The 57671-nt window shown below is 45.9% G+C and carries 40 protein-coding genes and 2 tRNA genes (1 of these 42 running past the window's edge); 12 read left to right on the forward strand and 30 right to left on the reverse strand.

Annotated features, from left to right (window positions below; genetic code table 11):
- Positions 1-144: 144 nt before the first annotated feature.
- Positions 145-708, reverse strand: coding sequence for a Crp/Fnr family transcriptional regulator (locus tag DWU89_RS07935; protein ID WP_115499114.1), 564 nt, complete (start codon positions 706-708; stop codon positions 145-147).
- Between the two features lie 30 nt (positions 709-738).
- Complete coding sequence (locus DWU89_RS07940) at positions 739-1302, reverse strand: RNA polymerase sigma-70 factor (protein WP_115499181.1); 564 nt, start codon at positions 1300-1302, stop codon at positions 739-741.
- Between the two features lie 153 nt (positions 1303-1455).
- On the opposite strand from DWU89_RS07940, the gene DWU89_RS07945 reads away from it, so the two are divergent.
- The 6 genes from DWU89_RS07945 to DWU89_RS07970 all read left to right on the forward strand — a co-directional run bounded on the left by DWU89_RS07945 (position 1456) and on the right by DWU89_RS07970 (position 7186).
- Positions 1456-2724: a carboxypeptidase-like regulatory domain-containing protein gene (locus DWU89_RS07945; protein ID WP_115499115.1), complete on the forward strand. Its 1269-nt coding sequence runs from the start codon at positions 1456-1458 to the stop codon at positions 2722-2724.
- 124 nt (positions 2725-2848) lie between these two features.
- Complete coding sequence (locus tag DWU89_RS07950) at positions 2849-3403, forward strand: RNA polymerase sigma-70 factor (protein ID WP_167451650.1); 555 nt, start codon at positions 2849-2851, stop codon at positions 3401-3403.
- Positions 3396-4241 (forward strand): FecR family protein, encoded by an 846-nt coding sequence (locus DWU89_RS07955; protein WP_115499116.1) that lies wholly within the window; start codon positions 3396-3398, stop codon positions 4239-4241. Before DWU89_RS07950 ends, DWU89_RS07955 begins: the two co-directional genes overlap by 8 nt.
- Positions 4242-4269: 28 nt before the next feature.
- Complete coding sequence (locus tag DWU89_RS07960) at positions 4270-5835, forward strand: STN and carboxypeptidase regulatory-like domain-containing protein (RefSeq protein ID WP_115499117.1); 1566 nt, start codon at positions 4270-4272, stop codon at positions 5833-5835.
- 489 nt (positions 5836-6324) lie between these two features.
- Positions 6325-6657, forward strand: a complete 333-nt coding sequence (gene queD / locus DWU89_RS07965; protein WP_115499118.1) for a 6-carboxytetrahydropterin synthase QueD — start codon at positions 6325-6327, stop codon at positions 6655-6657.
- Positions 6644-7186: a 7-carboxy-7-deazaguanine synthase QueE gene (locus tag DWU89_RS07970; RefSeq protein WP_115499119.1), complete on the forward strand. Its 543-nt coding sequence runs from the start codon at positions 6644-6646 to the stop codon at positions 7184-7186. Before queD ends, DWU89_RS07970 begins: the two co-directional genes overlap by 14 nt.
- Here DWU89_RS07970 and DWU89_RS07975 read toward each other — a convergent pair.
- From DWU89_RS07975 to DWU89_RS08040, 14 genes are all read right to left on the reverse strand, one after another.
- Positions 7179-8522, reverse strand: coding sequence for a dihydroorotase (locus DWU89_RS07975; RefSeq protein ID WP_115499120.1), 1344 nt, complete (start codon positions 8520-8522; stop codon positions 7179-7181). The genes DWU89_RS07970 and DWU89_RS07975 overlap by 8 nt on opposite strands.
- A gap of 41 nt (positions 8523-8563) precedes the next feature.
- A complete protein-coding gene (locus DWU89_RS07980; protein WP_115499121.1) occupies positions 8564-11335 on the reverse strand; it encodes a polysaccharide lyase family 8 super-sandwich domain-containing protein in 2772 nt (923 codons plus the stop codon).
- Positions 11336-11344: 9 nt separating this feature from the next.
- Positions 11345-12082 (reverse strand): MIP/aquaporin family protein, encoded by a 738-nt coding sequence (locus tag DWU89_RS07985; RefSeq protein WP_115499122.1) that lies wholly within the window; start codon positions 12080-12082, stop codon positions 11345-11347.
- 53 nt (positions 12083-12135) lie between these two features.
- A complete protein-coding gene (gene glpK, locus DWU89_RS07990; RefSeq protein ID WP_115499123.1) occupies positions 12136-13635 on the reverse strand; it encodes a glycerol kinase GlpK in 1500 nt (499 codons plus the stop codon).
- Between the two features lie 21 nt (positions 13636-13656).
- Positions 13657-15219 carry a glycerol-3-phosphate dehydrogenase/oxidase gene (locus DWU89_RS07995; RefSeq protein WP_115499183.1) on the reverse strand — a complete coding sequence of 521 codons (1563 nt, stop codon included), beginning with the start codon at positions 15217-15219 and terminating at the stop codon, positions 13657-13659.
- Positions 15220-15401: 182 nt separating this feature from the next.
- A complete protein-coding gene (locus tag DWU89_RS08000; RefSeq protein ID WP_115499124.1) occupies positions 15402-17747 on the reverse strand; it encodes a transglycosylase domain-containing protein in 2346 nt (781 codons plus the stop codon).
- A 152-nt stretch (positions 17748-17899) separates the two neighbouring features.
- Entirely contained in the window at positions 17900-18940 is a 1041-nt protein-coding gene (locus tag DWU89_RS08005; RefSeq protein ID WP_115499125.1) for a YeiH family protein, read from the reverse strand.
- 106 nt (positions 18941-19046) lie between these two features.
- Positions 19047-19931 carry a LysR family transcriptional regulator gene (locus DWU89_RS08010; RefSeq protein WP_115499126.1) on the reverse strand — a complete coding sequence of 295 codons (885 nt, stop codon included), beginning with the start codon at positions 19929-19931 and terminating at the stop codon, positions 19047-19049.
- A 93-nt stretch (positions 19932-20024) separates the two neighbouring features.
- Positions 20025-21512 carry a hypothetical protein gene (locus DWU89_RS08015; protein ID WP_147292100.1) on the reverse strand — a complete coding sequence of 496 codons (1488 nt, stop codon included), beginning with the start codon at positions 21510-21512 and terminating at the stop codon, positions 20025-20027.
- Between the two features lie 6 nt (positions 21513-21518).
- On the reverse strand, positions 21519-23270 hold the full coding sequence (locus DWU89_RS08020; RefSeq protein WP_115499128.1) for a PEGA domain-containing protein: 1752 nt from the start codon (positions 23268-23270) through the stop codon (positions 21519-21521).
- 10 nt (positions 23271-23280) lie between these two features.
- On the reverse strand, positions 23281-25185 hold the full coding sequence (locus tag DWU89_RS08025) for an LPP20 family lipoprotein (RefSeq protein ID WP_115499129.1): 1905 nt from the start codon (positions 25183-25185) through the stop codon (positions 23281-23283).
- Positions 25172-25798, reverse strand: coding sequence for a hypothetical protein (locus tag DWU89_RS08030; RefSeq protein WP_147292101.1), 627 nt, complete (start codon positions 25796-25798; stop codon positions 25172-25174). Before DWU89_RS08030 ends, DWU89_RS08025 begins: the two co-directional genes overlap by 14 nt.
- Positions 25799-26093: 295 nt before the next feature.
- Positions 26094-27641 carry an ATP-binding protein gene (locus DWU89_RS08035; RefSeq protein ID WP_115499131.1) on the reverse strand — a complete coding sequence of 516 codons (1548 nt, stop codon included), beginning with the start codon at positions 27639-27641 and terminating at the stop codon, positions 26094-26096.
- Positions 27642-27692: 51 nt separating this feature from the next.
- Positions 27693-29240: an ATP-binding protein gene (locus DWU89_RS08040; protein ID WP_115499132.1), complete on the reverse strand. Its 1548-nt coding sequence runs from the start codon at positions 29238-29240 to the stop codon at positions 27693-27695.
- A gap of 793 nt (positions 29241-30033) precedes the next feature.
- Between DWU89_RS08040 and DWU89_RS08045 the strand changes: the two genes are divergently transcribed.
- A complete protein-coding gene (locus tag DWU89_RS08045) occupies positions 30034-33360 on the forward strand; it encodes an AsmA family protein (protein WP_115499133.1) in 3327 nt (1108 codons plus the stop codon).
- A gap of 4 nt (positions 33361-33364) precedes the next feature.
- On the opposite strand, the gene rfbB is transcribed toward DWU89_RS08045, so the two are convergent.
- Entirely contained in the window at positions 33365-34504 is a 1140-nt protein-coding gene (gene rfbB / locus DWU89_RS08050; RefSeq protein WP_115499184.1) for a dTDP-glucose 4,6-dehydratase, read from the reverse strand.
- Between the two features lie 22 nt (positions 34505-34526).
- Positions 34527-35084: a dTDP-4-dehydrorhamnose 3,5-epimerase gene (gene rfbC, locus DWU89_RS08055; RefSeq protein WP_115499185.1), complete on the reverse strand. Its 558-nt coding sequence runs from the start codon at positions 35082-35084 to the stop codon at positions 34527-34529.
- 159 nt (positions 35085-35243) lie between these two features.
- Between rfbC and DWU89_RS08060 the strand changes: the two genes are divergently transcribed.
- Positions 35244-35315 (forward strand) — tRNA-Cys (locus DWU89_RS08060).
- Between the two features lie 55 nt (positions 35316-35370).
- Positions 35371-35442: transfer RNA gene (locus tag DWU89_RS08065), tRNA-Cys, on the forward strand.
- Positions 35443-35489: 47 nt separating this feature from the next.
- On the opposite strand, the gene DWU89_RS08070 is transcribed toward DWU89_RS08065, so the two are convergent.
- Entirely contained in the window at positions 35490-37478 is a 1989-nt protein-coding gene (locus DWU89_RS08070) for a glycoside hydrolase family 97 protein (RefSeq protein WP_115499134.1), read from the reverse strand.
- A gap of 120 nt (positions 37479-37598) precedes the next feature.
- On the opposite strand from DWU89_RS08070, the gene DWU89_RS08075 reads away from it, so the two are divergent.
- On the forward strand, positions 37599-39332 hold the full coding sequence (locus tag DWU89_RS08075; RefSeq protein WP_115499135.1) for an SGNH/GDSL hydrolase family protein: 1734 nt from the start codon (positions 37599-37601) through the stop codon (positions 39330-39332).
- A gap of 142 nt (positions 39333-39474) precedes the next feature.
- Here DWU89_RS08075 and DWU89_RS08080 read toward each other — a convergent pair whose 3' ends face one another.
- The 7 genes from DWU89_RS08080 to murB form a co-directional block, all read right to left on the reverse strand.
- Complete coding sequence (locus DWU89_RS08080) at positions 39475-40521, reverse strand: DUF1848 domain-containing protein (RefSeq protein ID WP_187574925.1); 1047 nt, start codon at positions 40519-40521, stop codon at positions 39475-39477.
- A 23-nt stretch (positions 40522-40544) separates the two neighbouring features.
- Positions 40545-41360, reverse strand: a complete 816-nt coding sequence (locus DWU89_RS08085; RefSeq protein WP_147292102.1) for a hypothetical protein — start codon at positions 41358-41360, stop codon at positions 40545-40547.
- Positions 41361-41500: 140 nt separating this feature from the next.
- A complete protein-coding gene (locus DWU89_RS08090) occupies positions 41501-43579 on the reverse strand; it encodes a hypothetical protein (protein ID WP_147292103.1) in 2079 nt (692 codons plus the stop codon).
- 5 nt (positions 43580-43584) lie between these two features.
- Positions 43585-44643, reverse strand: a complete 1059-nt coding sequence (locus DWU89_RS08095; RefSeq protein ID WP_158543353.1) for an AAA family ATPase — start codon at positions 44641-44643, stop codon at positions 43585-43587.
- Positions 44644-44645: 2 nt separating this feature from the next.
- Positions 44646-45365, reverse strand: coding sequence for a class I SAM-dependent methyltransferase (locus tag DWU89_RS08100; protein ID WP_147292104.1), 720 nt, complete (start codon positions 45363-45365; stop codon positions 44646-44648).
- A gap of 1786 nt (positions 45366-47151) precedes the next feature.
- The gene (locus DWU89_RS08110; RefSeq protein ID WP_115499142.1) at positions 47152-47907 is read right to left on the reverse strand and encodes an MBL fold metallo-hydrolase; all 756 of its coding nucleotides are present in this window, start codon (positions 47905-47907) and stop codon (positions 47152-47154) included.
- Complete coding sequence (gene murB / locus DWU89_RS08115; RefSeq protein ID WP_262405914.1) at positions 47908-48945, reverse strand: UDP-N-acetylmuramate dehydrogenase; 1038 nt, start codon at positions 48943-48945, stop codon at positions 47908-47910.
- Positions 48946-49174: 229 nt separating this feature from the next.
- Here murB and DWU89_RS08120 point away from each other — a divergent pair, with 229 nt between their 5' ends.
- Together DWU89_RS08120 and upp are read left to right on the forward strand one after the other, a co-directional pair.
- Positions 49175-49465, forward strand: coding sequence for an HU family DNA-binding protein (locus DWU89_RS08120; RefSeq protein ID WP_115499143.1), 291 nt, complete (start codon positions 49175-49177; stop codon positions 49463-49465).
- Positions 49466-49574: 109 nt separating this feature from the next.
- A complete protein-coding gene (gene upp, locus DWU89_RS08125; RefSeq protein WP_115499144.1) occupies positions 49575-50228 on the forward strand; it encodes a uracil phosphoribosyltransferase in 654 nt (217 codons plus the stop codon).
- A gap of 9 nt (positions 50229-50237) precedes the next feature.
- Here upp and DWU89_RS08130 read toward each other — a convergent pair whose 3' ends face one another.
- The 4 genes from DWU89_RS08130 to DWU89_RS08145 form a co-directional block, all read right to left on the reverse strand.
- Entirely contained in the window at positions 50238-52634 is a 2397-nt protein-coding gene (locus DWU89_RS08130) for a sensor histidine kinase (RefSeq protein ID WP_244205877.1), read from the reverse strand.
- A gap of 141 nt (positions 52635-52775) precedes the next feature.
- Positions 52776-56276 (reverse strand): DUF1080 domain-containing protein, encoded by a 3501-nt coding sequence (locus DWU89_RS08135; RefSeq protein WP_115499145.1) that lies wholly within the window; start codon positions 56274-56276, stop codon positions 52776-52778.
- 22 nt (positions 56277-56298) lie between these two features.
- Positions 56299-57555 carry a Gfo/Idh/MocA family oxidoreductase gene (locus DWU89_RS08140; RefSeq protein ID WP_115499146.1) on the reverse strand — a complete coding sequence of 419 codons (1257 nt, stop codon included), beginning with the start codon at positions 57553-57555 and terminating at the stop codon, positions 56299-56301.
- 68 nt (positions 57556-57623) lie between these two features.
- Positions 57624-57671 carry the 3' end of a sugar phosphate isomerase/epimerase family protein gene (locus tag DWU89_RS08145; protein ID WP_115499147.1) on the reverse strand. It continues 843 nt past the right edge of the window, so only the last 48 of its 891 coding nucleotides appear in the window; its start codon lies beyond the right edge, outside the window — the gene reads right to left on this strand; it ends in the stop codon at positions 57624-57626.

Below are 57671 nucleotides of genomic sequence, written 5' to 3' on the forward strand. Positions count from 1 at the left end.
ATCGTGAAAAGAGTCAATCCAAAACCGATCAAGATTTCGGACGAAATAGAAAAATAGCCGAAACAGGGGGTTATTGTCTATTTTGTTATTTTCAAGAGGCTTAAAACTAAGAAATAGTGAACCTGTAAATGATGATTTATAAGTTCATTTTACCGATGACCGTATCCGGCTAAGCGATTGGGGAGTGATCTGCAGAAAAGAGGCGATATGTTTGAGGGGCACCCGCTGAAAAAGGTCCGGACGTGTCCGGAGGAGGTTTTCGTATTGCTCACGGGCATCGCTCCAACTGTCGTTTATAAAATAGTTTTCATATTCCCGAAGATAATAATCGAGCAATTTACGCATCCAGTTGGCCAGTTCGAGCGTCTGCTCGCAAAGCTCCTCCAGCCGCCGCGCCGGAATACGCAACAGGACGGTGTCCTCCACCATCTCCAGATTGTAGGCGGCAATTTCACGGTAAGACATATTCACGATTTCACCGGACGAAGCAAACCACAAAGTTACGTCGCGCATATCCCGTTCCACGAACGAGCGCGTCAGCCCGTCCTTCACAAACCAGACATACGGGTCGCGGTCTCCTTCGTAAACCGAAAAACCGCCTTTCGGGACAAAGACTTCCTCCATCTCGTCCGTCAGTTTCCGTATCGCCTCATCCGACAGCGGATAGATCAAACGTTGTTGCGCAATAAAATGATCCAGATCTTTCATACCATACTATTATATCCGGTACAAAGATATTCAATTTTCGGTCCCGTCGATATAACGGCCCAACATCTCCCGCAGGCGGCCGACGGCTTTTTGAAGTTGCACATCGACGGTATTGACGCTTATACCCAAATCTGCCGCCACCTGTGCATACGGTTGCTTTTCTTCACGCACGCGGATAAATATCTCCCGGCAACGCTCCGGCAGGCGGTCGAGCGCCCTGACATAATGGGCGAAAAGTTCCTCGCTGACTAATATATCTTCCGGCGATTCACCCGTATCGGCAGTACCGGCACAAGCTTCCGCCGCCTGGTCTTTCCGGCGCTGTTCTTTTTCGAGATAATTCAAAGAGGCATTTTTTACGGTGACAAAGAAATAATCTTCCAGGTCGGCGATCCGGTGCAAAGAATCCCGGCGTTCCCATATCTTCAGAAAGACATCCAGGACGACTTCCTGCGCCCACTCTTCCGTATGCAGATAGTAGTAGGCAATACGGAAGAAACGGTCGAAACACAGGTTGTAGAAATCGCGCAGAGCCGCTTGGGAACTCTCTTCTTCGATCTGTCTCAAATATCTTCTTACCGCCTGCTCCGTCATCTTCTTATCTTCTATAACCGGGGCAAAAATAGTCAAATTTTCATATTATGTCCACCATCCGAAAAAAATACAGCGTAAAAGTGTAGGGTATTTTCCGGCTGAACCATCTTAGTTATACAAACAAGAGTATTAACTTATTAAACAATATGGAGTATGAAAGCGATGCATAAACAATTATGGGGATATTTGCTTATTACACTGTTGCTGGCGGGATTCACACCTTTACAGGCACAGACCGATTCGGCAGACGAAAGTGATTACATCACGGTCAGCGGCGTAGTGAAAGACAAGAAAAGCAAAAAGAGCCTGGAATATGTGAACATCTCGATTCCGGGTACGACAACCGGTACCGTTACGAATGCCGACGGTGAATTTTCCTTCAAGGTCAAGGACTCGATACAGGCCAAGGAAGTGGAGATATCTTACCTCGGATACTACAATGCGAAAATTCCTCTGAACGGAGAAAATATAGAAAAAGAGACCGTATGGCTGACACCTTACACGAATATGCTCGAAGAGGTAATCATCCATGCCCGCGACCCGCGCTACCTGGTGGAAGAGGCCATCAAAAAGATTCCGGCCAACTATAATCCCAAGCACAGCCTCCTGACCGGATTCTACAGGGAAACGGCCCAGAAGGGACGCCGGTATATCAATATCTCGGAAGCGGTGATCGACATATATAAGACACCCTACAACGAGACGGCAGACCGCGACCGCGTACAGATTTTCAAAGGCCGCAAGCTGCTCAGCCAGAAGGCGAGCGACACGTTGGCAGTCAAGCTGCTGGGCGGACCGAATATGTCTATCTATGTGGATGTGGTGAAAAACCCGGATGTCATACTCGAGCTGGAAAGCCTGCCTTACTACAAGTTCCGTATGGAAGAATCGACGACGATCAACGACCGTCCGCAGTATGTAATCAATTTCGAACCGCAGGCCATCCTGCCGTATGCGCTCTATTACGGTAAATTATATATCGATAAGGAACGGTTATCCTTTACCCGCGCCGAGTTCTTCCTCGACATGAACGACCGCAACAAGGCGACACAGGCAATCCTCCGGAAAAAACCGTTCGGACTGCGTTTCAAGCCGGTCGAAGTGTCGTTCCTCGTCAACTATCAGGATCGCGACGGTGTGACCTATCTGAGCTACATCCGCAACGGCGTCCGCTTCAAATGTGACTGGAAACGCAAATTGTTCTCCACCAACTACACCATTCTTTCGGAAATGGTCGTGACAGACGGGAAAGAAAGTACGACGAACGCGATCCCGTACAAAATGGCATTCAAGCAGAACCAGTCCTTATCGGACAAGGTCGCCGACTTTGCCGACGCGAATTTCTGGGGTTCCTATAACATCATCGAACCGACAGAATCGTTGGAACATGCAGTCGACAGACTGAAGAAACAACATAAATAATATGCCGATTAATCAATGTGCCGATTTGCCAATGAATAGATTAATGTATAAATTAGCATTCTCTTAAATTGGCACATTGGCAAATTATCACATTGGCACATTATTATATTGAAACATTATTCCTATGCTGAACGACCTGCTTATACTGACAAAGATCAAAGATGGAGACGTCAAGGCTTTTGAACAAGTTTTCCGTCAATACTATATGCCTCTTTGTCTGTATGCTGCGAGCATCACAGGAAGAATGGATATAGCAGAAGAGATTGTACAGGAATTATTTTTAGTGTTCTGGAGAGAAAGAGAGAGGTTGCAACTGTTCCATACGATTAAAAGTTATCTGTATGGAGCCGTTCGCAACCAATCCCTTCAGTATTGGGAACATCAAGACGTACGCAACCGCTACCGGGATGCCGTCCTCTCCCGCCCGGAAAAAGACGATATGCCGGACGACCCGCAGGAACAGATAGAATACAAGGAACTGGAAGCCCTGATAGAGCGTACGCTCCGGAAGCTGCCCGAACGCCGTCTCCGCATATTCCGGATGCATCGCTTCGAAGGAAAGAAATATGCAGAGATCGCTTCCACTCTCTCCCTATCGGTTAAAACAGTGGAGGCCGAAATGACAAAAGCACTTCGCACATTACGCAATGAATTAGAGATTTATTTGAAATATGATTGAAACAGAAAGAAATAAGAAAAAAACAGACCAGGCATGGAATGCACTCTATCAACGCCTGGAGGAAGAGGGCTTGCTTTCGGGCCGGCCGGCTTCGCCATACAGAAGCATTCTATGGAAAGGGGGCATGGCTGCCGCCGTCGCCCTGCTTTGCCTGCTCGTATCCGTCGTTTATCTGAACAGGACGGAACGGGAGGCCGACCGGAATCTGCTCACCCGCCAGAACAGCGAGACAACGACTACGTTGGTGACGACACTCGAAGACGGCTCCGTCGTTTATCTGGCGGGAAACACCTCGTTGCAATATCCCCAACATTTCTCTTCCGACCGGCGGGAAGTGAGCTTACAAGGAAATGCCTTGTTCGACGTGGCGGGCAACCGCGCACGCCCCTTCGTGATCGAAACGGAAGATACCCGCATCGAGGTCTTAGGCACGGCTTTTAATGTGAAAAGCAACGGCAGTTCTCCTTTCGAACTGTCCGTACAGCGGGGAGAAGTGAAAGTGACACTGAAGAAAAGCGGCCAGGATATACACGTGAAAGCAGGAGAAACCGTAACCCTTCTTTCCCGGAAACTGCAACTGAGCGCGACACCCGACCCCGGACAGTTTGCCCGCTACACCGAACGGATCCGGTTCAAAGACGAGATGCTCGGTAATATCCTCCGGGTTATCAATTCACAAAATCCGGGTATCCGGTTGGAGACAACGCCTGAGTTGCAAAACCGGACACTTACCGTTACGTTCTCCAACGACACGCCCGAAGATATGGCTGAACTGATCTGCTTGGCGCTCAATCTGAAAAAGACGGAAAAGAATAATACGATAACACTGTCCGAATAAAACCGGATAATTGTTATACCTTTATATCATGACACATACGACCACTACATACCGCCTGCTCCTGCTGTTCTGGATGCTGTTGCTTCCGGCAGGTTTCCTACGAAGCCAGGATGGCGATGATGTGCTGGGCCGTATGATCCATTTATCCAAAGAAAAAAACACGGTTTACCGGCTGCTCGACAAAGTATCCGATCAAACCGGCCTGCTCTTTATCTACGACAGTAAACTGATCGATAACGAGAAAACGGTACGCATTCCGGACGGCGACTATACCATACGGCAAGCTATCTACCGGATCACGGGGGACGAGCAATTGAACCTGCGTGTCATCGGCAACCATATCCTGATTTCACCACCGCAGAACAAAATACCGGTAGCCATACCGGACACTATTCCCGGGGAAGAAACAAACGTTCATTTTGTCGTGAAAGGCATCCTGCTCGACAGGCAGACGAACGATCCGATCGAGGCCGGTACAGTCGGTGTACTGAATACTTCCATCGGCAGCATCACCAACGCCAACGGAGAGTTCCGGCTCACACTCCCCGACTCGCTCCGGACATCCACGCTCTATTTCTCCCACCTGGGCTACGAACCGCGTGAGGTAGCGGCATCCCTGCTTACGGAACAAAACAGCACGATTGTCCTCGAAGCCAAAGTGATTCCAATACAGGAAGTCGTCGTACGCATTGTCAACCCGCTCCGCCTACTCCGGGATATGCAGGAAAACATCCGGAAGAACTACCCGCAGTCGCCGGCCTACCTGACCACGTTCTACCGGGAAGGAATCGAGCGTAAAAGTCAATTCGTAGGTCTTACGGAAGCAGTCTTCAAAGTGTATAAGTCCGGATACAAGCAAAACCCGTCACCGGACCAGGTCAAGCTTCTCAAGATGCGCCGCATCATCAGCCAACGGGAAAAAGATACGCTCATCGCCCGGATGAAATCGGGCATCGGGGCCAGCCTGCATCTTGACTTGATAAAAGAGATGCCTGACTTCCTGTTGGCGAATGAAAACATAGAAGAATATACGTATGCCTCGACCGACATCACGGTGATTGACAACCGGCTGGCCAACGTAGTCTATTTCGAGCAGAAAGAAAACGTCCGTTCGCCCTTGTACCGGGGAGAGCTGTATATTGATTCCGAAAACAACGCCTTGCTCCGCGCCCGTTTCGAGATCAATCCGAAATATATCAAACAAACAGTCGGGATGCTGGTGGAGAAGAAAAGCCGCAACTTGAAAATCACTCCGCAAAGGGTGACCTACACCGTTACCTATAAGCCGTATAACGGCCAGTACTATATCAACCATGTCCGGGGCGACCTGTATTTTAAGATAAAGAGAAGAAAGCAATTGTTCGGGACATTCCCGCTCCACACCTGGTTCGAGATGGTAACCTGCAAGGTTGATACCGACCAGGTAAGCCGCTTCACCCGCAACGAAGCGCTGCCGACACGAACGGTGTTTGCCGAAACCGAATTTACATACGATGAAAAATTCTGGGGGAACTTCAATGTCATCCCGCCGGAAGAACGGCTGAACGATGCGATCGGAAAAATATCGTCAAAGATAGAAGAGACGGAAGAGTAACCCTCTAAAAACATAAAGAGGACCTTTTCTCAAAGGTCCTCTTTAAGGTTTTAATAGGTATTAGTCTTTAAGGCAAAAAGATTGTTTAGGTTATCTGCATGCAAAGATGAGGCATTTTAAATTACTGAACAAATAAAAAAAGATATTATAAAACACATTTTTAAGATTATCGAAACTTATTTGCAGCTTCTTCTATTTTTTAACAATATGGTCTTGCTGCCGGAAAACCGGTTCAGAGCGTTCAAAACCACCTCATATCTTTGATTCTGAATCAAATTAACGCATATATTTTTTATTTTGAAACAAAAAGGCTTGTTTTTCGAAAAATTTTCTTCGACATACAGTTTTAATGACATACAAACGGAACATATATATTTTAAGATTTCAATACACTAAGTACAGCTCTCCAACAGGATTTTTTGAGTAAATTTGCAGCCTGCGCCGAGGTGACATTAGGGGCTGACATAAATTCTAAAACAGTTTTATCGTATGTATACCGTTATCAAACGAATGGAGATTTCGGCAGCACATAGTCTGTCGCTTTCCTATCCGAGCAAATGTGAGAATCTGCATGGTCACAACTGGATTATCACTGTATATTGCCGTTCCGAAGAATTGAACCCGGACGGCATGGTGGTCGACTTCAGCCATATCAAACGCATCGTAAAAGACCAGCTGGACCACCGGAACCTCAACGAGGTACTCCCTTTCAACCCGACAGCCGAGAATATCGCCAGATGGATCTGCGACCAGCTCCCCACCTGTTATAAAGTAGAAGTTCAGGAATCAGAAGGAAACACGGCTATCTATGAGAAAGATTAACGAGATATTCTACAGCCTCCAGGGTGAAGGCTTCCATACGGGGACGCCTGCCGTATTCATCCGTTTCTCCGGATGTAACCTGAAATGCAGTTTCTGTGATACCCGCCATGAAGACGGGACGCTGATGTCTGACGAAGAAATCCTGCAAGCCGTCTCGGCCTATCCTTCCAACGTCGTCATACTGACAGGCGGCGAGCCTTCCCTATGGATCGACCAGTCCTTTATCGACCTGTTGCACCAGGCGGGGAAATATATATGTATCGAAACAAACGGTACGAATCCGCTACCCGAAGGCATCGACTGGGTGACCTGCTCCCCGAAAGGCGCACCGTTGCGGCTGACGCATATCGACGAAATAAAAGTGGTCTATACGGGACAAGACCTGACAGCCTATGCCAACCTGAAAGCCTCCTGGCATTTCCTTCAACCTTGTTCCTGCCAAAACACAAAAGAGGTGGTAGAGTACATCCTCCACCACCCCCTTTGGCGTCTCAGCTTGCAAACACACAAACTGATTGATATCAACTGATATACTTCACTTCCATCCCGCGGACCGCGTCATCCACCCGGCCATCGGTATAAGCCAGTTGTCCGTTGACAAATGTCTTCCAAACGGCATGATGGAAGGTGTAGCCTTCAAAAGGAGACCAGCCGCATTTGTATAAGATATTGTCTTTGGCAACCGTCCAGGTTTCTTTCGGATCGACCAGGACGAGGTCGGCATAGTAGCCGGGACGGATATATCCGCGACGGTCGACGTGGAACAGTTCGGCAGGCATATGCGCCATTTTTTCCACTACCTTCTCGTAGGTGAAACGTCCTTCCATCGCCAATTCCAACATCACGATCAGCGAGTGTTGGATAAGCGGTCCGCCGGAAGCGGCTTTCAGGCAACTCCCCTCCTTCTCCGAAAGCAGATGGGGAGCATGGTCGGTCGCCACAATATCGATTGTGTTATTATTGACGGCTTCGCGCAATGCGGTACGGTCTGCCAGTGTTTTGATAGACGGATTCCATTTGATACGGTTACCGAACAATTCATAATCGCCGTCATGGAACCAAAGGTGATGCACGCAGACTTCCCCTGTAATCTTCTTTTCGCTCAGCGGAAGCTCATTGCTTAACAAAGTAAGCTCTTTTGCCGTCGAGAGATGCAGGATATGCAGGCGGGAATTCAATCGGGTCGCCAGCTCCACCGCTTCGGACGAAGAGGCATAGCAGGCTTCTTCGCTGCGGATTTTACTGTGGAAAGATATATCCAGATCCTCCCCGTACAAGCCGGTATAATGGGCTATGTTCCGTTTGATCACCTCCTCCTTTTCGGCATGGATGGCGATCAACATACCGGCTTCACCGAAGATACGTTCGAGGCTTTCCTTCTTGTCGACCAACATATTGCCGGTTGAAGAGCCCAGGAAAAGCTTCAGCCCAGGAACACGGCTCCGGTCCAGCTTGCGGATCTCGTCCATATTATCGTTGGTCCCGCCAAAGAAGAAAGAATAGTTGGCTGCCGAAGCCTCCGCTCCCCGCCGGAATTTCCATTCCAAGTCGGCAAGGGTGGTTGTCTGCGGCTTCGTGTTCGGCATATCCATGAAGGTAGTCACTCCACCGGCTACGGCGGCACGGCTTTCGCTGGCGATATCGCCTTTATGTGTCAGTCCGGGATCACGGAAATGCACCTGGTCATCGATGGCACCCGGAAGCAGAAGCTTACCCGTCGCATCGATCACCCGGCCATCTTCGGCTGAAGCCGGAACAGTTCCTTCGTAAACAGCGGCAATCTTATCATCCTCGATCAGCACCGAACCGGTAAAGGTGCGGCCTTCATTGATGATAGTGGCGTTTTTTATCAGTGTCTTATTCATATCTTTTTTTATTTTAGTTATGACAAAGGTACGGAAATCTTCTATTCTAACCTCAATATGCCCAAGGAAGACGGGATATGGAAATCCGGTTCGGTCGCTTCGGGCACAATCCAGGAAGACCAGATCACCTGGTCATCCTTATTTCCGAAATAATCCGCCCGGTAAACGCCCATGCGAATCTCGCCTTCCGGAGAAACCAGCCCTAAATCTTTTAATGATTTCAATGAAAGGGAACCTTCCACACGGTAAGAATCCTTACCGATATAAGTAGCCACTTTCAAATCTTTAAAGTTCCAACTGCCATCAAACTTCCGGTAGTGATGCGCTTCATAGTCCATCACCTTGCCCTGCGGGTCGATCTCTGCACAATAGTAGGTTTTCATTTCCGGATCTTTGCTAAAGAAAAATTCAACGCGGTCGCTGCTTCCGACGGAAGCCTCCGTCTTTTCGTTGTTATATACCAAAGTCGTATCGGACACTTCATACAGGAAATACAGGTTCTTTTTATCGTGGCAGACATAAAAAGCCGTGCTGTCTTTCACCGCTCCATCCCAAGGAGCGATAAGCCCGCGTACGGCAGATGGGATATTCCAGTCGTCGCTCTTTCCATCGACTTTTATGCCTTTGACAAACGGAGCACGGATAAACGGATGAATAGAAATGCTCTTTCCCAGCGGATGACTGGAAGGGAATACGATTTTCACATCCCGGCCGTTGATGTTAAGTGATAAGCTAATTTGTTTATGCGTCGGATCGGCAGCCTCGACATGCCAGTCGCCACGATCCCGGCGGAACATATAAATGCCCGGTGTCAGGATATCCACTTGCAGGTCATACCGCAAGTCCAGCTTTTGCGGTTCATACGCCGTCACATAAAAACAACCGCCGAGGCCGACAGCCTGAACCGACCGGTCGTTGCGGATCACCTCTATATCCTGTGTGGAGAAAGCCGCCGTCTTTTCAGCAGAAGAGGCAGGAAGGATCAGGTATTGGTAGCCGGCATTATCCGCCCTTCCATGCTCGATATGCAAACCGACGATCTCACCCTCCACGGTTGCAGGTGCATACGAGCCCATAAAATCGCACCAACGACCGGAGCGCTTTTCCGAAACAGCCACACAGGTAGCCGGCTGCAACACGATATAGCCTGTATTATCATGGAAGAACCGCTGCTTTTCCGGAGAAGAGGTGTAAGTCCCGTTTACCGGAACCCAGCCTTTATGCTCATAACGAAGCAAATCGCCATGCTTGACACGCTGGTCAATGGAGGTTGTAACAGCCAATGTACTGTCCGAATGGATACCGGCACCGAGACAAAGAACATAATCATCGGTAAAGATCCACGACTTACGGGCCTGCAATCCGTCACGGTCCAGGACCATGGCCGTCATACCCGTATGCCCGTCCGTCACGCCTCCGACAAAAGCCGTCTTATTCCGCACATGCTCCCCATAACGGAAAAAGGCGGGAACGGGAGCATCGCTCTCATAGGAGGTGATACCCGGTATCTTGCGCCAATCCCAGAACGGGAAAATATTCAGATACTCATCACCCCGGCAATAGGTATAGAGCGCACCGTCCGCCATATAGAAACCTTTCAGGTTATCTTCATTAATAAGTTCCGTCCCGATCACCCGCCAGGAGGCCATCTTGACGGAAGCCATCCAGGCCGGAGAGCGATGGATGGTCTGGTCCGAATCCCAGAAATGCTTATGTCCGGTAAAGCGGCTCCCCTCCTTTTCGGGAGCATAGTTGTCTTGAAGGAAATCGTTCATCCGGCTGATATCTTCCGCCCCGCTTCCCCGCATCAGGGCATTTGTCGCAAACGCCAGACTGAATGCCTTATGAATCTGTCCGCTATGGAAAAGTTGGCGGTCAAGCGCATTGATATCCATGTAGCCTCGCCAGACAATCCAGCGATAGCCGTTCAGCAGGAAAGAATTCAGGATATCCTGCTGTTCCTTGTTCAAGGCAAAAACCGTTCCGGCAAACAGACCGGAGAAGGAACTCATCTCAGTCAGGAAGGCCAAGCCGTAATTGCCGAACTGCTGCTGTGGCCCGTGCTGATGGAAACTCCAGTCACTTCTGATCCCTTCCTGCGTCCCGATCGTGATCTCGGAAACAATCGTATCGCGGGCAGCCTTCACCAGTTCAAAATCGTCCTGCAGCAAACCGCGTATCAGTACGTTTCCGGCCAACCACACTTTGTTTTGCCCCGTCATTCCGAACTTGGCATTCTCCATCACTTCGATGGCTGCCGCCTTTTCCTTCGCATCCAATTCGTTTTTCATCAAGAGGAAAGCCGGACCCAATGTTTTGGGAATCCCGATTTCGTTGTACCACCAGTTCTTGCAAACCGGCTTCTCGCGAAACCAATAGCCGAAGGCCTGATGAATGACTGTTTGGAGTTTAGGCCCCCAATGGCAATCGCCGTCTTCCGCCATGTAGAGTTTGGCAAGTTCCAATACCCTGTCGGCATGTGCCTTGACTGACCAGCCCGACCGCTTCTGGTCGTTATAATCGATATCCGGCCAGGAACCGTCCTCCCGGATCGTTTCCATATAGGCCGTTATCTTTTCTATGTTAAATGGATAACGCTGGTGGAGCTCCACGACCACCTGGTCGGCTATCTCTGTTTCCGGTTGGATGCCGGACAGGAGCTCAACCAAAGAGGCCGTCCCGTCATCGTTCGAGACCAAAGACCGGATATAGTTTTGTTGAAGCCGCTCCAACTCCTGTTGCGGTGTTTGTGCGAACAAAGGGATCGCTACAAGAGAGAACAAAAAGACGGAAACTTTATTTCGTACATTCATGGTATATAATTATAGAATATAGTATAACATAGCTGCTACGGCCGCCCCGGCAATCGGTCCCAACACCGGAATCCAGGCATATCCCCATTGGCTGCCGCCTTTTCCTTTTATCGGCAGAAGGGCATGCATGCAACGGGGAGCCAAATCGCGGGCCGGATTAATCGCATAACCTGTCGGGCCGCCCAGCGACAACCCGATCACCCAGACCGTAAACGCCACCGGCAACGCCCCTACGGAGCCCAAACCGATCGGCAACGTACTGTTGCTATCCTTCAACGCTAATTCGCCGCCCGTGATATAGAACACGACAAACATCAGGGCAAAAGTCCCGACCGCCTCCGTCAGGAAATTAATCGCCGGATGGCGGATGGCCGGACTGGTACAGAACACGCCCAATATGGCATCCGGATCGTCCGTCGCCTCAAAATGGTCTTTATAAACAAGCCAGACTAAAAGCGCACCTAAAGCCGCTCCCAACATCTGGGCAATCACATACTGGCAAACGTCGCACCAGGGAAACGTCCCCCCGATAGCCAACCCGATGGAAACCGCCGGATTGAGATGCGCCCCGCTATACGGCCCGGCCACCACCACTCCGATAAACACACCCAAAGCCCAGGCTGTCGTTATCGCCATCCAGCCGGCGCCATGCCCTTTGGTCTTACCGAGGCATACATTTGCTACAACGCCTCCTCCCATCAGGATCAGAAGCATGGTTCCTAATAATTCTGCTATAAATGGAGTCACAGTTATTTGAATTATGAATTTTGAATTATGAATTAAGAGTTAACTTTCAACTCTCAAGTTGCCCAGTTTAAGGATCTTCCCACCGCCTTATGCCATTCGGAGAGCAAGGCTTCGGCCGTCTCTTCATGCATTTCGGCACTGAAGATATTGTCCAACGACCATTGATCCTTCAACTCGTCGACATCTTTCCAGTAATCGATAGCAAGCCCCGCCAGATAAGCGGCACCCAAAGCAGTCGTCTCCAACACCCGCGGACGTACCACCGGGCAACGGCAGATATCCGCCTGGAACTGCATCAGGAAATTATTGGCAATCGCACCGCCGTCCACACGTATCTCTTTCGGCTTGGCATGTATATCGTTTTCCATGGCCATCAGGACATCGTAGACCTGGTAGCAAATACCTTCGAGAGCGGCACGGGTCAGATGGGCGACACTCGTCCCACGCGTAATGCCGATGATCGCACCGCGGGCATACTGATCCCAATAAGGAGCCCCCAAGCCGGTCAATGCCGGGACAAAATAAACCCCTCCGTTATCTGGTACGGAATTGGCCAATTGTTCTGTTATGGCAGCACTCTGTATCACACCCAACTCATCACGCAACCACTGTACGACAGCCCCACCGACAAAGACACTGCCTTCCAGGGCATACGTCACCTTGCCGTCCAGCTTCCAGGCAATCGTCGTCAATAGGTTGTTCTGCGACAGAACCGGGCGGCTTCCCGTATTCAGGATCATGAAACAGCCCGTCCCGTAAGTTGTCTTGATCATGCCGATATCCGTACAAAGCTGTCCGAACAAGGCGGCCTGCTGGTCGCCCGCCATACCGGACACCGGAATACCGGTCTTGAAAATAGGCGTAGAAGTCTCGCAATAGACTTCGCTGCTGCTTTTCACTTCGGGCATCATCGAGGCCGGAATATGGAAAAGCTCGAGCAGTTCATTGTCCCACTCCTGCGTATGGATGTTGAACAGCATTGTGCGGGAAGCATTCGTGATGTCCGTAATAAATTCCGTCCCGCGCGTCAGCTTCCAGACCAGCCAGGAATCGACCGTTCCGAAACAGAGCTCTCCACGTTCAGCCCGCTCGCGGACACCTTTCACATGATCCAGGATCCAGCGTATCTTAGTTGCGGAAAAATAGGCATCAATCACCAAGCCTGTCTTTTGCTGGATCATCGAAGCATATCCCTGTGCCTTCAACTGCTCGCAATAATCGGCCGTACGCCGGTCTTGCCAGACGATGGCGTTATAGACCGGGAAACCGGTTTCGCGATCCCATATGATCGTCGTTTCACGCTGGTTGGCAATACCGATACAAGCGATATGGGTATCCGTCACATCCGCTTTTGCCATCGCTTCCTTGATGGCGGACGACTGCGTGTACCAGATCTCGTTCGGATCATGCTCCACCCAGCCGGGTTTAGGAAAATACTGCTGAAATGTTTTCTGCGCCAGTGTGATGATAGCCCCTTGGTGGTTGAAAAGGATCGCCCTTGAAGAGGTTGTTCCCTGGTCGATAGCCAGCACATATTTATTTCTGAAATTCATATCATCCGTTTCTTTTGATTATCAATTCAATATATAATGGGAAGCCACCCGGTTGAAGTCGTCCAACTGGGCTGCCTGCCAAACTTCATCTTTTCCCCGTTCTTTTGCCAGGATAGCCACAACGACAGGGGCCATCTCCATCGCGGCACGCGCATCCATAAAGAGAATACGCAGGCGACGAGCCAGCACATCTTCCAGCGTCCGCACCATTTCATTGCGGACAATCCAGACCACTTCCCCTCTGGTAAAGGCATATGCGGGATGGAGCTTCTCTCCCATTTCCGGCGAAGAGGCGACCAACGTCCGGATTTCATCGGCATCCGTTCCGTAGACATACAGAGGATCGGAGAAATCGGGGTTCGGACGCGAGCCGTGCACAGGGTAACGTTCCGTCACACAGTCCTTTGTCGGCACATGCATATAACGGATCGCATAATCCAACGTGTCTTGTGCCATCTTTCTGTAGGTAGTCCATTTCCCTCCGATAATGGTAATTAAACCGGATTTCTCCCGGATAAGTTTATGGCTCCGGGAAATCTCTTTCGTTTTCTTACCTTCGTTGCGGGGAGCGGCAAGGGGACGGAGTCCGGCAAACACCGACAGGACATCACTCCGCTGTGGAGCGCGTGTCAGGTATTTTCCGGCGGTATCGAGTATAAACTGTATTTCCTGTTCGAGCGCGACCGGCTCTGTTTCGGCATGGTCCATCAGCGTATCGGTCGTTCCGACCACCACCTTATTATGCCAGGGGACAGCAAAGAGCACACGCCCGTCGGATGTCTTGGGGATCATCACCGCACAATCGCTATCCAGGAAAGAGGCGTCGAGTATCAGGTGTACTCCCTGGCTGGGGCGGACGGTCGGACGCTTGCCCGGTTTATCCATTTGCAGGATCTCATCGGCAAACACACCTGTCGCATTAATAACGGAACGGGCCTGAACAGAATAGACCGTTCCGGTTTCCTCATCACGCACCTGCACACCCGATATCTTCCCTTCTTCTTTCAGCAAGGAAAACACATTCATATAATTCAAAACACAGGCTCCGGCGTCGACAGCCGTACGGACCAGGTTGATCGCTAACCGCGAATCATCGAACTGCCCGTCATGATAGAGTACCCCGGCTGTCATCCCCTTACGGCGAAGCATCGGTATCGTACGGATAGCCCGCTTGGGCCCGATGCAGACAGAGCGTCCTAAGCTCAGACCACGCGCCATCAAATCATAGAGCACCAGTCCGATTGTATAAAAAGGCCCTTCCCACCAACGGTAGCAAGGGATCAAGAAGAGCTGGTCTTTCACCAGGTGGGGAGCATTCCGGCGGAGCAACCCCCGCTCGCGCAACGCTTCACGAACCAAAGCGACATCGCCTTGTGCCAGATAACGGACACCTCCATGCACCAGTTTCGTACTCCGGCTGGAAGTTCCCTTCGTGAAGTCCGAGCGTTCAAACAAAGCGACACTGTATCCGCGGGTGGCAGCATCCAGTGCCACACCCAGACCGGTAGCACCGCCGCCAATCACGACAAAATCAAAGATATTGTCCTTGTCATTTAATTGAGAAATAATAGTCTCACGTTTCATATCCCGCGTCATTAGAAGTTAACACTCACAAATCTAACAAATATTTTCCAGAAACGGACAGGATAAGAAACTAAATTAACACAGTAAGGGATTATAAAAAATGGCTCCTGTCTGAAAAAATATCGGACAGGAGCCGTTTTTTTTCAGACAGGAGCCATTTTTTCTCAGACAAGTATTAAAATTTACTCGAACATCTTATCTATGCCCCCGACATCCGTCGGCGTTTGTTTACGCTCTTCTTCGGTGGTCATCTTGCAGGGATTCTGATATTGTTCGGGGATTTCAAAGTCTTCTTCCTGCGAATAGCCCAATGTCTTGTCGGCATAGACTTTCTGCATATAAAGTCCATAAATCGGCAACGCCATGCTGGCGCCCTGGCCTTCGGACATACGGTCGAAGTGGATGGAACGGTCCTCACCGCCTACCCAGACTCCGGATACCAAGCTCGGTGTGAAGCCCATAAACCAGCCGTCGGAGTTGTTCTGCGTCGTACCGGTCTTTCCTCCCATCGGCGCCTTGATGCCATAACGGAAACGGACACGGCTACCGGTACCGCCGTCTATTACGTTTTTCAGCATATGGAGCATCTTATAGGAAGCATCTTCCGTCAACACTTCGCTCATCTGCGGGTTGAAGTTCGCAATCGTATTTCCATAGGAATCTTCTATGCGAGTGATATACAGCGGTTCGACACGGATACCTTTATTGGCAAATGTCGTATAAGCACTCACCATCTCGCCGACCGACACATCCGGCGTACCCAGACAGATAGAGATCACAGGGTCCATCTCGTTCTTCAAGCCGAACGAATGCAACAAGCGGACAAACGTATAAGGAGACAACTGCCCCATCAACCAGGCCGTCACCCAATTGTCGGAGTTCTGCAACCCCCACTGTACGGAAACCATCTCGCCGACACGTTTCTTATTCGCATTACGCGGTTCCCAAAGCCGTCCGTTCTCGTCCGTCAGACGTTGCTGCACGTGCAGCATCTCGTCGCAGGGGCTGATCCCTTCGATCATCGCCAGCGAATAGAGGAAGGGTTTGATAGTCGAACCGATCTGGCGGCGTCCGCCGTTGACCATATCATACTGGAAATCGTTATAATCGATTCCCCCGACATAGGCTTTCACATAGCCGGTACGCGGGTCCATCGACATAAAGCCGGTACGCAAGAAACTTTTATAATAGCGGATCGAATCCAACGGAGACATAACCGTATCGATCTCTCCGCCCCAACTGAACACGCGCATTTCGGCAGGCTCATTGAAAGCAGCCTTTATCTCTTTCTCGCTCGCTCCCGCACTTTTCATCGACCGGTAACGGTCGGTCTGGTGCATGGCGCGCATAAAAATCGTATCGACCTCGCCCTGACGCAAATCGCGGGAGAACGGAGCGTAGTTCTTTCCTTTTTTCTCTTTGAAGAAAGCATCTTGCAAATAGCCTCCGATATGTTCACGGACAGCCTCCTCGGCATACTGCTGCATGCGTGAATCGATAGTCGTATATATCTTCAGACCGTCGGTGTACAGGTTATAGAACTCTCCGTCCGGTCTCTTGTTCTTGTTACACCAGCCATATGCAGGATTTGTTTCCCAGGCAAGCGAATCTTCCCTGAACTGCTGCATCTGCCAGCCCCGGTAGTTCTTGCGTTCGGGCTTTTTTGCCGTCAACGTCAGGCGCAGGTATTCGCGGAAATAGGGAGCCAGGCCATCTTTATGGTCCATACGGCTGAAATGCAGGGTCAACGGCAAGGCTTTCAACGAATCGCACTCGGCCTGCGAGAGATAACCGGCTTTCAACATCTGGTCCAACACCGTGTTCCGGCGTCCACGCGTCCGCTCGCTGTGGCGCTTCGGATTAAAATAGGACGGGTTCTTACACATCCCGACAAGCGTTGCCGCCTCTTCCGTCTTTAAATCTTTGGGAGTCTTGCCGAAATAGACACGGGCGGCCGACTGGATACCGACGGCATTATAAAGGAAGTCGAACTTATTCAGATACATATTGATAATCTCTTCCTTCGTATAGAAACGTTCCAGCTGGACAGCGATCACCCATTCGATCGGCTTCTGGAACAAGCGTTCCATCACGTTGTCGGCACTCGGCGAAAACAACTGTTTTGCCAGCTGCTGTGTGATAGTACTACCGCCACCGCCGCTCTTCTGCATCAGAAGACCACGTTTGACAACTGCGCGAAACAATCCCTGCGCGTCGATACCGCTGTGTTCGGCAAAGCGAACATCTTCGGTGGCAATCAACGCCTTCACCAGATCAGGCGATAAATCGTTATAGTTGACGAAAATACGGTTATCCTGACTGTGGGCATAGGTGCTGAGTGTCTTTCCATCGGAAGATATTACCTGTGAAGCATATTTATCAATCGGATTTTCAAGCTGTTCGACCGGAGGCATATAGCCTATCGAACCATTGGCGATTGCCGAGAACAGCAAAACTACGACACCTACTGCTGCAGCAAACAGCACCCAAAATGAAATTATGATACCTTTTGTTACCTTTGAAGCCATTTCTTGTTAATTGAAAAATTGAGAATTGAAAAACAGTATCCAACTCTCAATAAATTGCATTGAGCCACAAAGGTAATAATTTATAGAACACAAACAGATAATTTTCAATTCCCAATTAACAAACCTTTCAAAGTGCCCTTACCGAGTGTATATTAAACCAAATATTTAGCCAACAAATAACCGCCTCCAAGCAACCAGATATACAACACCGCAGCCAGGATGAAAGGTTTCGCACCGGCCTTTTTAAACTTCTCGATGCTGGTTTCCGCACCTAACGCCGTCATAGCCATCGTTAACATAAATGTATCCACATTATTAATCCCGTCTACAACCGCATGGGGAAGCAAATCAAAAGAGTTAAAGCCGATCACGGCCAGGAACCCGAATGCAAACCAGGGAATCGTTATCTTGCCGCGTTTCGCAACGCCGGCCCCTTTCACTCCATTGGAAACAGCTTTCACAGCGGTACGTGCCAAAGCCAAACTCATGATCACCAATACGGGAGCTAACATCATGACACGGATCATCTTCACGATAATGGCTGTATCCGAAATCTCTTTTCCCATTGCATTGCCGGCACCTACTACATGCGCCACTTCATGCAGGGTCGACCCGGTATAAAGTCCCATCTGTTCAGGTGTCAGATCCAGAATGCCGGAACGGTACATCGCCGGATAGATAAACATGGACAAAGTCCCGAAGATAACGACAGTCGAGACGGCAACAGCAGTTTTATGTGGTTCGCTTTTTACCACCGGTTCAGCTCCCAATACGGCTGCCGCACCGCAAATGGCACTACCCGTAGAGGTCAGCAAAGCCAAATCCCGGTCCATCTTCATCAGCCGTCCGACAAACAGGCCGATAAAAATCGTAGCCGTCACGATTATCGTATCGATCAGGATGGCAGGAAGCCCGATTGCGACCACACTCTGGAATGTCAACCGGAAACCATACAGCACGATACCGGCACGCAACACCTGTTTCGTACAGAACAGTATTCCCGGCACCCATGTCTCCGGCAAATGGTTACGCAAGCTGTTCGCATATATCATACCCAATATGATACCGACAATCAGCGGGCTGAAAGAAAGGTTCTTGACAAAAGGAAATTCCGCTATATAGAAAGCAGAACAAGAGAAGAGAGCTATCAACAGAATACCATGAAGTACGTTACTCCTTTTTTCGCTAAACATAATCAATTAAGTTTAAAATCCATTACTTTTATAACCGGCGGCAAAAGTAAGGCTTTTTCCCGGTATCCTTTCCTAATATGTTTTTATAGGGCATAACGCAAGGTTATTACCAGCATTGGCAAGCATAGCGGATAAAGCTTTCTTCCACTCCCCCGTTCTGTCCTTGCGGTTCGGCAAAGGCAAACATCCGCTCGGCCCGGAAACCGTCCACTTCAATCACCTTCAGCCGTCCGGACATCAGTTCACGGGTCACGGCACGAATAGAAACAATTCCCAACGCGTCAGAGTTCTCCAAAAACAACTTAATACTTTCCGTACTTCCCATCTGTAACAATACGTTCAACTGCGACAACTTAACTTGGTGCTCTGCCAGAGCCGCCTCCACCACATCGAGCGTTCCCGAACCGTTCTCGCGCAAGACAAGCGGCAAGGTGCAAAGCTGCTCAATCGTAATCTCGTCGTAAACAGCCAACGAACTGCCGGTGTGCGCCACGACGACCAGCTCGTCTTTCATAAAAGGCGTATAATGAAGCGTACTCTGATGCGCCGTCCCTTCCACCAGCCCGAGCGTGATCCTTCCTTCCCTCAAGGCTTGTTCGATGTCACGGCTATTCCCGTTCTGCAAAGAAATTTTAATCTCCGGAAATTTCTGGATAAAAGAGGAAAGGACAGGCGGGAGCACATACTGCGAGATGGTCGTACTGGCCCCTAACCGCAGCTCACCGCTAAAATTATCCGTCAGCAGATTCATCTCGAAATCCATCTGCCGGTAAGCAGAAAGCAACAGCTTCGTATGCGACAGCAACAGTTCGCCGGCATGAGTGAGTGCGATACGGCTGCCCACCCGGTCGAACAATGGCGTTTTATATTGCACCTCCAATTCGTGGATATGTTTACTGATAGCCGGTTGACTGATAAACAGCTCTTTTGAAGCCTTCGTAAAGCTTAGATTCGTGGCTACGCTATGAAATACTTTCAGACGAAAATCCATAGATGGTATAATTTTCAGGCAAAGATACGGTTTAGGCGGGGGATATACAAAAAATAAAAAAGCCGCGGGTTAAAAACCAGCGGCTTTTATCCATTATTCCAACAAGATCACCTTTGCTGTCGCATTATCCATATCCGGCATAGTCCTACCAACAGGGGCCCCTATAAATGTAGGATCACAAATAACATAACGTGTGCCATTTATCGCAACGTAATCACCGGTCACATTTTCCGAAAAATGAACGGCTGTTGCCAGATGTCCCGGATAATAAATCAACACGACCTTTAATCCCAACAAATCCCGCACCAACCGGGAAAAGAGGATGGACCGGTCTTCACAGTCACAATAAGGATAAAAAAGAGTTTCATCCGCAAAAAACGCTCTATCATACCCCCAGACCTTATCATCATACTCATAAACAAAAGCAGTCTGGACAAAATTCAACAACCGATTGACGGCATCAATCTGTGACTTGCCTGTCACAACACTCTTCAAGGCCGGATACAAAGAGCTTTTAGCCTCCTGGCTTAACGGAGTGTTGGCATACATAGCCCACCGCGTACCGAAATCTTCATTTATCATTGACGTAGGATAGGTATCGAAAAAACGGATCAGATTCCGGTTTGTATGTACCGTCGCCTTCACTTCCGGAAAACGTTTAGATTGTAAATCCCGTTCGGGGGATGTGTTTGCGGCTAATTTCTGTTCTGTATTCACCTGTAAAGAAAGAGGCCTTTCTTTCGGATATGAAGCCTGGCAAATATATAACTGTTTCAGGTCGCAATCCAACGGATAAAATTTTTCATCATCCACTATCCAAAAACTCTTCTTATATATAATATGTTCACTGGCATACAATAAATAAAGCTTGTTATCCGCATTAGCCAACCTCATCTTATATCCGGACTGGCAATAAAGAAAAGCTGTAAATAAGGTAGCCTCATTATCACATCCCTTAAAAAAAGCTTTTGACAGATTACGCAGCATCAACAAATAGGCCCAATCGCACAATCTATTTTGGTTCCTTATCGAGAGACAATCATTAATAACATTATTATAACGCTCGCCAGACAAAATCGTCCATGTTTTAGCAATATCGTTTTCGCTGCAACTTCGAAGGCTAAAACGATGTTTCTCCTCCAGACGCACTTTCAGATCTGTTCCAAAGAAATTAAATGAAAAGTAAACATCAACCGGCTTTGGAGTATCTTCTATCGGTGCAATCGGTTCAGGCTGCGGAACAGGCTTAACAATCGGAATAATCTCTTCAAAAGGTTTGGGATTATCCTTAATCGGCTTATTTTTATCTTCCTCCGGATAAATAACAGGAGGAACCGGTTTGTCATCCTTAGGCATGGGAACACCTTTGATTGCATCAAACTCTTTCCACGCTTTTTTCATAAAAGCCGCATACTCTTCATTTATCTTATTCCGGAAGTCTTCAAACTCCTTTTCTTTCGCTTTTTTAAATGAAGAATATTCACTTTCAGTTTTTTTCTTGAATTCCTCAAAATTGCTTTGCGCCTTAACCTCACAAGAGATCAAGGCACAAATAGACAATATGTACACTGTTTTTTGCATAACTCATTAATTAGCACCAAACACCCATGAAACGCTAAGTCCCAATTTGTTTTGGACTGTTTTGAAACTTCCCTGATCTGCATAAAACTTATGGTCAGTCAGCCCTTTGGAATATGAAGCATTTACCTGCACCGGGCCAACACGCATCCCCAATCCGACCTCTGCTGAAAGATTAAAACGGTTAGGCCAAGCCTCTTGTCCGTAATAATCAGTTACAGGCTCCGTATTGTCTCCATCTTCCGACGAACTGAACGCTGCATGGATACCATAATCCAAACCAATACCACCATGTACGGACAATGCGACTTTTTCAGCAAAAGGGATACGATAATAAGCATGGACAGGCATATAAGCGCAGTGTTCCACAAACTTATCCAAGTAACCGTTATCCTTCATCTCGTCGTCCCATGACATATAGCACTCGTAAAACAATCCGGTATATAGCCCCAACCCCCAACTGAAGCAAGGCTGAAAATGTAACCCTACCTGAAGACCATGCAGCCTTTTATTTTCACGCCCCCATACATCTTCTTTCACTCTTGATCCTTCACCCGAAGTAACCCATTGTTTCGTTACATATCCCATAGAAAATCCCATCGGAGCAGAGTCATACTCGCGTTGCCAAGGCCAGACAATAGAGTTTTTAGGTTTTATCAAGAATTCATACTTGGATTGACTATTGGCCTTTACCCGTGCTGTTTTTTCTTTATAGTTCCCGGCATATGACATCCTGAATTTATATCGTCCATACGGTAAATTCAAATGATAAGAAGGTTTCGCTTCTTTTAATTCATCAGGATCAACTGTATATGAACCATCCAAGTTAGAAACATCTAATCGGGCATTTACACGTCCACCTTGATAGGATGCATATAATTCAACAGACTTTTTCTTAACGGGGCGTAACATTACTTTTGATGTATTATCACCTACTGTGAGGGCCAGCGTATCACGTTTATCGGCACTAACGACAGCGACAATACTATGTAGACCGTAAGGTAATTCCAGATCCATCGGAGTACGACCTTTCAGTGCATTTTCACCATCTACGTATATATCCGCTCCACTCGGATCACTTTCCAAATGGACGACTTTACGCTCCCGGAAATCATAACTGTCGAATCTGATATTACCATCCGCCACCTCAATCGTCTCCTTTTTCAGCATCTTTCCATCTTTAGTAAAGACCAAAGAATGTTTACCATAAGATACACCGGAGGGCTGCACCGGAGTCCGGCCGATCTCCCGATCATCCATCAAAACAGTCACTCCTGTAGGATTTGAAGAAATAAAAATTGTGGCAGTCTTATTGTTTTTCAGCACAACATCATACACGCCTTTCGGCTTCAAGCTCAAGCTATACAAACGATTACTCTTAGCAATCGTACCATGATCAAGCTGCGCCTCCATTATAGCGGCATCTGTAGGCGTTACAAAAATCCATATTTCTTTTTCATCATAATTCAAACGATTCCGGGTTTCTTTAATCGGGGCACTATTTCCAAAATTAAACTTGACATTTGCAGCATCGTCTATCGGCATATTCTCAAATGTCACACGTACCCACGCACAATCTTTATCGCCATTTACATCCTTAGGCCACTCTCCATCAAAGAAACGTGTTCCTATATTTTCCAATCCCCCCAGAGATCTCGACTCTTTAAAAGAATGCAATTGAAGTTGATCTTCTTGTTTTTCCTGGCTATAACCGGGAAGTACCACTATTGCAAATAAAAAGAACAATACTATTTTTTTCATAATCGTTCAATTAAAATTCTAATTCGTTTATAAATTCACTTAAACTCAACATATCAGATTTTTCAGGTTGCCACATTCTTATATGTATTAAAGGTAATTTCTTCGATGCATCCAATACTAATGTCAGAAAACCCTTATCCGAATAGACAGGAGAGTTATATATTTGATTGATCTGTATGGCGAAAGCCGTACCGACAGGCAATCTTGGAGCGTTAATCATCTGTGTCACATTATGTTCAAATATGAGATGAATATATTCCCTCTCATTGAAGTGCCTACGCAATTTAGCAAGATATTGTTGCTTACTTTGTTTGGTATAACGGATGTTATCACGCTTCAAATTGATCTGCGTACCTTCAATCTCCGGACTTGAAACAGAAGTCAAGACCGTCCCTGTTATGATTAAAGCATCATCGGAAAATATCTTCTCAATATAATCGAGCCGCTTCAATGCATAAGCTGTCTGATAATCTTCCATAAACTGCAAGATTGTATAACGCGAGATTTCAGTCCACGAAGATGCTGCATTAAAAATATCATCTTCCGCCTTTTTTGTAAGAGCAAAAGCAATCGACTGTATCTTTCCACTCTCCTTATTGAAACGAAAGACAATATTATCCATAAAAGTCTGACCATTTTTGAAGCGTATCTTCACTTTACAGAATCGCCCCAATATCTGTCCGTTCGCTTCGATAAACTCATAATTCTGCTTACCGACTACAGACACTTTTCCGGTTTTATTGATCAGTGTTTCAAACATTTTATAGCCTTCCGTCGTAAAAGAAGAATATACATCTTGTGGAGAGCCTGTCTTTATTGCATTTTCAACATTTTGCAATACACTTAGATAGTCCTCATTGTTCTGTACCGTTGTCACAGGTATCCGCTTGCGCATCTCTACTTTTTCCGGCTGTATGTCGGCATATTCGGCAGAGACAGATGCCGTCACCCCCTCCTCGAATTTTTTATCCGGCTTTATGGACTTCTGTTTTTGGTTCACCTTTACAGGGACCTCTACCAATGCGTTTTCAATCGGCAAAACAGTTGACTTATCAAATATAGCCCGCAGCTCCGCATCCAAATTTTCAGCTTCCTTACGGAAACTATACTCATAACGTATCCCGATTTTATTACCTACTGGCAAGGAAACAAGGTCCAGTTCTCCCTCTCCATCTCTCACAATCAATGGTCCGATAAAGGATTGTCCGTCGAAATAACGTAATTGCAAGCTGGCGACATCCCTATCGTTATAGGTAAAACGCATCCGCGCAAGATAACGAAACCCGTCTCCCGTACAATCAACCAAAGAGACTTTAATTCGGGAAAGTACGGATTTGATCTTCAGAGGCAAAAACGTAAGACAGTTCGATGGTTTGCCATTGAAGTCTGCATAAACGGCATCGCGATTCACTTTTGCAAGCATAAACGCCCAATAATAATTACGAAGGGCATCATCTATCTGCAAATTTTCTTCCGCCACTTTACCTGTAGCCACAAAATCAAGTATTTTCTTTTTGCGCTCTTCAAACATTTTATCCACTTCCGTCTTCGCTACCCATCGAAACACTTTTGCGTTCGGTTCCCCTTTCAGCACAGTCATCCTCACATTCTGCAAAGAGGCAAATGAATAAGATGCAACAGATCCTTCCTGAATGTAGCTCGAGGACACAGAACCATCGCTATTCCGCTCTCCTCTGTCTGTTTCCTGAGACTGAGTAGATATGCTTACGGCAATCTGGCGGCTGATTTGTGCCAAAGCGTTACTCTCAGCCTCTTCCAATGTTGTCCCTGAACCTTCGGCGCAATAATATCTTGAATCATTCTTTATATCTTCTATATTTTGTGCATGCACATAAAACCCCAAAAAAGTACAGATATAAATAAAGATCAATCGTTGTAGCCTAAATGCTAACATCACTCATTTCTTTTTTCAGTTCTTCTTCAACCCGGTCTCTAAATTTCTGGAACTCATATTGCATTTTGATCCTTTCCTCATCAGGAATCCGTTGCTTAACATTATCAACAATATCATCGGCCAATTTTGAAACACCATCTTTATATTCAAGGCATACAAAAACCTGATACGAACCGTCAGCCTGCAAATATTGCGAGGTTTTTATAATCACGGTATTCTTTATGGTTTCTTCCGCCACCTGCAAAGTCATCTCATTACTATTAGAACCTTCATCTCTCACTCCTGCCCCTTCTTTCATATTCGATGAATATTTCCCATAAGTGAAACCACTTTCTTCTTGAGCTGTTTTTATTTTAGCAGCTATTGCACGAGCAAACTTTCCACGAGCCTGCATTTCCGCATAGTTTGAAGCCGTTGACAATCTGAAATTAATCCCCTCTCCCCAAGACCGAACCTCAGGTTTCTGCTGTGCTAATTCCTGACATTCATCCAGCTCTATCTTCATTTTTGACGGTCCGCTCCACTGGGTTGTCGCTTTTTTCGAACCACCACATCCACACAACACTGTACTTGCAATAATACCAATTGCAATAAATCCTTTTAAATTTTTCATTATTAATACCTTTTAGTTTGACAATTGACAGTAATATGATCCCCCACCCCCACAAATACAATTGGTACAGGAAACGCTGCAAATTTATAAAGAACAGATTCTCCGAAAATGAAGGAATTTTCCAAAACCAGATAAGTTGCAAGATTTACAGTCAAGCGGTAAAAAATAATCGACAAAATGAAAATAAAATAAATTTAAGTAAAGAATTGAAGACACATTTTAGGCTGGTCATATACAAGGAATAAAAAGCCGCCGGTTAAAAAAACAATGAAACCGGGGCTGGACAGAAGCAGTTTTATATCACAATCCACCGTTCGATATTACGGGTTTTAGCGCTGAAGTTCACTCCTATCTTAAACAGCTTGCGGGCATCTGAAAGGAAAGGCTGTGCATAATGTTTTTCGTCTATCTGCTGCAAAGCCTCTTCCGCCGTACCATCCAATTTGAACTCCATCACATAAATAAACTTATCCGTTTGCAGAACAAGGTCTACACGACCTTCGCTCGTATGATATTCTGCTTTCACATAGAAACCCACCAGCTTAAAGACGATAAAGAGCACATTCTGATAATGCAACTCAAGGTCTTTCACCAACTCGTAAGGCGTATCGGCAAAAAAGCTTTGCAGTCTGCGGAAAAAAGCGTCGACCTCTCCGGCACGTATCTCACGGACAAACTGCTGGATTTCAAACGAAGCTTCCTGTTTGTTGTAACGCGTATAGAATGGCATCAAAAACCTGATAAACCCTTCCTCCACTTCGCGGTTAGGAAAACCAAGATGATACAAACCAAATTCTTCATCATACCCTTTTATCGTCAGATAACCGCTCTGAAAAATAACAGGAATAGGTTGATCATCTCCATAAATGCTGTTCAAGACATCGGCATCCGTTTCTTCATGCGCCATACGTTCCAAATCGTAATGATTGCGCTTCAAAAGTTCTACCAGGTAAGTAGGGGTACCTGTTTCGAACCAGTAACTACCGAACTTCATCATGTAAAAAGTATTCAACAGGCTGAAAGGATTATAGATACCTTCCGTATTTTCCGCAAAATGGTAACCGTCATAACGATCTTTCAACTCCTTACATACTTTCTCATAGCTCATTTTCTGCTTATCGGCCAACTCATGCAAATCATCCTGAAAGTTATCATGAATCTCCTGTCCGGTTATTCCGCACAATGCAACATGGCGTTCACTCATCGAGATATCTATCAGATTATTCAGGTCGCTGAATACGCTCACCTTGCCAAACTTCGTGACACCTGTCAACATACCGAATTTGATACTGCCATCCATCGTCTTGAGCACGCCGTAAAAAGGTTTCAACGTATTACGGTATTCGGTCTGCAAGGCCTCATTGCCGATAGCTTGCAACAACGGCTTGTCGTATTCGTCTACAAGGATAACGACACGCTGGCCTGTCAGCTTGCAGGCACGGTCCACAACCCCTTTGAAACGCAGGGCAAGAGTTGATTCTCCTTCTCGGGAGCCGTAAAGAGCTTCCCAACCCAGCAACGCTTCATTCAGTATTTTGTCGAGACTGTCGGGAGCATCATACTTTCCAATATTCAAGTCCAGATGCAAGATGGGATGCTTTATCCAGTCTTTTTCCAGCTTCTCCATTGCCAATCCTTCGAACAGTTCCTTCTTTCCCTGAAAATAGGCTTCAAGAGTAGAAAGCATCAAGCTTTTACCGAAACGGCGCGGACGGCTCAGAAAATAGTAACTCCCAGTTTTCACGAGCTGATAGATCAACGCTGTTTTATCTATATAAAAATAACCGTCTTTGCGAATCTTCTCAAAGTTCTGTATGCCGATGGGGTAAATCTTGTTGCTCATAATGCTTTTGTTTTTGCCGAATGATGATCTATACAAAAGTACAAATTATTTTTATTGCACAATCCACCGTTCGATATTACGGGTTTTAGCGCCGAAGTTCACTCCTATTTTAAACAGCTTGCGGGTGTCTGAGAGGAAAGGCTGTGCATAATGTTTTTCGTCTATCTGCTGCAAGGCCTCTTCCGCCGTACCATCCAGTTTGAACTCCATCACATAAATAAACTTATCCGTTTGCAGAACCAGGTCTACACGACCTTCGCTCGTATGATATTCCGCTTTCACATAGAAACCTACCAGCTTAAAGACAATAAAGAGCACATTCTGATAATGCAACTCAAGGTCTTTTATCAGCTCGTAAGGCATATCGGCAAAAAAGCTTTGCAGGCGCCGGAAAAAGGCGTCGACCTCTCCGATTTCTATTTCACGGACAAACTTCTGTATCTCAAAAGCTGATTCTTGTTTATTGAAACGGGTATAAAATGGCATCAGGAACTTAATAAAACCTTCCTCCACTTCACGGTTAGGATAGCCTAAGCGATAAAGGCCGAAACGTTCATCATACCCTTTTATCGTCAGATAACCGCTCTGGAAAATAACAGGAATAGGCTGATCATCTCCATAAATACTATTCAAGACGTCAGCATCCGTTTCTTCATGCGCCATACGTTCCAAATCGTAATGGTTGCGCTTCAAGAGTTCTACCAGGTAAGTAGGGGTGCCTGTTTCAAACCAGTAACTACCGAATTTATTGTATTTGAAAGTATTCAACAGGCTGAAAGGATTGTAAATACCTTCCGTGTTTTCTACGAAGTGATAACCATCATAATATTCTTTCAATTTTGCACATACCTCTTCATAGGTCATCTTCCGGGCTGCAGCGAGTTCGTGCAATTCAAGATCAAGATTATCATGTATCTCCTTTTCAGTCATACCACAGATACCGACATAAGGTTCACGCATTGAGATATCGTCCAGATTATTCAGGTCACTGAATACACTTACCTTGCCAAACTTCGTGACACCAGTCAACATACCGAACTTGATACTGCCGTCCATCGTCTTGAGCACACCGTAAAAAGGTTTCAGCGTGTTACGGTATTCAGTCTGCAAGGCTTCATTGCCGATAGCTTGCAGCAACGGCTTGTCATATTCGTCTACAAGGATGACGACACGCTGGCCAGTCAGCTTGCAAGCGCGGTCTACAACCCCTTTAAAACGCAGGGCAAGAGTAGATTCTCCTTCTCTGGAGCCGTAAAGAGCCTCCCAACCCAGCAGCGCTTCGTTCAGTATTTTGTCGAGGCTGTCGGGAGCATCATACTTGCCGATATTCAGGTCCAGATGCAAGATGGGATGTGTTATCCAATCTTTTTCCAGCTTCTCCATTGCCAATCCTTCGAACAGTTCCTTCTTTCCCTGAAAGTAAGCCTCGAGAGTAGAAAGCATCAAGCTTTTACCGAAACGGCGCGGACGGCTCAGAAAATAGTAACTCCCGGTTTTCACGAGCTGATAGATCAACGCTGTTTTATCTATATAGAAATAGCCGTCTTTGCGAATCTTCTCAAAGTTCTGTATGCCGATGGGGTAAATCTTGTTACTCATAATGCTTTTGTTTTTGCCGAATGGTGATCTATACAAAAGTACAAATTGTTTTTACAGCAGCGCACTCATAAGGATGTTTTTTACACCTCAACAGTTTAAATGTTTTATTCTCGAAAATTTACAATAACCCCATTTTTCGCCATTTTTCTATTTCGTCCAAAATCTTGATCCATTTTGGATTGACTCTTTTCACGGTTTAAGCCTTTTTGTTTGACACCAGATGAAATGAGGTGCCGAGGTCGTTCCGGAAAGCGTGCAATTTGATTACCGAAAGACGGAAACACCAGCAAAGTGATAAAGCTTAACTCCCGGAGAATCGCCTGTAGCAAAATAAAACGGACGGCGTTCCAAATATCCCAAGGAAATTCAGGTGCTTTTTTGCCCTTTAGACGGTCCTCTTTCCAATTATGACCGTCCTAATCGCCATTACGACCGTCCTAATCTTCGCGAGGTGCCGAGTGCACTACACATTAGCACGGTCGCGGTGGCAAAGAGGACGGTCGTAATTGCGGAAAACGCTCAAAAAAGAGAAAAAAGTGCCTTTTTGAGGTCAAAAAAGCGGATTAACATTTATTCGCTTTCAAGTCTCTTCTAAACCTGAAAAATACGTTTTATACAATAAGGTCCCCAGGGAAGTTGAAAGTTGAGAGTTAAAAGTTGAAAGTTAGAAGAGCGCTCTTAAGTACAGACCTTCAGATTAGAATGGTTTATCGCATAAAAAAACAGATGAAGAATCTACTTTTTTCCTACTTTTGTACAAGGATTTATTTTTTTACTTACACGAGAGACAACAATGAAAAGAAAAAAGAAAATACTGACAATTATCGCCATAATTGCAGTTACACTGATATTCATACTTCCGGCTATCGGATTCAGCATATTGAACTGGGGTGTGCTGCCGCCAGAGAAGCTGACACCGCTGGTTGTCGAGCAAACCAACAAGTTTCTCGATGCGCATCTGGATTGCGAACGGGTGGAACTGACTTTTTTCGAGACATATCCCTATCTGGGGATAAAACTGACTAACGGGCACCTGATTTCGCATACCGCCGAAGACTCGACCGCCCATGAGGAAGAGTTGGCGGTCTCTTCCGACTCGTTGCTGTCGTTCAACCGTGCGACTGTCTCCCTGCAACCGCTCGACTATCTGTTCGGGGGTAAGATCACCATCAAGAATTTCTCGCTCGACCACCCGCGTTTCTACGGTTTCGTCAATAAAGACGGACGGGCAAACTGGGATATCTACCAGAGTGAAGCCGATTCGGCGGAAACGGATGCAGATAAAAAGCCACTCCCTCCCATCGACCTACAGCGGGTACGCATACGCGGAGGGCATTTCACGTACGACGACCGCCAGGCAGACCTCTTCGCCGAGGTAAACGGTTTCTTCATGCGTCTCGACGGTTCGCTTGCCGGAGGGGCCAATACGTTGGATTTTGAAACGGGCTGTTCTTCCATATTGTTCAGCAATCCGGCTTATACATTAAAGAATGACCTGGCGCTCCGGCTCAAAAGCCGCCTGGTGCTTGCCGACCATTACAATTCGATTATGCTGAAAGACGCCGAACTGATGGTGAACAACCTGCCTTTTACGGCGGACGGGGCTATCCGCAACTTCCCGGAAGACCGGCGTACACGCATCGACATGGATATGGGACTGAAGATATCTGACATGAATGACCTGCTGAAATTCATTCCTGATGCTTATTTCCAGGACCGTGACAAGATATTGGCAGAAGGCTCGGTTATTCTGGAAGGGAACATTCACGGTTTCTTAGCTGACAGTATCATACCGAACATAAACCTTTGTTGCAAGATAGAAAACGGTTCTTATCATGTTAAAGGCGTGAAACAGGGTATAGACACGTTGGCGATGGATCTGGATATCCACTTGAACGGGCCTTATCCGGATTCTTCTTTCATCTCACTCGAACAGCTTAACATGAAGGGACTCAACACCGCGCTGGACATACAGGCAAAAGTAAACAATCTGTTCCGCAATCCGGCCGTCAATGCCAAGATGAAAGGACAGGTGGATTTCACCAAGATGGGACAGGAATTCCTGAACCCGGACACTTTGCTGGTGGAAGGAGTTATGGATGCCGACTTCTCGGCCACATTCACCGTAGACGACCTCCTGGAGAGCCGTTTCGGGAAAATACACGGTTCCGGCAAACTGAGTATTGATAAACTGAAAGCATTCAGCCAGCCGCTCGGCATGGATATTTTCATCTCTGACGCTTATCTGGCAATCGATACGACACACCAGAAAAGCCGCTACCTGGAAGCACAGGAGCTGATGCGAATGACGATGGGCATCGACAGCCTGAACATCAAATACAAGGATGAAATCAGTACGAATATCAGCAAACTGGAAATGCTGGCACAGACATCGCCTGTGATCGACACGACCGCAGTCATACCGATGACAGGACGCTTGGCGTTCGAGCACCTCCGGACACGTATGCCCGATTCCGTCTGGATGGTAGCAGGGCGTACCGAGCTGAAGGGCGGCATCAAATCGTCGGCTTCCGACAAACAAATACCGACGGCAGCAGCTGTTATCTCGGTCGACACACTGAAATATATCAGTGTCCCGCTTCGTACAGGCCTTGCGCTGACAGAGAGCAGGTTTACAATCGAAGCGCTCCCCTACCGGGACGCACGGCGCCAGCAAATGGCAAACCGGCAACAGCGCATTCCAACCGGCAGGCAGCGCGGACAACAGACAGTAAGAAGGAGAGACTCAACCGATAGAAAAACGGCAAACGACAGCACGGATATCAGCGACCAGCTTCTCCGCAAATGGGAGGCACGGGGCAGTATCTCGTTTAAACAAATGCGCGGTTTCAGCCGCCTGTTTCCTCTTCCCATGTGGATGGAGCAGACGACGATGAAGTTTAACACCAACGACATCACATTGACGGATGCCCGCTTGCACTTAGGAAAGAGCGATCTTACCCTCAACGGAGAGGTCAGCCAGATCCGGCGGGCAATGCTCCGAGGCGGCAAACTAAAAGGAAACTTTAAACTGAGTTCGGATTATATCGACTGCAACCAGTTAATGCAGGCGATCAACAGCGGTATGCAATATGCCGCAGGTAATTCAGACCTGGCGCTCCTTAGTGACGAAAGCATAGCGGGGCTCGACGCAACAAAGATGCAGGACAGCATCTCGCAAGCAGAGATCGACACTACCGGACAACTGTTCGTCCTTCCTGCTTTCCTCGACATGGCGCTCCATACCGATGCGAAACGAATCGATTTCAAAGATCTGGAACTGGAAAACGTGACAGGAGAAATTGTCCTGCGCGACCAAAGTATAAATTTGAGCAAGCTCAATATGGAGTCCAATATGGGACACGGAAACCTGACGATGGTCTACACGGCAAGGAACGAAGAGGAAGCGACTGCCGGATTCGACCTCGATATGGAAAACGTACAGGTAGAAAGGCTGATCGCGCTCTTCCCGTCCATCGACACACTGGTCCCGATGCTCCGTTCGTTTGAAGGTGTGCTGGGCTGCGAGGTCACGGCTACCTGCAAGATAGACTCGACTATGTCGCTCGTCATGCCGTCGATCAATTCATCCTGCTATCTGCACGGGAATAATATGGTATTGCTGGATGGCGAGACTTTTGCCGAAATATCCAAAACGCTGATGTTTAAGAACAAGAAACGGAATGTGATCGACAGCATTGCGGTTGACCTTGCGATCAAAGATAATAAGATCGAAGTCTTTCCTTTCCTGGTAGAGATGGACCGTTACCGGGTAGCTGTCGGGGGGACGCATAATCTGGACATGACGTTCAATTACCATGTGTCCGTACTGAAATCGCCTGTTCCCTTCAAGTTAGGAATCGACATTACCGGCAATCTGGACGACTTCAAATACAAGATCACGAAGTGTAAATACAAAGACATCTTCAAACCGGCCAAGCAGGCGGAACTCGACAGCACACGCAAGAATATCCGGAAAGATATCCGCGACGCCATCCGCAAACAGATCGAAGAAGCGGCTCCGGAGTTAGGGAAGAATCTGGCATTGGCAAGAACGGAAACAAAAAAGGAGGCAGGGGAAATTCAAGAATCCCCGGCCTCCTTCCAAGAAGGGAATTAGGTGATTACCTGTTCCCGTACATTTCTTCGTAATACTTCATATAGTCACCGCCGGTAATATCTTCCACCCATTTCTGGTTATCCAGATACCAGCGAATGGTCTTGACGATTCCGACCTCAAAAGAAGTTTCGGGCGTCCAGCCTAATTCGTTTGTGATCTTCGTCGGATCGATCGCGTACCGCTGGTCATGCCCGAGGCGGTCTTTGACAAAGGTTATCAGGCTTTCGTTAATCCAGTCGATAGAAATCTGTCCGTCGGCGCCAATTTCCTTTTTCTTCAGGATTTGGCGGTATTCCGGTTGTTCGGTCATCAGGTTGCGGATCGTGCCGATTGTCAATTTCACGATTTCGATATTCTGCTTTTCGTTATGACCGCCAACATTGTAGACCTCTCCTGCCCGTCCCTTATGGATCACCATGTCGATAGCCTTGCAATGGTCTTCGACATACAGCCAGTCGCGCACATTCGTACCGTCACCATAAACAGGGAGTGACTTGCCTTCAAGGATATTTTTAATAATCAGCGGAATCAGCTTTTCCGGGAAATGATACGGACCGTAGTTATTGGAACAACGGGTAATGCTGACCGGCATTTTATACGTTTCGGAATATGCCTGCACAAACAAGTCGGCACTCGTTTTGGATGCACTGTACGGGCTGCGCGGGTCCAACGGGGTAGTTTCATGAAAATAACCCTCGGCGCCCAGGCTGCCATACACTTCATCCGTCGATACCTGATGGAAACGGACTCCTTCACGCCACCGGGGATAACCGGTCTCCGCCTTGCCCGTCACCCAAGCCTTGCGGGCGGAATCGAGCAGGTTCTGCGTACCCAATATATTCGTAACCAGGAAAAGCTGCGGATTCTCGATGCTGCGGTCAACATGGCTTTCGGCTGCAAAGTTAACGACATAATCGAACTGATATTTCGCAAACAACTCGTCCGTCAAGGCACGGTCGCAGATATCCCCTTTCACAAACTCGCAACGATCTCCGTCGATATCTTCGGCAATCGTTCCGAGATTGCCGGCATAGGTCAGCAGGTCCAGGACAACGATCTTTATTTCAGGATACTTTGCCAACATATACTTAACGAAATTGGCGCCGATAAAACCGGCCGCTCCGGTAACCAGGTAAGTCTTCATATCTGTATGTGTAATTATAAATTCATAATTCAAAATTCATCTCCGCTTCCCCCAATAAAGGAGCGTTTCGGTCCTTATCCGATAAATTAAGGATGGAAGGGTCCGTAATCCTCCATTCCACCGCAACCGCAGGATCGTCAAAACGCAAACCGCGTTCATGCGTCGGCATATAAGGATTATCGACTTTATAAGTGAAGACCGCTTCCTCGCTCAACACATGGAAACCATGGGCGAACCCCTGCGGAACAAAGAACTGGCGTTTGTTTTCGCCGGACAATTCGACAGCCACATATTTCCCGAACGTAGGAGAACCTTTACGCAAATCGACAGCCACATCCAGCACGCATCCTTTAATCACACGCACCAGCTTGGCCTGTGAATAGGGCGCCAGCTGGTAATGCAAGCCTCTCAATACACCTTTCGAGGAACAGGATTCGTTATCCTGCACAAATTCCACTTTACCGATATGTTCTTCAAACTCCGCCTTTTTCCAGGCTTCCATAAAATAGCCACGCGCATCTTTAAACACTTTCGGTTCAATGATCCACACGCCGGGGATTTCTGTTTCAATATATGTCATTATCTTATTGTTTATGCTAACAGAAGGCAAAGTAACTTCTTTTTCCTTAGTTCTCCAAGCCTCCAGGAAAACAAAAAGGGAAGAAAAGATTTGCATATTCCAAATATATTCTATTTCTTTGCACTCGCAAAACCGGAATGGTTCTTTTGAAAACATATTGGTTCCTTGGATGAGTGGCTTAGTCAGCGGTCTGCAAAACCGTCCACGGCGGTTCGAATCCGCCAGGAACCTCTTGGTAATTGAAAATTCAAAATGGAGAACTGAATATTACTTATTATTCTATTTTGGTTCCTTGGATGAGTGGCTTAGTCAGCGGTCTGCAAAACCGTCCACGGCGGTTCGAATCCGCCAGGAACCTCAAAAAAAAGCTTGTAATCATTAGACTACAAGCTTTTTTTATTACTCCTATCTGTAAATCTTCGCAGCCCAACCGCCACCCGGGGCCATCTTGACTTTCACTTTGCGGTCGGCGGGAACCGGGATGATTTCCTTCTTATAGTCACGGGCGGCACGATCGGCATTGATTCCGTCGCGGAACAATTCCATCTTATAGTTGCCGTCGCCCAGGAAAGAGAGGTCGAGCTCCACTTCGCGGGCATCCCAGTTTGTCAATGCACCGACATACCAGTTATCGCCATGATGGCGGGCAATGGCAACATACTCTCCTATCTTACCGTCCAATGCAACCGTCTTGTCCCATACGGTCGGGATATCGGCGATAAATTCCGTACATTCGGCCTCGCGTCTGTAGTTGGAAGGATTATCGCACAGCATGTTCAGCGGAGATTCAAAGATCACATAAGTGGCCAATTGATGGCAACGCGTACCCTGGCTCATCGGCTCGGTATTGATCGGGGCGTAGTTTTTACGAATCGCATTGCGCATGGCACCCTGCGTATAATCCATCGGGCCGGCCACCATACGGACAAACGGGATCGTCACGTCGTACAACGGCATATCATATGTATTAGCCGCCCATTTCATATTTTCCAGACCATGCACGCCTTCATAATTGATTACGTTCGGATACGTGCGTTGCAAGCCTGTCGGTTTGCATATACCATGATAATCCACCATCATCTTATATCGGGCACAAGTTTCAGCGCCCCGGTAAAGGAAGTCAATGATCTCCTGGTCGTCACGGTCCATAAAGTCGACCTTGAAACCTTTCACACCCATATCCGAATAATGTTTCACCACTTTCTCCATATCGCGGTCGAAAGCATGATAGCCGGCCCAAAGGATAATGCCGACATTCTTAGATTTGCCATAGTTGACCAGCTCCTGGATATTTATTTCCGGGATCACCTGCATCAGGTCGGCAGCCAGGTTGACAGACCAGCCTTCATCCAGGATTACATATTCGATACCATGTTCGGAGGCAAAATCGATATAATATTTATAAGTCTCGTTATTGATGCCTGCGCGGAAATCCACCCCATAGATATTCCAGTCGTTCCACCAATCCCAGGCAACCTTACCCGGCTTGATCCAGGAGAAATCCTGCACGCGGCAAGGAGAAGCCAAACGATAGACCATATCGCAATCGGCCAATTGCTTATCATCTTCCGACACGACAAACACACGCCACGGGAAAGCACGCGTCCCCTTCGTCTTGGCAATGTAGCCTTCACGTTCTTCGACCAACATCTGGAGGTTGTTATGGCCACCCTGTTTCTTCACCTTAGGATAAGGAGCAAAAACAGGCTTCAAGGCCGGTTTGTCAGTCAAGTTATTCAGGAACATACCCGGATAGTCTTCCAAGTCGGCTTCCGTGATGCAGAGTTTCTTACCGCCGTCCAGTTCGACCAGAAGCGGAAGAATCATCAACCGTTTGCTATCCAGTTTCGTGATCGGCTCATGTACATAAGGCTGCTCGAAAGAGTTCATGAACTGTTCCTCAAAAGTCGCCTTTTGGCTGTTCACATAAGGAGCGAACGTCTTATGGTCGGAAGAGAAATTATAGCCGGCTTCTTCGTTCACCACGATGATATCATTTTTCATCTTTGTGGTAAAGCGGTAAGCCATTCCATCATTATACAGACGGAAAACAAGACCGTAATTACCGCGGAACGCGAATGTCATCTCGTTATACGTATCCTCTATTTCCGTCTTTTTATAGAAAGGAGAAGGAATAGTTTTATCCACTGCCGCCTTCAAGACCTTCGATACTTTCGAATTGGCCCCCAAGACGGAGCCATCCTGCAGTGTCATGGAAATTGGCGAAGCCGCCAGAACCTCTGTCCCGTCATGTGTCAGGGAAAAACGGATATCATCACCCACAGTAACGACTACTTGCAGTTTTTTGTCCGGCGATTGCAACTGATAGCTTTTCTGAGCCATCAACGATACGCTCCCCATCAGGAAGAGCATAATAAGAGCTTTTAGTTTCATGGTTTTCAAATTTAATTAACTGACGGCAAATATACGGGAATAAACAGGAAAAGCTTTTGCAAAATTGTCTTATCTTTGTTGATATTGTATCATAATACAGCTATAAAAGGGACTATTTGTATGAAAAAGCTTATTTGTTTACTGTTTTGCAGCCTTCTTTTCCTTCCGGCTGCCGCCCAATGGAAATGGCATAATCCGATGAAAGCCGGTTTTCCGGTTATCCAAAACCAGGGATTCACAAAGGAAATCGGAAACACTTACACCCGCTTGCCGGAACGTGCCAATGGCGTGGTGAGCGAACCGGTCTGGAACCTGTCGCGCCATTCGGCCGGACTTGCCATCCATTTCTACAGCGATGCGCCTCAGATTAAAGTCCGCTATACCGTAACCGGCAGCCTGAACATGCCGCATATGCCCTCGACCGGCGTTTCCGGCGTCGACCTCTACAGCATCGACAGCGACGGAAAATGGCACTTCTGTTTCGGCGGCTATTCGTTTCAAGATACGATTACCTATACATATAATAATATAGGTAAAGACCGCTATCATAAACAAGGGTTTGAATACCGGCTCTATCTCCCGCTGTACAACGGGGTGAAATGGCTGGAGATCGGTACGCCCGAAGACAGCCATCTGGAATTTATCCCGCTTTCTCCCGAAAAGCCGATTGTCCTCTACGGGACTTCCATTGCGCAGGGAGCTTGCGCCTCCCGTCCGGCAATGGCGTGGAGCACGATCCTGCAACGCTCACTCGACTACCCGTTGATAAACCTGGGATTCTCCGGCAACGGCAGACTGGCAAAAGAGGTGTTGCAATTTATCAATGAGACGGACGCGCGTCTGTACATTCTGGACTGTATGCCCAACCTGCCCAACCAGGAGGAAGAAGAGGTGACAGCCCTTGCCATCGCCGCCGTCAAGCAGATCCGGGAGAAGCATTCGGCTCCTATCCTGCTGATCGAACATGCCGGATACAGTAATATGCAGACTGACTCCACCGAATACAAACGGCTTATGAAAGTGAACCGGGCTTCCCGTAAAGCCTACGAGCAGATACAGACCGAAGGGATTCCGGGCGTCTTCTACCTCACCCGCGAAGAGCTGAACATTCCTGCCGACGGCTGGGTAGACAGCGTGCATCCGTCCGACTTGGGCGCACAGCAGCAGGCTACGGTTGTAGAAAAGAAGATACGCGAAATCCTGCATATCCCTCTCGGTTCCTTCGCAACAACCATCCCCGTCACCCAACGCCGCGAACCGCATATGTACGAATGGCACGCCCGCCACCGCGCTATCTTGGAGCAAGTACGCAACCATCCGCCCAAAGCTGTCATCATAGGCAACTCGATCACCCATTATTGGGGAGGCGAACCGGAACACCGGAACAAGAACGGAAGGGAGACATGGGAGAAAGTGATGCGCCCCGCCGGCTTCCAAAACCTGGGCTATGGCTGGGACCGGATAGAGAATGTGCTTTGGCGCGTGTACCACGGCGAACTGGATGGCTATGACGCCGGCAAAGTAGTCCTGATGATCGGCACGAACAACTGTGGACTGAACAGCGACAATGAGATTGTCGAAGGCCTCCGCTTCCTACTCTCCGCCATCCGCCAGCGTCAGCCGAACACCTCCATCAAAGTCATCGGAATCCTTCCCCGCCGCAATCAGGAGCAATGGGTGAAAAACATCAACATCGATATCAAAGAAATGGTGGAAACGGAAGGCTTCGAATTTGCCAACCCGGGAACAGCCCTGCTGCAACAAGACGGCAAAACAAACGAAAGCTTGTTTATCGGCGACGGGTTGCACCCGAACGAGGAGGGATATAAACTGATTGCAGGAGATATATTATAATTAAAACAATCATTATAAAAGAGGGTACACCAGAAGCTGCTTATCCCCGCGCTAAACGCAGGATCGCAAAAAGACAGGAGTTATCAATTTTCTGATGTAATTTCCACATCAAGAACGAGAATAAAGCTCTACTGTCCCCTCTTCATTTATCAATCAAACTTTCACTATCATCTGAATGCATTATGTTTTTCAATACACATTCCCGACTGGTATTAGCATAACAATATACACAGAAATGATGGCAAGTATTATACATACCGATATCCTTACTCACCATACAGCCACAAACCTTACGTTGTCCTTTGTCTTTTAAGTTCTTTCGTTTGTCTGGCATAACAGGAAGCATACCGAAAATATCCGGTTCGGGCAATTTGCCAGTCTGAAGATAATACATCAATTCGTAGTCATCACCGAACACACATTCCATTAATTCACCATCAATACAACGATTATGCTCAATGCCATAAGTATCCAAATCAACATCTTCAGCACAAGTAGCAAGTACTACATTCCATCCGGCAGATGCCCACGTTTCACGAAGCTTTACCAATCCTTCTACCATTTCTTGGCGTTGTGTCGTATTCATCTCTGCCCCTTCGACATTGCTCTTAGAAAAATAATGAGTCTCTTTAACAAGGTTATTCTGCACTTTGCGGTAGGCTTTCACATCCACAAAACTAAATACAAGTTTATCAGTATAACCTTTCAAACAATTACCAATCTTCCACATACGACTAAGTAAAATGCGGGGAGTAATAGACGGAGTGATAATAAGCGGGTCAAACCGCCAGATTATCCGTTCTTTCCCTATCATTTCCGATAACTGACGAAAAATACCCACTCGTTGCTCTACACTTGGAACATTTGGCTCAAAACCTTCATCAGTATAATCGTTCAATGTCACTTGGAAGTAATAATGAATGCCCCGTTCATCAAGTTCATGCAGATAAGGCAATATTGGTTTCGGATTCTTCGTCCAAAACACAATGACTTTACACCGCTCGAATGAGACATACATTTTTTGCTGATTGAACGGATTATACCATACACAATAACCTCTAGCCAAACGATTGAAGAACCATTTAGCATAAAAAGCCGGGATATCCGTTGATCGGCTGGCGGAGATAATAACGGGAGCCACAGCCTCTACTTGCTCGCCGAAGTCGGTAGTGATAAAAATTTTATCCATAACTATTGCTTTTATTTAGGCTCTTATTCCTGCAAATTTTCTAATACATATAAATCAGAAAAGCACATATCCGCACGATATGCCATCCCGTGATGAACTTTTATAGCGATTATAACAGGTCTATTATTATCTTGGACCAGGTAAATGCCTTTCTTATTCGGTATTGCATTTACCTTTACAACACTTCCTGTTTGAATGATAGTATTGAATTTTACTGCAAGATAGTTTAAATATTTATCTTTTCCTTTCATCTCTTCAAGAACCCATTGTGATGAATAAGTAAAATCAGGAACAAGATATGGCTCAATTATAGATACATCTTTCTTATTCCAAGCCTCTTCAAAAGCGATTATAACATTACAATTATTCTCATAACTATTTTCTCTCACTCCTGCACTTACGACTTCTTCTAAATCTTTTTTCTGATATTCTTCTACAAATCGAATAAGCGAAGGATATGCGATCTTTGCAAAATAATTAGTTGTACATCCTAAAAGAAGTAAAGATAGCTCATCATTGGACAGATCAATAAATACCATATCTTCAATGAAATTATCAGTAACCGGCATCCAATATTCTGAAAATTGTTTAGCTAAATCAGAATCAAGTTTATGAAAATGTTCAATCCATTGATCATAACAAACCTTTGCTTTATTAGCAGAAATCACATGTTTAGGAAATTCCACAAGGGAAAAACATCCTAATATTTCAGAATACTCTGCATATAAAGGGAATGACACTTCGTCCAGATACTTCCAAGCTTCAGGTTTATTATTAAAATAGGAAATGATGTTTATAGCTTGTTGCACCCGATTACTGATTATTTTATCTTGAATCATATTCATTTACATTAAAATATTAAAAATTATCATTGAATACCTTTCTTAATCTAAAGTAAAAAAAGCGCTTAACACAAAAGGCCAGAATATCTGTCAACCAGTTGGTAATGATAAAGATTAAAGCTACGACCTCTATTTGCTCACCGAAATCGGTAGTGATGATTACATTTTTTTTCATTCCTGATCTCTTTCAGTTCTTTCTCAACCCTCCTAGCCAGTTCATCAGTGAACAAATTTAGAAGCTCTTTATGACTCTTAGATTCTCCACGACTTTCTTTTTTACATAAGTGCAAGAAATAATCAATATGTTTATCGCTCATACAGTCATATCCTTCCGCCGTATAAGCCCAATTATCATTTAATCTTTTTTCAACTTTCTTATTAGAAGAACGCAATTTTTTCAAAGATTTCAAATCCGGCAATTCTTCCTTTGGGAATAAGGTTAAATCCTTATCCTTGTTATTTCCTTTAACTCTCCGGTTCTTTCCTTGAGTTGGATTGAGTTTTTTCTCTAAATACTTCTGTACGGTTTTCTGAAGACCTTTTCCGCTATTAATGCGTGGATCTTCTTTTATATCTGATAAGAAATCAGCACTGATTCCTCTATGTCGGACACAAATTTCCATATATACAGATATATCCTTTTTAGCACCCGAGCACCCACAATCACGAAGAAATTCATTTATCTGATCCTCGTAGGAGAAATCAACCTCATCTATAGATGTCTCTTCATCAACCATCACAGATTTATCTTTCGGCAGAGTAGGATCAGTCCCTAATAATTGACCATATAATTCTTTATAAACATCTGCCACATATTTTTTTTCATCAACTCCTTTTTCATCAACGTTTAGCAAATTATCTGTAAAATCCCTTGTCAGATTAGCAAAACCATTCAACTCGCCATAGAAGGCAAAAGCAAGGCGATAGTCCGAAATGGATTTACTTTGCATAAAAGCAAGCAACTGTTCCCAATCATTTCCTTTCGCTATAACGGCTACAATAGAAGAAACTAACAGATTATCCCACCTGAACATATTTTCCTGTCCTCTCACATATTTACGCATCTGATTCAATAATAGCTTCGCTTCACTGCCTTCCCAAGTATCTTTATATATTTCCTTTGCTTTTGTTGTAACTTCATCGGAGATTTTCTCCTTAAAAGAACTAATCTTCCCATTGTATGCCCTTGATAACAACACCTCGTTCACCCAAGCGATTATCAAGCTGTTTTCTAATCTTTCACCCAAAAGTTTATTTGAGATCTTGCTTAAACGGCAATCTGTTATAATGATCTCCTCAGCTGAAGGTTCCAATCGCTTCTGAACCTTTCGAACTTGTTTTTGTAATACATCTTGTTGCTCTTTCAACCAATCAATAGCAGGATTATTATTTTCGGGAGAATACCTCAAATATCTTATAAGTTCTTCCACATCAATTATTCCTGGATACTTCATCCCCGATTTAATCCAATCCTCTATCTCTTGTATAGGCATCCTAAGTTCCAACAAGCGTACTATAAGTGGATTATACTTTTGCAATCCTGTAAATAAAATATTTAGCCTCTCATTCTGGACTGTGGTAAGAAAATGATCTTCTGATGACAAGACGGAGAAAAAAATATCTTGTAACTCTCGTAGTATATTCACCTTTCGAGTAACCTCAGGCGTAGAAGAAAGCGAAGCTCCTATATAATAGCCATACAACAAGCCTTTCAATTTATTAATACGATAATCATATTCAATTTTCTCATTATTCAAGCCGACATTCAATTCCATTTTAGGAATATTACCCACTGTCGGACTCTCTACAACAAGTCTCTTGCGATAAAATTCCACGAGTTTTGTTTCCTGACTGCTGTCAGATAAAGACAATGCGACATGTTGATCTTGTGCCGAGAAAAAGATGAACCGAGTTCGCCACGGTGACAGATAAATAGTATGATCGCTATAGAATACACCCTCTGCGACCTGTGGAAAATCCTCATCCGTACAGATTTCGACAAGCAAAGGATGATCCTCAATATCACTACTCGGACGAGTGAATCCGATAGGCCTATCATAAAGGAGAATCACATTATCAATGTTATTCTCCGGTATCTCCAACCAACGAGAATAACCAAACCCTCTCCGTTCATAAAAAGCTTTTGGAGAAATACTTTCACTCGACAATATATTATTGAAGTTGAAAGTGGAAGTAGGAATATATAATTTTTTCATATCGTTCAAATATCTTCTATTTCTTCTATTTCTGAAATTTCATACAAATCCGGGGATATATCTGATAGAGGTTTAGGCAACAATCCACTATACATTATATATAAGTTCCTATACGTACGCGTCATCGCCACATAAAGAGATTTTCGTTGAGAACCTCCATCATCACTAAAATCCTCTATACATGGAAGGAATACAGTCTCAAATTGCAATCCTTTCGCACTATGATAAGTCATTACTTTCGGATTGGTAGTCGAAAAGTTCAAAGAATCTTCACTATTACGCCAATTCTCTTTATCTGAATAACGTAACTCAACATTCAATCCTAAACATTTCAACCTTCCTCCTATATCTTTAACCATTTCATTATGAGGCAACAAGACTGCGACATCCAACAAGTCATTCCTTTCAATAATACACTTTACAGCAATTAGTTGACTTTCTATATCATCATATTTCAAAATATGTGGCATTACTGTTTCCTGACTTTTGTACGTACTTTCTTCAAATGGTGGCAAATCAACACCAACCGACTGTACCAATTTTGCAACCGGTATTGGCAAGCGATAATTACGGTATAACTCCCAAACCTTTGGCCTTTCTCCTCTAGGCAAAAGATATCCAATATCTTCCACAGGTAATGTGTCTTTCAATCCTTCATAAATAGATTGTGCAGTATCACCGAAAAAAATGAAATGCTTCTTTGCTGCATCAATAAACTCTCTTATTTCCTCTTCTTCAAAATCCTGTATTTCATCTACGATAATATAATCAGCAGGACTGCAATTTTCTCTATTTTTCCATGCCCAATAATAAAGGAAAGTATTTTTTAGCCCTAAACTTTGCCTCCCTGCATTCATGTATTGACAAAGAGCTTTCGTAAACACGATGATTTTATAATTATCTCCTCGTTCCTTTTGTATACGTTGCGCTTTTATTAAAGCAAGTACAGATTTACCGCTACCAGCACACCCAGTTACGATACACGATTTATCAAGGACAGCCATTAATACTTTAATCTGATCTTCATCTAACTCAGATTCTTTTATCATCCAATCCTTTTTCATGATTATATAAATTTTTGTATGATTCTCCATGCAACTTTACTCACATCTCTTTTCCTTCTGGAATGAGACACCGTAAACGTCTGATTATAGCCTTCGTTTCTTCGGATCACTTGGCAGTCAGCCTCCTCCAATCCTTTATCCATCATTTTGGGCAACCATTCTTGAGAAACATTATTATAAGATGTAACATCCACAAATAACATGATTCCTTCCGAATTTAGCTTAGGCAACAAATTTCGCACTATATAATTATAAGCATTTTGTTGTTCAAATCGTTCTTTCGTCACAAACTCACAAATTGCTTTAAATGACATTATAATGTCAAAACCATTAGGGATAATAGAATCAAGTATATTCAAATCGTAGAAATCATCAATCACAATAGGAATTATACGGCATTTAATCTTAACATTCGTCCGTAAAGAATAAGCATCCACCACTTTCTCAAAAAGACGGAGAGCATACGAATTCCCATCAAAAGCACATATATTAACAAACTTCATATTTGAAAAATAAATTTTGAGAGCCTCCAACAAGCCAATAATCTCACCACCTGTTCCACATCCAAAATCAAAGACGGAAAGTTCTTCTTTATCATACCAATCCCCTACATGATATCTAAAGAAATCACTGTAAATGCAAAAAGCTTCTGCATAACTACGTGGAAAATAAGTACCAATATAGTTCAATACATCATTTCTATCCCAATCAATAACTGTCATGTCAGAATTGGAACAACAATAAGAGCCATGTAATTTCGTGAATATATATTCGTCAAGCCATTGCGGGAGATACACATCTGTTATCATAGGATTCTCTCATCATATCTTCCGTTGGCTACCTTAGCGGGAGGTTAACATTATAACAATCTCATATACACAAAAACGTGGAGCCAGTCCTGTCACTCGTTCCACGATTCAAAGGCTCTCGCATGCCCAGTTTGTCGAAACGAGCAACGTCGAAAGCCCCACGCCGATGTGATTATATAATCTACCACTCATCGTTCCTATCGCAATGAAACGACAAGATACAATGAGGGCTGTATATAAACATCCCACGGGACGTTCCCGTTGCTTTGTTCCTGACAAACTGTTTAGAATTTGCGAGATTCTTGAATCGTCAAAACCAAAGCGTTCAGTAAACGCCTTTATGTATATGTGCCCCTCTACCGCATCACTATGAATGACACCAGCGTGAGAGGAAACATTGCAAATATAGTAATTTATTATTTTATCTCCGGTAAGAAGTGAATCATTATTTATAATTCAATACTGACAAGTTTCAAATCTCCTGCAAACCTAATGGATTACAATAACCCCCTTTCCGGCGATTTTTCTATTTCGTCCAAAATTCTGATCCATTTTGGATTGACTCTTTTCATTGTTTATCCCTTCCTGTCTGACAATAGGTGGGGGTGAGGTGCGCAGCCCGTTTTGAAAAGTATTCTTTTTGATTGTCGGAAGGCAGAAATGCCGACAAAGTGATAAAGCTTAACTCCCAGAGAATCGAATATTTCAAAATAAAACGGACGGCGTTCCAAATATCCAAAGGAAATTCAGGGGCTTTTTTGCCTTTAAGACGGTCCTCTTTTCAATTACGACCGTCCTAATCTCCATTATGACCGTCCTAATCTTTGCGAGCTACCGAGTGCACTACACATTAGAACAGTCGTAATGGCAAAGAGGACGGTCGTAATGGCGGAAAACGTTCAAAAAAGAGGAAAAAGTTCCTTTTTGAGGTCAAAAAAGCGGTTTAACATTTGTTTGAATTAGATCCTCTTTTTGGCCGGAAAAATGCGTTTTATACAATAAGCCCCCCGAGACAGTTGAAAGTTATAAGGGATCATGAACTATCCTGTTTCGCACTTCGACGCGGGATCACAAAAGAACCTGCCGTATCCACACATAGATGCAAATTTATCAAATACGATCTCTCCAAACTTTCAACTCCCGGGGGGGCTTATTGTATAAAACGTGTTTTTCAGGGTGAAAAAATATTCGAAGCCGAACAAATGTTAATCCACTATTCTGCCGTCAAAAAGAGGCTTTTCCCTATGATCTGGCATCTCGCTTCCGTGAAGAGGGACTTTATTGCTCTGATCCGGAACTTTGTTGCCCTGAAGTCGGACTTCATATAACACGAAGTCAACCTTCAGAGCGATGAAGCGTTACTTCACGGCAATTTTCTGCGCACTTCACGGCGACAAGCCCCCAAAATTTCCTTGGGATATTTGGAACGCAGTCCGCCTTCGTTCGCAAATATTCAATTCTCCCGAAGTTAAGATTTATCACTTTGCCTCTGTTTCCAGTTTTCAGTAACCAAATTGCACGCTTTTTGGAATAGACTCAGCACCTCATTTCATCTACAGTCATCCGTAAAGTCCAAAACCGTGAAAAGAGTCAATCCAAAATGGATCAAGATTTCGGACGAAATAGAAAAACGTCCGAAATAGGGGTTATTGTCTTTTTTCCAATTTACAGAAAGGTCAAAACTAAGAAATAAGGAGTTTCAGCACGAAACATGCAACCCGTCATAAGCCAAATGGACATGCGGCGGCAGTTCCTTCTCGACCTCGGCATGGAGGCCGATGCGGTGGCTCATGTGGATCAGATAGGATTCTTTCGGACGGATGCGCTCGATATTGGCGAGTGCTTCTTCCAGAGATTCATGCGTCGGGTGAGCGCCTTTCCGGAGGGCGGTCAGGATCAGCAGGTCCAAACCTTCCAATTTGGCATATTCTTCTTCCGGCAGATACTTCACGTCCGTGATATAAGCCATATTGCCGATACGATAGCCGAAGATAGGCAGTTTGCCGTGCATCACCCGGATAGGCGTAACCGGCAAGCCGGCTGCCATAAAGGGCTGGTCTGTTATCCGGTGCAGCTCCAGGTTCGGAACACCGGGATAGCGGTGGGCACGAAAGGCATAAGGCATACGCGTTTCGATCGCTTCCGCCACATAGTCTTCGGCAAAGATGTCGACCCCTTTTTCCCGGCAAAAAGGACGAAGATCGTCCAGTCCGCCGACATGGTCATAATGTTCGTGCGAAATCAGGACCGCATCCAGCTGATAGGTCCGGTTCTTAATCACCTGCCAACGGAAGTCCGGACCGCAGTCCAGCAAAATCCGTTTCCCGTCGGTTTCAACCAATACCGACGTACGCAAACGCCAGTCGCGCTTATCCGTGCTTGTACACACCTCGCACTGGCAACCAATCTCGGGGACACCCGTAGAAGTCCCCGTCCCTAAAAACGTAATTTCCATTTAACCGACATATTTAACTTCTGGCATGATCTCGATACCGAACCGGTCATTGACTGCCGTACGGATGCTTTCGGCGACCAGTGCGATTTCATGCCCTCTTGCATCTCCTAAATTAACCAATATCAACGCCTGCTTCTCATAGACTCCGACCGGGCCGTGCGATTTGCCTTTGAAGCCACATTGCTCGATCAGCCAGCCGGCCGGGACTTTCACCTTCCCCTCGCCTGCCGGATAAGACGGCATCTCCGGATACTGTTCTTTCAGCTTCTCATACTGCGCAGCCGGGACGACTGGATTAATGAAGAAACTGCCTGCATTTCCCAACTCATCCGGATCGGGCAATTTCTGACGGCGGATCGAGATCACGGCGTCGCGCACTGCCTGCAATGTCACCTCCGGATATTTGGCCAGTTCTTCCTTCAAATTGCCATAACCGACAGAAAACTGAGGCCTTTTGCTGAGACGTATATATATATATGTAACAATATACGGATCATTATGCTCATTTTTAAAGTAACTGCTCCGATAACCATAGAGGCATTCTTCGTTTGTAAACGTACGCTTCTCGAACGAAAGCTGGTTATAAGCCTCCACCGCCTCGATCACATCTTTGATCTCCGCCCCGTATGCCCCGATGTTCTGGATTGCGGCAGCACCGGCTTCTCCGGGGATAAGCGAGAGGTTTTCAATGCCGCCCCAACCTTTGGACACGGCATAAGCCACCACGTCATCCCATTTTTCGGCGGCACCGATACGAAGCAGGACGGAATCGTCTGTCTCCTCCGCCACGGAAATGCCTTTTATCTGCGAATGCAGGATGATCCCGTTGAAATCGTTTATGAACAGCAAATTGCTCCCGCCACCGATATGAAGCGACAGGCATTCCTGGAAATATTCATCCCGGAGGATACGTCCCAACTCTTCTTCACTTGCATATTCCATGAACCAGCGGGTCTTTACCGGGAGATGGAAAGTATTATGTTTTTCCAACGAATAATTCTCTTCTATTCTCATTTTACGTTCTGTATTATTTTTCATGACAAAAATAACTATAAATATCAAATTCATCAGTACATCCACTAAAAAGCCTTTCAAATATCGAAACCGAGAGACCATTAACATTTTTTGTTTCGCAAAACGTAACAAACGCACGCAAGCGTTGTTAAATAAGAAATGAACGACGTTTTCTTTATATGCAAAAAGCAACACAACATATAGACAAAAAGCGTACATTTGCCTTGAAAATCATAATTAAATAGAAACATTCATGAACAAAGCAGAATTGATCGAGGCCCTGGCCCAGAGATCGGGATTACAGAAGCAGAAAGCAAAAAAAATGTTGGACGCTTACATTGAGATTGTTACAGAAGCGATGTCTCACGACGAAGAGATTGTATTAATTGGTTTCGGTACATTGATACCGCGTCCGCAGACCAGCCGTTTGGCCCGTAACCCAAAAACTGGTACTCCAGTTATGATTCCGGCCAGAACAACCGTGAAATTTAAACCGGGAAAATATTTGTTGGATGCAATCAACAAACCCGGAGAAAAGAAGTAAAAAAGACTTTTTGCACTATCAAAGAAGGCAGCCTAAAAAAGGTTGCCTTCTTTTTTGCGATCTGTGCAAATTATAACTAAATTCGGCACCGGAAAATAACAATTTAATAATGAAAATAGTTAATCTTGGAGAATCGAACTCGGTTTTAAACCGGTTTGTCGCCGAACTGCGCGATGTGAATATACAGAAAGACAGTATGCGTTTCCGCCGGAACGTCGAACGGATCGGCGAAATTATGGCTTATGAGATCAGTAAAGATTTTACTTACAGCTTAAAAGGCATTCAGTCACCTTTAGGAATAGCCCCGATGAACACACCGGACGACCGGGTCGTTATCAGTACCATCCTGCGTGCCGGACTCCCCTATCACCAGGGATTCCTCAGCTATCTGGACAATGCGGAAAATGCTTTTGTTTCCGCCTACCGCAAATACAAAGACCGCTTGAATTTCGACATCCACATCGAATATATCGCCTCCCCCCGGTTAACAGACAAAACCCTGATCATAACAGACCCGATGCTGGCAACCGGCAGTTCGATGGAATTAGCTTACGAAGCCTTGCGTACAAAGGGACATCCGGCCCATATCCATGTCGCTTCCATCATCGCCAGTAAGCAGGCCATCGAATACATCCAACGCAAAATGCCGGACGATATCACAACCATATGGGTCGCAGCCGTTGACGACAAGCTGGACGACCATTCCTATATCGTTCCCGGATTAGGCGACGCCGGAGACCTCGCCTATGGTGAAAAAGAATAAGAGATTGTCTTAGCGGGGTAAAGTAAACCAGAAGCAAGAGCCCTTGCCTTCTTCGGACTTTACTCCGATATGTCCTCCCATCTGCTCTACGAAACTTTTGCAGATGGAAAGTCCCAGACCGGTGCCCTGCTTAAAGCTGTTTCCTTTATAAAAACGGTCAAACACGTGTTGCTGTATCTCGAGCGGCATCCCATCTCCCGTATCCGTCACAGAAAATTCCACGCAATTCTGGCGTAAACGGTAATCAAGCGTAATCACTCCCGCATCGGTATGTTTGATCGCATTATTAACAAAATTGGACAAGACCTGTGTCAACCGCACTTTGTCGCAATGGTAGACATAAGGAGGCAGATCCGGAGCCGCGCAAAGCGTAACACCCACCGGCACCTTAATCTTCATCGACACAACCAATTCGTTATACAGTTCCTGCAAATCAATATCGGTTGCCTTCAATTCGATTGTTCCGGATTCGATCTTGGCCAGGTCCAGCACATCAGAAATGAGTTGCAGCAACAGTTCGTTATTTTTTTGGATGATATCCACGAACTGTTTCTTTTCTTCCGCATCATCCGTATCCACCAGCAAAGTAGAAAAACCGACAATGGCGTTAAGAGGCGTCCGGATCTCATGGCTCATATTAGCAAGAAAAGCAGATTTCAGGCGATCCAGTTCCTCTGCCTTTTCGCGTTGTTTTTGTGTTTCCTTCAGTTCGGTAATATCGTAGTTCACACAAATCATTTCTAACTTATCCGCATCGACGGACTGCATATTACGCATAACATTCACACGGGTCCATTTCCATCCATCGCCATTTTTGATTCTCAATTCCTTCCGGAGGCTGTTTACCTTTCCCTGTTTTACACGCTCAAAGAAATTAAGCATCACTTTCCGGTCTTCCGGATGAACATGATTATAAACGCCGATTATCTTCGACAAAGGCGTTCCCTCTTTTTCTCCCAGGTTCTGATACCATTGATTAATGGCATAACCGTCACGCGAAAGCAAATCAAACTTCGCATATCCGACTTTTGCAAAGCGGCTGACTAAGCTGAAAAAGTGCTCGAACTCTTCGATACGGCTATAAGCCACCGCCTTATCGGTGTTATCAAGATTGATGAACAGGTAATTTATAAGACTACCATGCGCATCATAAAGCATGCTGACCTTTGTAAAAAGGTCGATTGTTCCACTTTTCTCTGTCGGGTAATAATCGTCTTTCCGGATTTCATTAAAAGAATAAGATTGGCGGAAGGAAACAGGTTCACGGGAATGCAGCTTTTCCCGTATCTCAACAGGGATCATCGGATTGTCAAAAATATTAACCCCAAAAGCCACCTCTTTGGCAGGAATACCGAATATCTCGGCATTCAGATTATTCATATCCACCAGATAGCCGTCTTTATCATACAATTCGATACCGACAGGAATATTTGTATAGATATTACGGAGCAGTTTTTCACTATGATCCAACGCTTCGTTGATTCGTGCCATCTTTGTGATGATACTGATTATATTGGAAAGGGACGAGAGCCATTGATAATCTTCCAAGCTCCACAATCGGTGTTTATCTACAATATCGACTCCCATATACCCCCAAGGTTCACCCTTGATTATCAAGGGAATCAAAATCGATGAACGAACACATCGCTTCTCCAGATAACGCTTTTCCTCCGATGCTTCGGCCGGCAGTTCATCTAAATTATTAATCAGAACCGGATATAAGCTCTGTATTTTCCGTGTGGACCAGGGCAATGTGGAAATCGGAATCTTTTGCAGGGAAAGACGGACAGGCGTAACCCCTTCGCTACAAACCTCGTATGTGCAACTAATACTCTGTTCGTCGTCATATTCCATAATATAAACACGTCCTCTCGTATCTATCGAAAACAAAATCTCCGTCAAAGCCAGATGAATCGATTTATGCAAATCATTTGTCTGTATGAAGGAGTGCAAGGCACGCGAAAGACTTCCCAAATGCCGGAGGATACCATCGATCTGGCTGTTTACAATCGGTTTGTTTTCTTCGACTTCGCTAAACGGAATCAGCTGCAAAATCCCCAATACCGTTATTTTTCCGTTTGCATCTTTTTCACGCTTACAGATCTTAGTACGGACAAACTTGACTCCAAAACAGGTCTTAAGCGGAAATATTTGTTCATATATACCTATTTCTTTAAAGAAAGCAAATTCATTGGCAATACGGTCTCGGTAATCTTCACGGATTAAAGCAAGGAAATCACGAATAGGCAGTTGTGGACCATCCAATTCTAACAGACTAATCAAAAAGTCCGAGCAGATATAACATCCGCGTTCAAAATCAGCTTCCCACCAACCAACCTGGGCATTATCTAATAATAATCGATACTGGTCTGTCTCCATGAGCACTTCATTAGTTAAATATGACACAAAATTCGTCATTATAAACCAGATCTACAAATTTATTCATGTTAATATTCAAGGCTTTTCAGACAAATAACCAGCATAAAAAAATTGCAGTATAAACAAATAAATGCTTATACTGCAATTTAACAATGTGATACAGAACTCTTACTTCAGTTCTTTAATACGGATGTTACGGAATTTAACAGGAGAACCATGTCCTAAGAAGCCGATATGTCCCTTCTTATTGAAAAGTCCCGGATGCTCCTTATGGTCGGGTGTTCCGTTCTTGGTCGCCTCACGGATATTACCATCCAGGATCACAACACCGTTTACCGTCACACGGATATTATCGCCATCGGCAACAATCTCCTCATAATTCCATTCGCCCACAGGTTTGAAGGCGCTATGATGATCCGCTTTAGCCGGGATAATACCATATACGGAGCCATGATGCTGCAAAGGAGTTATATCCTTGTAGATCGGATGTTCGCAATCCAGAATCTGGATTTCCATTCCGACATAAGCGGCATCTCCTTCCATCGGAGTACGGATTCCGACACCGTTATTGGCACCCGGAGTCAACTGGAATTCGAAACGGTAAATAAAGTTGCCGTATTCATTCTTCGTATATAAGTTGCCACCGTAGCTCTTGCTCGGAATCATGGAGATGGTACCGTCTTCCAATGTATAGTCGACCGTATTGCCTGTCCATTCATGCATATTCGTTCCGTCAAACAAAATCTTGAAACCTTCTTTCTCCTCTTCGGCGGAAAGTTTGAACGGTTCCTTGCGTTCCAATTCCTTTACGTAAATGTTACGGTAATAGACTTTACTGCCGTGAGCCTGCAATTCGATCTGTTCAACGGGGAAGATCGGAAGCTTACGATCCCAGTAGTTTTCAAGGATCACATCGTCCACCACTTTTTCTCCGTTCAGGACAACCGTTACACGGTCACCCACCATCTTAATATAGAAACTGTTCCATTCGCCTAATTTATTGTCGGCCACTTTCGACGGTTTGCTTTCGTTCACCTGGTTGTTATACAAACCACCCGAACCGACCTGTGCGCCTACATTCACACGGGAAGTATCCCAGATCTGAACCTGTGGAGTGCCACGCAGGTAAATACCGGCATCCGCTTCGGGACCAGCCGGATCAAGCATCCAGTCTACATACATTTCGAAATCGCCATATTGTTTCTCCGTACACAAGTTATCATAACCGGAGCCTTCGAATACCAACAAGCCATCTTCGACTTTCCAGTCCCTGCGCATGTTCTCATCCGCCTTTTCCTGTGCTTTCGCCAATTGGGCCGGTTTCATCTTCGCACGGGCGATCGGGTTCTCGACAAGCCCTTTCCAGCCAGTCAGGTCCTTGCCATTGAAAAGAGAGACGAAGCCTTCTCCCTGCGGCATTTCAGCCAGATGCTTCTTGATGGCTTCCTTCTGATAGCCGGCGTCCGGGTTATCGAGCACTTCCATTACCTTATTCAACAAAGCACGGACATTGGTGCCCATATACTCCTTGTTGCCCAAAGCAATGTTCATGACGGCATTGGCAGCAGCTTGCTGTACAGGCTTCTGATCCAGAAAATCACCGGCGTATAACAAGCCGAGGAATGTGCCGGTCTTTTCAACCTGCCGCAAGATTGCGATCTTCTGTGCATCTGTCTGTGCAATTTCCATTGCCTTACGCAGGCTCAACAAGCGGTTTTCACCGGTCCGTTCCGGAGAAGATACCAATTCGACAAAACGATTCAATGCAGCCGTTCTAATTTGCGAGTCGCCCGATTTGGCAATTTCATACAGATAATCGGCAGCACGCAAATCTTTCCATATTAACAAGGCACCTACTGCAGCATCTTTTACTGCACCATTTCCCTTTTCACATCCTTCGATGATTAAGTCAAGCGCACTCTGCTCACCAGTCGAAGCCAAGACAAAATAATACAAATATCCTTTATCACCGGCCTGCAACATACGACGTGTTACCGTTTCCACCTGCCCAGCGGGTGACAATGATGATAAGGCAGAAATCACCGCACGCTGCATAGGAGGAACAGCCAAGGCATCAGCCGTTTCCAGCATACCGCACATATTTGTGATATCACGTTCGCCCACCACATCTTTCAGCGCCACATATGCCGCTGCTTTTACCTCCGGAGAACCGGACTGTATCTGTTCCAAGACTGTGTTGATATTAGCAGTCGCCTTACGCATAGCTAACAACTCCAACCCGGCAATCTTACCGGCATTGGCGGCAGAAGAAACCGCTTTTGCCACAGCTCCGTCGATATCCCCCGGGAAGGCAGCCAAAGCATCCTGGCCCAGCAATACAATCTGCTTGTCGTCATTCTTCAGCAATTCGGCCAGCGAAGGGATATAGGCCTTATCGCCAATCTTAACCAATGTCCAGGTAGCAGCCTGCTTCACATTAAAGTCGGCATCGCGAAGTTGTTCCAGCAGCACTTGTCTGGCAGGAAGATCAAAGCGGATTTCCAGATCCCGGATAATATCATGCTTGGCGGGCTTTTTAGCCTCACGTCCGATCCAGTTCAGGATATCGACTTTCAGTTCCGGTTTAGCTTTCGGCAGCATCTTCACCAGTTCGATATACAAATCCTTATCTGCAAAACAAGAAGCATAATCCAATGCGGCATTCCGGTAATTCTTGCTCGGGTCCTTCATGGCCGCCACTACGATTTTAGAAGCTCCTGTTTTATCGGCATCTTTCCCCTTTGCTTGTTCTTTTTGCTGTCCGATTGCCAACTCTGCCGAAATCATAGCTTGCAAAGCTGCTTCACGTGTCTGCTCCTGCCCGGCTTTAGCGGCATCTTTCTGCAATTTCTTTGCAGCCTTTAGAGCATCCGTATAATTTCCCTGTGCAATCACTCGCTTGATCAAGGCTATATAAGCTTCGTTCGCACCGGTTTTTTCCATCGTGTACCCGGCATTTGCAGCAGCATCCGCCAATGCATCCAGCGATTCGCGGCTTCCGGCACGGCTCAGTGCATAGAGTACAGCCTTCTGCATATTCGGATCGGAAGCACCCAGCAAAGCTTTCAAGACCGGCTCGGCTTCTTTCACCTGTGCATCTGCAATCGCACGGATCACGTCTTTCTGCGTTTTCGGAGAACCGGAACGGCTCTTCAATGCAGCTACCAAAGCCTGTCCGGACTTTTCACTACCGATAGCAGCCAAAGCACGTGCAGCAGGTCCGCTTAACGATTCATCATTCAGACAGGATGCCAGTGCGTCCACACATTCATCTTGTCCTAAAATCTGTAGTTGACGGATGATAAACGCTTTTGTTTCGCGCTCATTCACCATTTCCAATGCTTTCAGATAAGCATTAGCCGTTGTCAGGCGGGCACTTTCCTCCCCTTTCGCCATGACATAATGCGTCAGGCCGCTCAAGGCGTAATCCACATTCGCATTGCTGCCTTTACCCGGTGCATTAATCATATTAACCAGCATCAGGACACCTTCTTCGCCGGTAGAACTCAGATCGCTTATCAGTTTATTATACTCCGCTTGCTGTGCCGCAGGCATTTGAGCCAACACATCGGCAGCGGTCGTTTTGGCCGTACGGTTGGCCGGTGTCTGCGCCATCAGCATGCTTCCGCATAGCAGTAAGGCAGCTATTGATATATATGCTTTTCTCATATGTTTTTGAATTTTGAATGAATTAAATATTCCAGGGAGCTCTCATCGGCTGATCCAACAAACGATTCGCAGCCTCATCATCAATAAATTCAAGTTTCACAGGATCGAAATTCAATGTCCGGTTCAAGCGGAGCGCCGTTGCACCCATATTGACAATTGTAGCCGAACGGAATCCGTTGCGTTCGTTCAGAGCAAACGGCTGACGGGTTTTCACACATTCGATAAAATCCGTAACCTGTGGTTCCGGTTCGGGATAATCGGCAAGTTTCTTCTCCCAATCAGGAATATCGCATACAAAATTCTTATAAACATTACCTTTCGGACCGGCAATATACGGCGTATTCGGATCTCCGAAATCGCCTCCCCAAAGCACGATCTGGCAACCATCGTCATAGGTATATGTGATCGAGCGCCATGTACCGACAGCATCCGGGTGCTGTTGCGGGGCATCTACTTCCACCTTTACCGGGCTGGTTTCGTCTTTGCCCAATATATATTGCACAGGGTCGATGTAGTGCTGTCCCATATCGCCCAGTCCACCGCCATCATAATCCCAGTAGCCACGGAAAGTCTGGTGTACACGGTGCGGATTATAAGGCTTGTAAGGAGCCGGGCCGAGCCACATGTCATAATCCAGTTCCGACGGAACGGATTGCGGTTCGAGATACTCTTTGCCTACCCAATAGAATTTCCAGTCGAAACCGGTATGTTTACTGATCGTCACCTTCAACGGCCAGCCCAGCATACCGCTCTGCACCAATTTCTTCAACGGCTTGACCGGCGTACCCAACCCATAGAACTGGTCGGTAAAGCGGAACCAGGTGTTCAAACGGAACATACGCCCGTATTGCTTCATTGCTTCCATCACCCGCTTGCCCTCTCCGATCGTACGTGTCATCGGTTTTTCGCACCAGATATCCTTACCGGCTTTAGCAGCCTCGACCGACATAATTCCATGCCAGTGGGGAGGCGTCGCGATATGGACGATATCGACATTCGGATCCAGAATCAAATCGCGGAAATCATGATAAGCGGCTATTTTATCCTTCACCAGGTTTTTCCCTAACTCCAGGTGTTTCTTGTCTACATCACAAACGGCAACCAAACGCGTACCGCCGTAATTCACATGGCCTCTTCCCATACCTCCGGTACCAATGATACCTTTAGTCAATTGATCACTCGGAGCTATATACCCGTTTCCCAATACGTTACGCGGCACAATTGAGAAAAGAGCTACACCTCCAAGGGTTTTCAGAAAACCTCTTCTGCTTGTTCTCATAGTAGAAAATAATTTATATAGATTAGCAACTATTTCTTTAAAAATATAAACAATATCAGACAAAGATACTAATTATCCAATAGTCCCTGCAGATATTCACGAGTTTTAATAACATA

Source organism: Parabacteroides acidifaciens (assembly GCF_003363715.1).
Taxonomy (GTDB): Bacteria; Bacteroidota; Bacteroidia; order Bacteroidales; family Tannerellaceae; genus Parabacteroides; species Parabacteroides acidifaciens.

Coding starts and splice junctions, on each gene's coding strand:
- DWU89_RS07935 (WP_115499114.1), bottom strand. CDS start 708: ATGAAAGATCTGGATCATTTTATTGCGCAACAACGTTTGATCTATCCG.
- DWU89_RS07940 (WP_115499181.1), bottom strand. CDS start 1,302: ATGACGGAGCAGGCGGTAAGAAGATATTTGAGACAGATCGAAGAAGAG.
- DWU89_RS07945 (WP_115499115.1), top strand. CDS start 1,456: ATGAAAGCGATGCATAAACAATTATGGGGATATTTGCTTATTACACTG.
- DWU89_RS07950 (WP_167451650.1), top strand. CDS start 2,849: ATGCTGAACGACCTGCTTATACTGACAAAGATCAAAGATGGAGACGTC.
- DWU89_RS07955 (WP_115499116.1), top strand. CDS start 3,396: ATGATTGAAACAGAAAGAAATAAGAAAAAAACAGACCAGGCATGGAAT.
- DWU89_RS07960 (WP_115499117.1), top strand. CDS start 4,270: ATGACACATACGACCACTACATACCGCCTGCTCCTGCTGTTCTGGATG.
- queD (WP_115499118.1), top strand. CDS start 6,325: ATGTATACCGTTATCAAACGAATGGAGATTTCGGCAGCACATAGTCTG.
- DWU89_RS07970 (WP_115499119.1), top strand. CDS start 6,644: ATGAGAAAGATTAACGAGATATTCTACAGCCTCCAGGGTGAAGGCTTC.
- DWU89_RS07975 (WP_115499120.1), bottom strand. CDS start 8,522: ATGAATAAGACACTGATAAAAAACGCCACTATCATCAATGAAGGCCGC.
- DWU89_RS07980 (WP_115499121.1), bottom strand. CDS start 11,335: ATGAATGTACGAAATAAAGTTTCCGTCTTTTTGTTCTCTCTTGTAGCG.
- glpK (WP_115499123.1), bottom strand. CDS start 13,635: ATGAATTTCAGAAATAAATATGTGCTGGCTATCGACCAGGGAACAACC.
- DWU89_RS07995 (WP_115499183.1), bottom strand. CDS start 15,219: ATGAAACGTGAGACTATTATTTCTCAATTAAATGACAAGGACAATATC.
- DWU89_RS08000 (WP_115499124.1), bottom strand. CDS start 17,747: ATGGCTTCAAAGGTAACAAAAGGTATCATAATTTCATTTTGGGTGCTG.
- DWU89_RS08005 (WP_115499125.1), bottom strand. CDS start 18,940: ATGTTTAGCGAAAAAAGGAGTAACGTACTTCATGGTATTCTGTTGATA.
- DWU89_RS08010 (WP_115499126.1), bottom strand. CDS start 19,931: ATGGATTTTCGTCTGAAAGTATTTCATAGCGTAGCCACGAATCTAAGC.
- DWU89_RS08015 (WP_147292100.1), bottom strand. CDS start 21,512: ATGCAAAAAACAGTGTACATATTGTCTATTTGTGCCTTGATCTCTTGT.
- DWU89_RS08020 (WP_115499128.1), bottom strand. CDS start 23,270: ATGAAAAAAATAGTATTGTTCTTTTTATTTGCAATAGTGGTACTTCCC.
- DWU89_RS08025 (WP_115499129.1), bottom strand. CDS start 25,185: ATGTTAGCATTTAGGCTACAACGATTGATCTTTATTTATATCTGTACT.
- DWU89_RS08030 (WP_147292101.1), bottom strand. CDS start 25,798: ATGAAAAATTTAAAAGGATTTATTGCAATTGGTATTATTGCAAGTACA.
- DWU89_RS08035 (WP_115499131.1), bottom strand. CDS start 27,641: ATGAGCAACAAGATTTACCCCATCGGCATACAGAACTTTGAGAAGATT.
- DWU89_RS08040 (WP_115499132.1), bottom strand. CDS start 29,240: ATGAGTAACAAGATTTACCCCATCGGCATACAGAACTTTGAGAAGATT.
- DWU89_RS08045 (WP_115499133.1), top strand. CDS start 30,034: ATGAAAAGAAAAAAGAAAATACTGACAATTATCGCCATAATTGCAGTT.
- rfbB (WP_115499184.1), bottom strand. CDS start 34,504: ATGAAGACTTACCTGGTTACCGGAGCGGCCGGTTTTATCGGCGCCAAT.
- rfbC (WP_115499185.1), bottom strand. CDS start 35,084: ATGACATATATTGAAACAGAAATCCCCGGCGTGTGGATCATTGAACCG.
- DWU89_RS08070 (WP_115499134.1), bottom strand. CDS start 37,478: ATGAAACTAAAAGCTCTTATTATGCTCTTCCTGATGGGGAGCGTATCG.
- DWU89_RS08075 (WP_115499135.1), top strand. CDS start 37,599: ATGAAAAAGCTTATTTGTTTACTGTTTTGCAGCCTTCTTTTCCTTCCG.
- DWU89_RS08080 (WP_187574925.1), bottom strand. CDS start 40,521: ATGGATAAAATTTTTATCACTACCGACTTCGGCGAGCAAGTAGAGGCT.
- DWU89_RS08085 (WP_147292102.1), bottom strand. CDS start 41,360: ATGATTCAAGATAAAATAATCAGTAATCGGGTGCAACAAGCTATAAAC.
- DWU89_RS08090 (WP_147292103.1), bottom strand. CDS start 43,579: ATGAAAAAATTATATATTCCTACTTCCACTTTCAACTTCAATAATATA.
- DWU89_RS08095 (WP_158543353.1), bottom strand. CDS start 44,643: ATGAAAAAGGATTGGATGATAAAAGAATCTGAGTTAGATGAAGATCAG.
- DWU89_RS08100 (WP_147292104.1), bottom strand. CDS start 45,365: ATGACAGTTATTGATTGGGATAGAAATGATGTATTGAACTATATTGGT.
- DWU89_RS08110 (WP_115499142.1), bottom strand. CDS start 47,907: ATGGAAATTACGTTTTTAGGGACGGGGACTTCTACGGGTGTCCCCGAG.
- murB (WP_262405914.1), bottom strand. CDS start 48,945: ATGAAAAATAATACAGAACGTAAAATGAGAATAGAAGAGAATTATTCG.
- DWU89_RS08120 (WP_115499143.1), top strand. CDS start 49,175: ATGAACAAAGCAGAATTGATCGAGGCCCTGGCCCAGAGATCGGGATTA.
- upp (WP_115499144.1), top strand. CDS start 49,575: ATGAAAATAGTTAATCTTGGAGAATCGAACTCGGTTTTAAACCGGTTT.
- DWU89_RS08135 (WP_115499145.1), bottom strand. CDS start 56,276: ATGAGAAAAGCATATATATCAATAGCTGCCTTACTGCTATGCGGAAGC.
- DWU89_RS08140 (WP_115499146.1), bottom strand. CDS start 57,555: ATGAGAACAAGCAGAAGAGGTTTTCTGAAAACCCTTGGAGGTGTAGCT.